The organism is Methanosarcina baltica (assembly GCF_055394095.1).
Genome location: NZ_AP042463.1, coordinates 1,787,812 through 1,845,192 on the forward strand (window position 1 = coordinate 1,787,812; position 57,381 = coordinate 1,845,192).

At 47.7% G+C, this 57,381-nt stretch carries 53 protein-coding genes (2 of these 53 cut by a window edge); 23 read left to right on the forward strand and 30 right to left on the reverse strand.

Annotation, left to right across the window (positions count from 1 at the left end; all coding sequences use genetic code 11):
• From pylC to ACZ5QV_RS07750, 4 genes are all read right to left on the reverse strand, one after another.
• Positions 1-1,068: the 5' portion of a 3-methylornithine--L-lysine ligase PylC gene (gene pylC / locus ACZ5QV_RS07735; protein ID WP_464601961.1), read on the reverse strand. 168 nt of this gene lie to the left of the window's left edge; the window shows 1,068 of its 1,236 coding nt (coding positions 1-1,068); it begins with the start codon at positions 1,066-1,068; its stop codon lies off the left edge, out of view.
• A 1-nt stretch (position 1,069) separates the two neighbouring features.
• Positions 1,070-2,122, reverse strand: a complete 1,053-nt coding sequence (gene pylB / locus ACZ5QV_RS07740) for a methylornithine synthase PylB (RefSeq protein WP_464601962.1) — start codon at positions 2,120-2,122, stop codon at positions 1,070-1,072.
• Between the two features lie 13 nt (positions 2,123-2,135).
• A complete protein-coding gene (gene pylS, locus ACZ5QV_RS07745) occupies positions 2,136-3,560 on the reverse strand; it encodes a pyrrolysine--tRNA(Pyl) ligase (protein ID WP_464601963.1) in 1,425 nt (474 codons plus the stop codon).
• Positions 3,561-4,003: 443 nt separating this feature from the next.
• Positions 4,004-4,873 carry a prenyltransferase/squalene oxidase repeat-containing protein gene (locus tag ACZ5QV_RS07750; protein WP_464601964.1) on the reverse strand — a complete coding sequence of 290 codons (870 nt, stop codon included), beginning with the start codon at positions 4,871-4,873 and terminating at the stop codon, positions 4,004-4,006.
• 162 nt (positions 4,874-5,035) lie between these two features.
• Between ACZ5QV_RS07750 and ACZ5QV_RS07755 the strand changes: the two genes are divergently transcribed.
• The 4 genes from ACZ5QV_RS07755 to ACZ5QV_RS07770 all read left to right on the forward strand — a co-directional run bounded on the left by ACZ5QV_RS07755 (position 5,036) and on the right by ACZ5QV_RS07770 (position 7,370).
• Positions 5,036-5,575 carry a DUF134 domain-containing protein gene (locus ACZ5QV_RS07755; protein WP_464601965.1) on the forward strand — a complete coding sequence of 180 codons (540 nt, stop codon included), beginning with the start codon at positions 5,036-5,038 and terminating at the stop codon, positions 5,573-5,575.
• Positions 5,576-5,666: 91 nt separating this feature from the next.
• Positions 5,667-5,864, forward strand: coding sequence for a DUF5320 domain-containing protein (locus ACZ5QV_RS07760; RefSeq protein WP_464601966.1), 198 nt, complete (start codon positions 5,667-5,669; stop codon positions 5,862-5,864).
• Between the two features lie 61 nt (positions 5,865-5,925).
• Positions 5,926-6,327 carry a DUF5320 domain-containing protein gene (locus ACZ5QV_RS07765; RefSeq protein WP_464601967.1) on the forward strand — a complete coding sequence of 134 codons (402 nt, stop codon included), beginning with the start codon at positions 5,926-5,928 and terminating at the stop codon, positions 6,325-6,327.
• 32 nt (positions 6,328-6,359) lie between these two features.
• A complete protein-coding gene (locus ACZ5QV_RS07770) occupies positions 6,360-7,370 on the forward strand; it encodes a radical SAM protein (protein ID WP_464601968.1) in 1,011 nt (336 codons plus the stop codon).
• A gap of 137 nt (positions 7,371-7,507) precedes the next feature.
• Here ACZ5QV_RS07770 and ACZ5QV_RS07775 read toward each other — a convergent pair whose 3' ends face one another.
• A complete protein-coding gene (locus ACZ5QV_RS07775; RefSeq protein ID WP_464601969.1) occupies positions 7,508-8,002 on the reverse strand; it encodes a ferritin in 495 nt (164 codons plus the stop codon).
• Positions 8,003-8,072: 70 nt separating this feature from the next.
• Entirely contained in the window at positions 8,073-8,516 is a 444-nt protein-coding gene (locus ACZ5QV_RS07780; protein WP_464602064.1) for a universal stress protein, read from the reverse strand.
• 181 nt (positions 8,517-8,697) lie between these two features.
• Here ACZ5QV_RS07780 and ACZ5QV_RS07785 point away from each other — a divergent pair, with 181 nt between their 5' ends.
• Together ACZ5QV_RS07785 and ACZ5QV_RS07790 are read left to right on the forward strand one after the other, a co-directional pair.
• The gene (locus tag ACZ5QV_RS07785; protein WP_464601970.1) at positions 8,698-9,723 is read left to right on the forward strand and encodes a DUF7490 domain-containing protein; all 1,026 of its coding nucleotides are present in this window, start codon (positions 8,698-8,700) and stop codon (positions 9,721-9,723) included.
• Complete coding sequence (locus ACZ5QV_RS07790) at positions 9,716-9,982, forward strand: hypothetical protein (RefSeq protein ID WP_464601971.1); 267 nt, start codon at positions 9,716-9,718, stop codon at positions 9,980-9,982. Before ACZ5QV_RS07785 ends, ACZ5QV_RS07790 begins: the two co-directional genes overlap by 8 nt.
• Before the next feature lie 83 nt (positions 9,983-10,065).
• Here ACZ5QV_RS07790 and ACZ5QV_RS07795 read toward each other — a convergent pair whose 3' ends face one another.
• Together ACZ5QV_RS07795 and ACZ5QV_RS07800 are read right to left on the reverse strand one after the other, a co-directional pair.
• A complete protein-coding gene (locus ACZ5QV_RS07795; protein WP_464601972.1) occupies positions 10,066-10,725 on the reverse strand; it encodes a TfuA-related McrA-glycine thioamidation protein in 660 nt (219 codons plus the stop codon).
• Positions 10,722-12,014: a YcaO-related McrA-glycine thioamidation protein gene (locus tag ACZ5QV_RS07800; protein ID WP_464601973.1), complete on the reverse strand. Its 1,293-nt coding sequence runs from the start codon at positions 12,012-12,014 to the stop codon at positions 10,722-10,724. Before ACZ5QV_RS07800 ends, ACZ5QV_RS07795 begins: the two co-directional genes overlap by 4 nt.
• Positions 12,015-12,236: 222 nt before the next feature.
• Here ACZ5QV_RS07800 and ACZ5QV_RS07805 point away from each other — a divergent pair, with 222 nt between their 5' ends.
• The gene (locus ACZ5QV_RS07805) at positions 12,237-12,443 is read left to right on the forward strand and encodes a YgaP family membrane protein (RefSeq protein WP_464601974.1); all 207 of its coding nucleotides are present in this window, start codon (positions 12,237-12,239) and stop codon (positions 12,441-12,443) included.
• A 273-nt stretch (positions 12,444-12,716) separates the two neighbouring features.
• On the opposite strand, the gene ACZ5QV_RS07810 is transcribed toward ACZ5QV_RS07805, so the two are convergent.
• Positions 12,717-12,935, reverse strand: coding sequence for a PLD nuclease N-terminal domain-containing protein (locus tag ACZ5QV_RS07810; RefSeq protein WP_464601975.1), 219 nt, complete (start codon positions 12,933-12,935; stop codon positions 12,717-12,719).
• Positions 12,936-13,392: 457 nt separating this feature from the next.
• Between ACZ5QV_RS07810 and ACZ5QV_RS07815 the strand changes: the two genes are divergently transcribed.
• The gene (locus ACZ5QV_RS07815; RefSeq protein WP_464601976.1) at positions 13,393-14,151 is read left to right on the forward strand and encodes a carbonic anhydrase; all 759 of its coding nucleotides are present in this window, start codon (positions 13,393-13,395) and stop codon (positions 14,149-14,151) included.
• Positions 14,152-14,322: 171 nt separating this feature from the next.
• Here ACZ5QV_RS07815 and ACZ5QV_RS07820 read toward each other — a convergent pair whose 3' ends face one another.
• The 8 genes from ACZ5QV_RS07820 to ACZ5QV_RS07855 all read right to left on the reverse strand — a co-directional run bounded on the left by ACZ5QV_RS07820 (position 14,323) and on the right by ACZ5QV_RS07855 (position 25,162).
• Positions 14,323-15,783, reverse strand: coding sequence for an MFS transporter (locus ACZ5QV_RS07820; RefSeq protein ID WP_464601977.1), 1,461 nt, complete (start codon positions 15,781-15,783; stop codon positions 14,323-14,325).
• A gap of 97 nt (positions 15,784-15,880) precedes the next feature.
• Positions 15,881-16,153 (reverse strand): hypothetical protein, encoded by a 273-nt coding sequence (locus tag ACZ5QV_RS07825; protein ID WP_464601978.1) that lies wholly within the window; start codon positions 16,151-16,153, stop codon positions 15,881-15,883.
• Positions 16,154-16,556: 403 nt separating this feature from the next.
• Positions 16,557-18,044 (reverse strand): phenylalanine--tRNA ligase subunit alpha, encoded by a 1,488-nt coding sequence (pheS, locus tag ACZ5QV_RS07830; protein ID WP_464601979.1) that lies wholly within the window; start codon positions 18,042-18,044, stop codon positions 16,557-16,559.
• Between the two features lie 390 nt (positions 18,045-18,434).
• Entirely contained in the window at positions 18,435-19,772 is a 1,338-nt protein-coding gene (locus ACZ5QV_RS07835) for a tryptophan--tRNA ligase (protein WP_464601980.1), read from the reverse strand.
• 984 nt (positions 19,773-20,756) lie between these two features.
• Positions 20,757-21,965, reverse strand: a complete 1,209-nt coding sequence (locus tag ACZ5QV_RS07840; RefSeq protein WP_464601981.1) for a radical SAM/SPASM domain-containing protein — start codon at positions 21,963-21,965, stop codon at positions 20,757-20,759.
• Positions 21,966-22,284: 319 nt separating this feature from the next.
• On the reverse strand, positions 22,285-22,896 hold the full coding sequence (locus tag ACZ5QV_RS07845; protein WP_464601982.1) for a translation initiation factor IF-2 subunit beta: 612 nt from the start codon (positions 22,894-22,896) through the stop codon (positions 22,285-22,287).
• Between the two features lie 94 nt (positions 22,897-22,990).
• Entirely contained in the window at positions 22,991-23,512 is a 522-nt protein-coding gene (locus ACZ5QV_RS07850) for a 50S ribosomal protein L16 (protein ID WP_464601983.1), read from the reverse strand.
• 450 nt (positions 23,513-23,962) lie between these two features.
• Positions 23,963-25,162, reverse strand: a complete 1,200-nt coding sequence (locus tag ACZ5QV_RS07855; protein WP_464601985.1) for a DUF1786 domain-containing protein — start codon at positions 25,160-25,162, stop codon at positions 23,963-23,965.
• Between the two features lie 95 nt (positions 25,163-25,257).
• Here ACZ5QV_RS07855 and ACZ5QV_RS07860 point away from each other — a divergent pair, with 95 nt between their 5' ends.
• Positions 25,258-25,797 carry a MogA/MoaB family molybdenum cofactor biosynthesis protein gene (locus tag ACZ5QV_RS07860; protein WP_464601986.1) on the forward strand — a complete coding sequence of 180 codons (540 nt, stop codon included), beginning with the start codon at positions 25,258-25,260 and terminating at the stop codon, positions 25,795-25,797.
• A gap of 343 nt (positions 25,798-26,140) precedes the next feature.
• Here ACZ5QV_RS07860 and ACZ5QV_RS07865 read toward each other — a convergent pair whose 3' ends face one another.
• Positions 26,141-26,947 carry a helix-turn-helix transcriptional regulator gene (locus ACZ5QV_RS07865; RefSeq protein WP_464601987.1) on the reverse strand — a complete coding sequence of 269 codons (807 nt, stop codon included), beginning with the start codon at positions 26,945-26,947 and terminating at the stop codon, positions 26,141-26,143.
• 475 nt (positions 26,948-27,422) lie between these two features.
• Here ACZ5QV_RS07865 and ACZ5QV_RS07870 point away from each other — a divergent pair, with 475 nt between their 5' ends.
• Together ACZ5QV_RS07870 and alaS are read left to right on the forward strand one after the other, a co-directional pair.
• Entirely contained in the window at positions 27,423-27,683 is a 261-nt protein-coding gene (locus ACZ5QV_RS07870) for a YhbY family RNA-binding protein (RefSeq protein ID WP_464601988.1), read from the forward strand.
• Positions 27,684-28,685: 1,002 nt separating this feature from the next.
• Positions 28,686-31,460, forward strand: coding sequence for an alanine--tRNA ligase (gene alaS / locus ACZ5QV_RS07875; RefSeq protein ID WP_464601989.1), 2,775 nt, complete (start codon positions 28,686-28,688; stop codon positions 31,458-31,460).
• Positions 31,461-31,622: 162 nt separating this feature from the next.
• On the opposite strand, the gene ACZ5QV_RS07880 is transcribed toward alaS, so the two are convergent.
• Positions 31,623-32,663, reverse strand: a complete 1,041-nt coding sequence (locus ACZ5QV_RS07880; protein WP_464601990.1) for a methyltransferase domain-containing protein — start codon at positions 32,661-32,663, stop codon at positions 31,623-31,625.
• 159 nt (positions 32,664-32,822) lie between these two features.
• Here ACZ5QV_RS07880 and ACZ5QV_RS07885 point away from each other — a divergent pair, with 159 nt between their 5' ends.
• Positions 32,823-34,232: a C45 family autoproteolytic acyltransferase/hydolase gene (locus ACZ5QV_RS07885; RefSeq protein ID WP_464601991.1), complete on the forward strand. Its 1,410-nt coding sequence runs from the start codon at positions 32,823-32,825 to the stop codon at positions 34,230-34,232.
• A 95-nt stretch (positions 34,233-34,327) separates the two neighbouring features.
• Positions 34,328-35,443, forward strand: a complete 1,116-nt coding sequence (locus ACZ5QV_RS07890) for an amidohydrolase family protein (RefSeq protein WP_464601992.1) — start codon at positions 34,328-34,330, stop codon at positions 35,441-35,443.
• 17 nt (positions 35,444-35,460) lie between these two features.
• Here ACZ5QV_RS07890 and ACZ5QV_RS07895 read toward each other — a convergent pair whose 3' ends face one another.
• From ACZ5QV_RS07895 to ACZ5QV_RS07905, 3 genes are all read right to left on the reverse strand, one after another.
• On the reverse strand, positions 35,461-36,588 hold the full coding sequence (locus tag ACZ5QV_RS07895) for an isocitrate/isopropylmalate dehydrogenase family protein (RefSeq protein WP_464601993.1): 1,128 nt from the start codon (positions 36,586-36,588) through the stop codon (positions 35,461-35,463).
• A gap of 106 nt (positions 36,589-36,694) precedes the next feature.
• Entirely contained in the window at positions 36,695-37,186 is a 492-nt protein-coding gene (locus ACZ5QV_RS07900; RefSeq protein ID WP_464601994.1) for a 3-isopropylmalate dehydratase small subunit, read from the reverse strand.
• A gap of 205 nt (positions 37,187-37,391) precedes the next feature.
• On the reverse strand, positions 37,392-38,828 hold the full coding sequence (locus tag ACZ5QV_RS07905; RefSeq protein ID WP_464601995.1) for an ATP-binding protein: 1,437 nt from the start codon (positions 38,826-38,828) through the stop codon (positions 37,392-37,394).
• Between the two features lie 280 nt (positions 38,829-39,108).
• Between ACZ5QV_RS07905 and ACZ5QV_RS07910 the strand changes: the two genes are divergently transcribed.
• Entirely contained in the window at positions 39,109-39,954 is an 846-nt protein-coding gene (locus ACZ5QV_RS07910) for a helix-turn-helix transcriptional regulator (protein WP_464601996.1), read from the forward strand.
• A gap of 770 nt (positions 39,955-40,724) precedes the next feature.
• Here ACZ5QV_RS07910 and ACZ5QV_RS07915 read toward each other — a convergent pair.
• The gene (locus ACZ5QV_RS07915; RefSeq protein ID WP_464601997.1) at positions 40,725-41,429 is read right to left on the reverse strand and encodes a HisA/HisF-related TIM barrel protein; all 705 of its coding nucleotides are present in this window, start codon (positions 41,427-41,429) and stop codon (positions 40,725-40,727) included.
• Positions 41,430-41,609: 180 nt separating this feature from the next.
• Between ACZ5QV_RS07915 and ACZ5QV_RS07920 the strand changes: the two genes are divergently transcribed.
• From ACZ5QV_RS07920 to ACZ5QV_RS07930, 3 genes are all read left to right on the forward strand, one after another.
• Complete coding sequence (locus ACZ5QV_RS07920) at positions 41,610-42,314, forward strand: (5-formylfuran-3-yl)methyl phosphate synthase (protein ID WP_464601998.1); 705 nt, start codon at positions 41,610-41,612, stop codon at positions 42,312-42,314.
• A gap of 105 nt (positions 42,315-42,419) precedes the next feature.
• Positions 42,420-42,968, forward strand: coding sequence for a metal-dependent hydrolase (locus ACZ5QV_RS07925; RefSeq protein ID WP_464601999.1), 549 nt, complete (start codon positions 42,420-42,422; stop codon positions 42,966-42,968).
• A 38-nt stretch (positions 42,969-43,006) separates the two neighbouring features.
• Positions 43,007-43,519, forward strand: coding sequence for a metal-dependent hydrolase (locus tag ACZ5QV_RS07930; protein WP_464602000.1), 513 nt, complete (start codon positions 43,007-43,009; stop codon positions 43,517-43,519).
• Positions 43,520-43,601: 82 nt separating this feature from the next.
• On the opposite strand, the gene ACZ5QV_RS07935 is transcribed toward ACZ5QV_RS07930, so the two are convergent.
• Positions 43,602-45,179 carry a glycosyltransferase family 2 protein gene (locus ACZ5QV_RS07935; RefSeq protein ID WP_464602001.1) on the reverse strand — a complete coding sequence of 526 codons (1,578 nt, stop codon included), beginning with the start codon at positions 45,177-45,179 and terminating at the stop codon, positions 43,602-43,604.
• Between the two features lie 224 nt (positions 45,180-45,403).
• Complete coding sequence (gene acnA / locus ACZ5QV_RS07940; RefSeq protein ID WP_464602002.1) at positions 45,404-48,208, reverse strand: aconitate hydratase AcnA; 2,805 nt, start codon at positions 48,206-48,208, stop codon at positions 45,404-45,406.
• 584 nt (positions 48,209-48,792) lie between these two features.
• On the opposite strand from acnA, the gene ACZ5QV_RS07945 reads away from it, so the two are divergent.
• From ACZ5QV_RS07945 to ACZ5QV_RS07960, 4 genes are all read left to right on the forward strand, one after another.
• Positions 48,793-49,533: a hypothetical protein gene (locus ACZ5QV_RS07945; RefSeq protein ID WP_464599316.1), complete on the forward strand. Its 741-nt coding sequence runs from the start codon at positions 48,793-48,795 to the stop codon at positions 49,531-49,533.
• 489 nt (positions 49,534-50,022) lie between these two features.
• Positions 50,023-50,487, forward strand: a complete 465-nt coding sequence (locus tag ACZ5QV_RS07950; RefSeq protein ID WP_464599317.1) for a type IV pilin N-terminal domain-containing protein — start codon at positions 50,023-50,025, stop codon at positions 50,485-50,487.
• A gap of 113 nt (positions 50,488-50,600) precedes the next feature.
• Positions 50,601-51,071: a type IV pilin N-terminal domain-containing protein gene (locus ACZ5QV_RS07955; protein WP_464602065.1), complete on the forward strand. Its 471-nt coding sequence runs from the start codon at positions 50,601-50,603 to the stop codon at positions 51,069-51,071.
• Positions 51,072-51,314: 243 nt separating this feature from the next.
• Complete coding sequence (locus ACZ5QV_RS07960) at positions 51,315-52,217, forward strand: DUF7289 family protein (RefSeq protein ID WP_464599318.1); 903 nt, start codon at positions 51,315-51,317, stop codon at positions 52,215-52,217.
• A 120-nt stretch (positions 52,218-52,337) separates the two neighbouring features.
• Here the strand turns inward: ACZ5QV_RS07960 and ACZ5QV_RS07965 are convergent, their stop codons facing one another.
• The 4 genes from ACZ5QV_RS07965 to ACZ5QV_RS07980 all read right to left on the reverse strand — a co-directional run bounded on the left by ACZ5QV_RS07965 (position 52,338) and on the right by ACZ5QV_RS07980 (position 56,130).
• Positions 52,338-52,844: a type IV pilin domain-containing protein gene (locus ACZ5QV_RS07965; RefSeq protein ID WP_464599319.1), complete on the reverse strand. Its 507-nt coding sequence runs from the start codon at positions 52,842-52,844 to the stop codon at positions 52,338-52,340.
• Positions 52,845-53,299: 455 nt separating this feature from the next.
• On the reverse strand, positions 53,300-53,731 hold the full coding sequence (locus ACZ5QV_RS07970; RefSeq protein WP_464599320.1) for a type IV pilin domain-containing protein: 432 nt from the start codon (positions 53,729-53,731) through the stop codon (positions 53,300-53,302).
• 1,186 nt (positions 53,732-54,917) lie between these two features.
• Positions 54,918-55,364, reverse strand: a complete 447-nt coding sequence (locus ACZ5QV_RS07975) for a type IV pilin domain-containing protein (RefSeq protein ID WP_464599321.1) — start codon at positions 55,362-55,364, stop codon at positions 54,918-54,920.
• 229 nt (positions 55,365-55,593) lie between these two features.
• Positions 55,594-56,130, reverse strand: a complete 537-nt coding sequence (locus ACZ5QV_RS07980) for a type IV pilin domain-containing protein (RefSeq protein WP_464599322.1) — start codon at positions 56,128-56,130, stop codon at positions 55,594-55,596.
• A gap of 447 nt (positions 56,131-56,577) precedes the next feature.
• On the opposite strand from ACZ5QV_RS07980, the gene ACZ5QV_RS07985 reads away from it, so the two are divergent.
• Together ACZ5QV_RS07985 and ACZ5QV_RS07990 are read left to right on the forward strand one after the other, a co-directional pair.
• A complete protein-coding gene (locus ACZ5QV_RS07985; RefSeq protein ID WP_464599323.1) occupies positions 56,578-57,036 on the forward strand; it encodes a type IV pilin N-terminal domain-containing protein in 459 nt (152 codons plus the stop codon).
• A 15-nt stretch (positions 57,037-57,051) separates the two neighbouring features.
• On the forward strand, positions 57,052-57,249 hold the full coding sequence (locus ACZ5QV_RS07990) for a formate dehydrogenase accessory sulfurtransferase FdhD (RefSeq protein ID WP_464602066.1): 198 nt from the start codon (positions 57,052-57,054) through the stop codon (positions 57,247-57,249).
• A gap of 40 nt (positions 57,250-57,289) precedes the next feature.
• On the opposite strand, the gene hisB is transcribed toward ACZ5QV_RS07990, so the two are convergent.
• On the reverse strand, positions 57,290-57,381 hold the final stretch of the coding sequence (gene hisB / locus ACZ5QV_RS07995; RefSeq protein WP_464599324.1) for an imidazoleglycerol-phosphate dehydratase HisB. The gene runs 484 nt beyond the window's last position; the window shows 92 of its 576 coding nt (coding positions 485-576); the start codon falls outside the window, past its right edge; the stop codon is at positions 57,290-57,292.

Sequence of the window (57,381 nt, forward strand, 5' to 3'; positions counted from 1 at the left end):
AAAAACCGCCTGCTTCCCCCTACCCAGGAAAATCTCAAGCCCCTCCTCTGAATAATATTCTCCGTATTCCGAGTTTTCGGAAAGCATGTGTTCGCCCACGGGGACGAGGGTCAGGCTTTCCTTCTCAAGCATGAGGTGTTCAAAAATACAGAAAGCATCTTTCGGAAGGGCCTCGATTTCCCGGATTCCTCCGTTTTCTATTTCTGCCACTCTTTTCTCCTTTCTTTCCCTCTTTCCTTCCTTTTCTCTTTTTTCCCTTCCCTCAAAGGCTTTGAAGAGGAGTTCCACAAGGTTAATCCCTGAAGAGTGGTAGACGACCGTTGGGGTCTGGCTCGGGAAACGGGCATCGATTTCGATTACCTTCAGGCCTTTTTTGCCCTGAATGGCCTCGACGTCCATGATCCCTTTAAGGGAAAGCCCTTCTGCAAGGATCCGGGCAATTTCCCGGAAGGTCGGGTCGTAAGGAAGAGAAGTCACCTTATGGCAGTCATAGGTCCCGTCGATATGGACCAATGTCTCCTTCACAACGGCAAACCGGACTCCGTCTCCAACGATTTCCAGGGAGACCACGTCCCCTTCCACATACTCTTCAATGAGCATGGAAGGGTCCAGAGCCTGTAGTTCTTCCTTGTCGAAAATAATCGAGGTTCCCACACTCCCGCTCTCGCAGGCCGGTTTTACAAAATAAGGAGGTTCATCGGGCCGGTCTAGGGGGGTTGGGACCCCGACGGACGCAAAATATTCCTTAGACTTCTTCTTATCCCGGCTCACGCGGTAAGCGTCAAAATCAAAAAAGATAGGGCAGAACAGCTTTTCTTTGACCGACTCAAGAAATGCGATACATTCCGAATTTTCATTCAGGGGGATCAGAGCGTCCACCTTTCCCGAAAGCTCAATCAGCCGGTCGGCATCCTCGATGATATCAAAACAGTGAAACTCATCCGTGTAGTTCCGGATAAGGGCCTCCGGGTTTCGGTCTACAAGGACGGTTCTCATTTCAGCTTTTTTCGCAAGGTACGCAAGCTCAAAGCCCTGGAGTTTGCCTCCCACAAGACAGACCGTTTTCATCCTAGTGCCCCAGGACCTTTTCGAAATCGGCCTGTGAAGCAGGAACCATTCCCATACTTTCAAGCCTTAATATAACGCTTTTTATGTCCCGGTCCCGCTCTTCGAGGCCACGGTCGTAGTTGGCGACCCCATCGAGTTCGGAGTTCGGGGGAAGAATCGAGGTCACTATGTTGGCCCCTGCGTTTAAGCGGTAGACCATGCCGTCTATGCCTTCGAGGTCAAGGGAGGCCGGGATCAGGCGGTCCGGGAAAAGAAGCCTCAAAACCGCTATGATCTTGAGTTCCGAAAGGTTCGAGTTCTGCGGGGTTTCCTCAAGAGGGGTTCCTTCCTGAGGGATAAAGGTCATGACCCTAACCATGTCCGGATTGTTCGCTTCCATTCCCCTGAGGGATAGAACGGTTGACTCAATATCGTTTCCTATCCCGGTCAGGAGCCCGTCTTCCACGCAGTAGCCATTTTCCTTCGCAAAGCGGCGGGCGTTGACCCTGCCCTCGAAAGACTGTCCGACCCTGAGTTTTGCGTAGTGCTCCCGGTCATAGGTCTCCTGGTAAAGAGCAAAGTAATTCGCCCCATTTTCTCGGGCCTTTAAAAGGGTCTCGTTGCTCATTACCCCCGGGGAAATCATGATGGGCAGGTCCAGTTCTTCCTTTACGGTCCGGACAAGTTCCACGAATCGGTCCGGTTTATCATAGTAATAAGGGTCTTCTCCCATGGTCAGGTCGATCATGTGAAAGCCTGCGCCTTTGAGGACTTTACAGGTCTCTTTAATATCCTCACGGGTCAGGCGATACCTTTTGATATCGTTTTTGCAGTTATAGTAACAGAAGGCGCACTGGTTTTTGCAGTAAGTGGAAAAGTAAATAAAGCAGTTGAGAAACACCCTGTTCCCGAAGAAATGGTCCCTGACCTTTCGGGCCGTACAGTACAGCTTTTCAAGCTCTTCCTCTGACTCGATTGCCAGGAGCTTCTCCAGGTCCCCATCTGAGAGGCGAGCCCCGTTTATTATGTCTTCCGTGAATTTATCTATCTCATCTTTTGCCATTTTTTGAAACAAAACATTCACTCCTTCATATTTTAGTGGGAATCCCGTTATAATATGATTCGGCCCTGCTCCCTCTCCTTATGTTCTTGAAGCCGTGTTTGACTTTCAGCAGGCGTTCAAGCCCGAAGCCAGCTCCTATCCAGGGCTTGTCAATCCCCCAGTCCCGGTCCATGGGTACAGGCCCCACGACCGCTGAGGAAAGTTCCATGTCTCCGTGCATAATGTCAATGGTGTCCCCGTAGACCATGCAGGAATCCCCGACTATCTCAAAATCGATTTCCAGGAAGTCCAGGAACTCTTTAATTAAAGCTACCAGGTTCTCCCGGGTACAACCCGAGCCCATCTGGCAGAAATTGAGCATGGTAAACTCTTCCAGGTGCTCCTTTCCATCGGACTCTTTCCTGTAACAGGGCCCGATTTCAAAGATCTTTACCGGGTCAGGCAGGACATTATCAAATTTATGGAGGCAGTTGTAAAGGGTCGGGGCAAGCATGGGCCTCAGGCAGAGGTTTTTGTCTATCCTGAAGACCTGTTTTGAAAGTTCGACATCGTTATTAATCCCCATTCTCTCCACATACTCCGCAGGAATGAGGATAGGTGTCTTGATTTCCAGAAAACCCCTGTCCACGAAAAATTTCGTGATCGTCCTCTCAAGTTTTCCGAGGTAGTCTTCCCGGTCCTCAGCGTACATCTGCCGCAGGTCCTCTTTCCTCCGGGAAACCAGCATGGATTCAAGTTCTTTGAATGGTAATGCGGGGTCTTCCAGGGAAATTTCGTCTTTCGGGCTCAGGAGCGCCTCAAGCCGTTTTTTCTGGCTCTTTGTAAACGAGCTTTCCGGAGCTTCAGAAGCTACAGGTTTCGAGGCTGCCGAAACTGTAGGAGCTACAGGTTTTGAAGCGGGAGGAGTGGCAGAAGCGGAAGGAGCGGCAGATACGGCCTTAACTGACGGAGCTGCGGATTTCGGGCCGGTGGGTATGGCTGATGCTGCCTTAGCTACCGAAACTGCGGGTTTTTTCGCTACCGAAACTGCGGGTTTTGGAGTAGCGGGAACCCTGGCAGTTGTGGCAGTTGCAGCCACCTGAACTTTTTTAGTCTCAAGCGCTTTTACAGGCCTTGCTATGGATTTTGGCATTGCTTTCCTGGGCTTCGAGCTGGTAATTAACTTTATCTTCGTGCTGCTTTTGTTGTCGTGTGGTTTTGTAACGAAACGGTTGATATCTTCATCCGATACTTTGCAGTATTTGCAGGTTTTCCTGTATTTGTTTCTTCTGAGCGAGCGGGCCGCACGGCTGGAGCGAGAATTGTTCACCACAATGCTTTCCCCGCAGGCCATTTCAATGAGGATCTTTTTTCTGGATACCTCATAATTATTGATTTTGTGAAGCAGCCCTTTTCTGGACAGCCACACGCCATTAGAGGCTATTAAAATATCCAGCGGTTTTCTTTCCATAGTTTTACCCCATATAACAGGTTTTCTGGATAAAAGATTCTCTGGAATAGTAGGTTTCCAAAAATAGTAAAATCCCGGTTTACGTAAACATAAACAGAGTAGATATGCGACAAACGAAATCCGGCAAAGAAAACGTATTATAAGAATATAGAAGTCGCAATCCGGAATTCAATAAAGAGCGGAAACCCCGGGAATCTAACCCGGCTAAACGGATTTAGAGTCCATTCGATCTACATGATCAGGTTTCCTCCTTGTATATTTTATTTAAAAAAAATATTCTTTTGGGGATAAAATATCATTCATTTATATATATATCTATCGGTATAATTCTAATATATAATTACTATTTAATATAATATTTCCTCTGCTTCTTCAGTTTTTTATCGGGGGCCTCTGGAAACTTTCAAAAGACCCCGGTCTTCAAAATTAAATTACAATATCTATTATTCAGGGATGAATTCCTTAGCTGTTTTGGAGCGAGGTCTGCCTATCCCGAGGGTTATGAGACTCAGGGCCGTTGCATTAACGTCGTCTCCTCTGTTCCCCCAGGCCCCGCTTTCCCGGACTTCGTCCAGAAGCCAGCGGGTGGAGGCTTTTACTTCCTCCTCAAAACCTGTCAGGAGCAGGGCCTGAATAACCAGGTTGCTTGTGGAAATATGAGTCCAACCGCCTTCTGGCCCTCTCTTTGAAAGGAGCCAGTTTGCTCTCTCTTTTATAAAAGCCCTGAGTTCCTTTTTCTCTTTTTCTCTGTTTAAACTCCCGGTTTCCTCTACATCCCCATTTTTGCGTTCATCCTCTATTTTTGCCCCATCCCCACTTTTTCCATCATTTTTCCCTTTATTTCCCCCTGCTCCTTCCTCTTCTTTCAGTTCTACCTGTCTCTGAAGAGCCGTGATAATCAGGGCCGTGGTCCCCACCTGCTCCCAGGCAGGTCCGTAATTCTCATACAGCCATCCACAGGCCGCCCTGTCCGGGATTTCCATCTCCCCAAGGGCCCTGAGCGCATAGGCAGTGTCATAGACGTCTTCATTCCAGGAATTTCCGGTTTTTTTGCCCAGTAGCCATTTTTCCGATTTCCTCAATATAATTCCTGCATCCGCAAGGGCAGAGCAGGCTCTTGCAGTGTCCCGGACCGAGGCATTCCAGGCCCCGTCTTTTTTTTGCAGGATCAGCCTGGTTGTATAGGGGTTCGAAAGGCCCCAGAGTGCATGGGCCGAAACAGTCCTGGAAAGTTCCTTTATTGTATCAATATTCTGTGCCGAGAGCCATTTAAAGCTTTTTTCTACGGTCTCGTTTTTACTGCTGCCTGACATCCAGTTCTGCTTTTTGATTTACCTGTATTAAAACCTGACTGAGCAGATCTACTTAATTTTATTTTTAATATGTTCTGCGGCTGAATGGCCTGTTCGGACAAAGCTATATATTGGAGTTATGCATTATTATGCATAATGCCGCGCCCAAGGAAAAGAAGGTTTGTGGACTTTGATCATGGAGGAGGGGGCCGCCACTTCAAGCATGTGTGTGAAATGGGAACGTTTTCGCCCTCCCCTCCGGAACCGGTTGAAGATGTCCAGCTGACCATTGATGAGCTGGAGGCCATGCGGCTCAGATATCTGGAAAAATTAAACCAGATAGAGGGAGCTGCCAGGATGGAGATTCATCAGTCCACTTTTCAGAGGACGCTTAAAAAAGCACTTGAAAAGATTACCGATGCACTTGTGCATGGAAAAACTATCAGAATAGAAGGAGGAGATTACAGGATGCCAGGCGGAGACGGAAAAGGCCCATATGGAGAAGGACCTATCGGAGGTCAGGGAAGAGGTCAGGGTGGAAGAGGCCAGGGAAGAGGTCAGGGTGGAAGAGGCCAGGGAAGAGGTCAGGGTTTTGGATTTGGAGGCCCGGAAGGAATGTGCGTATGTCCCGGTTGCGGCCACGAAGCTCCACACCAGGCAGGAGTTCCCTGCGCTCAGATGAAATGTGAAAAATGCGGAACCTTGATGGTCAGGAAAACTTGAGGGAATAATATTTAAAAAACATTTAATAATTATTTTAATAGTACTTGAAAACTGATATTTGAAATTTGAACAACAAAAATGAGTGATAAACATGCCAGGTGGAAACAGAACAGGTCCCAACGGAGAGGGACCAAAGACAGGAAAAGGTCTGGGCTACTGCTCGGGCAGCGAGACTCCAGGATATACGAATGAGGCCGATGGAGCTGGAATAGGGGCTGGACGAGGAGCCGGACGTGGAGCCGGACGTGGAGCCGGACGTGGCAGAGGAGCCGGACGCGGCAGAGCTTGATGAATAACATTCTGGAAGTATTTGAAAATTAAAATTAGAACAAAAATAATGAGTGATTAACATGCCAGGTGGAAACAGAACAGGTCCCAACGGAGAGGGGCCAAAGACAGGAAGAGGTCTGGGCTACTGCTCGGGCAGCGAGACTCCAGGATATACGAATGAGGCCGGAGGAGCCAGAATGGGGGCCGGAAGAGGCTTAAGATCCGGACAGGTTCAGGGATTCGGAAACGATTTCAGAGCAGGTGGATGTTTCAGGACAGGTAGAGGTTTTGGACGTGGCAGAGGCCGTGGGTTCCGTTCCGCTGTGGATCTTGGCTTTGAAAGGGCCGGGTATTCCCCGGAAGCTGAGGTCGGTTATCTGGAAAACAGGCTCAACTCTTTAAAACAGGAAATTGTGGACCTCACAAAACAACTCAGTGAGCTCGGGCGACCCGGGCCAGAGCAGCCTTCTAAAAAAGAATAACTGTTATTTTTTTATAAAGTGCAGGAAAAAACATGAAATCAAAAATAGTGTATGGCCCCATCCTTTCCAGAAGGCTTGGAAGGTCTCTCGGGATCGATGTCATAAAAACCAGTGCTTCGAAAAAGAACTGCAATTACGATTGTGTCTACTGTCAACTCGGGCATGTGGACCGGAAAATTTCCGGGCCGGAAGCAATCGAAGGAGCTGTAAGCCCTGAAGAGCTGGTAGAAGCCCTCAAAAATTTCCATAAAGACATCGAGGACCTGGACTACATAACTTTTTCCGGGACCTGTGAACCCACCCTTAACCTTTCCCTGGGGGAAATGAGCAGACAGCTCAGGACAGTCAGCAAACTTCCGATCTGTGTGATCAGCAATTCCTCCCTTACCGGCAGGCCCGAGGTCAGGGAAAACCTTGCCGAGGCCGACCTGGTTGTAGCAACCTTTGTTTCAGGTAATGAAAAGACCTTCCGAAAAATCCACAGGCCTGCGGCAGGAGTACGGCTTGCGGACGTTATCGAAGGCCTTCGGGAACTTGCTAGTCTGAAAAGGGAAAGTGGAAAAGGTCCAAAGCTGGCTCTGGAGATCATGCTGCTCGATTGCTCTGATGAAAAGAAAGGCCCCCTTAACAGTACGGATGAGGAAGTAGAAGCCCTCATCGAGGCGGTCAAAATTATCAACCCCGACGAAATTGAAATCCTCACGGTCAGCCGTCCTCCGGCCGAGACCTGGATTGTCCCTGTGCCCGAGGAAAGGCTCCGGGAGATTGCGGACCGTTTCGCTGCCAGGTTCGGGGAAGAAAAGGTCACGCTGGTCCTTAAAGGGCTCAGGAGAAACAGAGCCGGAGTCAAGCATAAAGACCCTGAGGCCGATGTCTACGCCCTTCTCCTGAGGAGGCCCTGCACCTCGGAACAGGTGGCAAGAGGTCTGGACCTTGACCCTGAGGCCCTGGAGCCGATTCTTGAGAAGCTTCTTCTGGATCGGAAAATAGTAGAAATTTCTCCAGACGGCAGGAATGATGAGAAATTTTTCAGGGCGAATTAAAAAAAAGCAAATCAGGCCCCTCCTCCCGGCTTGAATTCATTTTTCCAGGGGAGGGGAGTGATTTTTTGTTGAATTATTCTCTTAAGGCCTTTTTTATATTTATCTACTGGACCTGAGGCCTGCTGCTGTCCTTCCGATTAGTGGCCGCCCCGTTTTCCAAGTTCGCTGTCAACAACGAGCAGACCGGCCCCGTCTTCTCCGGCAAGTTTTAATTTGGCGATTATCTCGTTGTCGTTTGCCTCTTCCTCGACCTGCTCTTTAACAAACCACTGGAGGAAGATGCTGGTCGCGTAGTCCTTTTCCACAACCGCAAGTTCGAGCAGGTCTTTGATCGAACGGGTAATGAACTGCTCATGCCCGAGGGTCATTTCAAACATTTCAAGAGGAGGGCCGAACTTCGTGGGCGGTTTTTCTATCACTTCAAGCTCTATCCGGGCTCCCTGTTCAACCAGATAGTTGTAGAGTTTCTCCGCGTGTTCCATTTCTTCCCTATACTGTACCTTGAACCAGTTAGCAAAGCCTGTAAGGCCCTTATACGAACAGTGGGCCGACATTGCCATATAGAGATAAGCGGAATATATTTCCCTGTTCACCTGTGCATTCAGGGTCTTGATCATATTTTCTTTTAACATTTCTGTATTCCCCCAAACTCTTATCAAACTCTTCTCAAATTTTTATCCTGATCAAAATGATTTTCAAAATTCAAGCATCTTCTTTTTCTTCATCTCTTCCCCTGACCAGCAGCACCGACACCTTTGAATTCCGGACCATTTTTTCAGAGATGCTCCCGAGCAGGAAACGCTCAATTCCGCTTTTCCCGTGTGAACCCAGGACTATCAGGTCGATCCCTTCTTTTTTCGCAAAATCGGTGAGCTCTTCCACGGGGTTCCCTTTCAGGATTATGGTTTCCACCTCCAGCCCCGCAGCCTTTACGGCTTTCTCCACAGAGGCAGTCGCTTCCTTCCCAAATTTTTCAAACTGCTCGTACATCGTTTCTTCCCAGTTCATATCCTTCGGAATCGAAAGATATGCCCCCGTATCGATGGCGTATACCGCATAGACCTTTGCTCCGCTCAGGCGGGCGATTTCTATCCCCGCCCCGGTTGCGTCCCCGGCCCCTTTCGAGCCGTCGGTAGCAATCAGGATTTTCCTGTAAAAACTGTTTTCCGTTTCATAACCCCCCGTTTCGGTCTTTCAGCCCCATATTGAATATCTATTTATTCATATTAATAATTCTGCATTTCTAAAAATCGAAGTGCTGCGGCATATTAATGCCTTCAAAAACAGCAAATACATCCTCTTTCAATAGAAAAGAGAGGGATTATTTTTGGAAAGCCAGAGAATACACCCTATCAGGGTTTTTATATTACTGGCCGTGGTCCTCGCCTGCACCATAAGCAGCGGATGTATCCGAAGTTTTGAGGAAGAAAGCGACTACGGCATCACGGACATGGACATCTCGGCAGAGAGGACGGGGGCCGCTTTTGTGGACCTGAACGTCACGACCTATATTGAAAAATACAGGGGCCTATCTGCCGGGAAAAACACTTCCCTGCTCCTGAAAGCCTACAGCCGGGAAAGCGGCCTGCTTGTTGAGCAGAAGGAACTGGAGCTCGGAGCCCTTGAAAAAAGTGAAACAAGGGCCGTAAGCCAGGTCCTGAGCCTTCCGAAATCCGGAAGCTACGAACTCCAGGCTGTTCTTTTTGAAGAAAAAACCCGGAAAAGCAACGGGGAAATCAAAGTCTATTCCCTTGATGCCCTCCCGGCCGATGTCCAGGAAATAGGAATCGGGATTCCTGAAATGGACTTTATCGTGCGGGAAGTTAAGGACGGGAAAGTCCTCATTGAAAGCGACATCTACCTGACAAATGAGGGTAGGGCCACAAGTTCAGACTACCGTATGCTTGTCAAAGCCCGGGAACTCGACGCCGGGCTCCTGGCCGACAAGGTCTGGGCAAAGACCGGGAAAATCGAGCCCCAGACAACCGTTATACGAAGTGTAAACCTGACCATTCCCGACCAGTACAACTACCTTGTCGAAGTCCTGGTCTGGAACAACAACACCATTGTCAAACGTGGAGAAGGCCACATCCGGCTGAGCCCCGAGATCGAACTTAAGGACGAAAAGCCAACTGCGGTCCGGGAGATCGAAACCGGTGAGTTCGAGAGAGATGATGATGATTTTGCAATGCCCGAGGAAGGAGTGTTTGAGGAAGAAGCCACGCCGGGATTCGGAATTTTCAGTACCGGGGTTTTCCTGCTCCTTGCGCTAATCTACGGGAGGCGAAGCGGTGTGGGTAAAGAAGGAGGTAGAGAAGATAGAGCAGGAAGAGGAGGCGGTCAGAATGAGTGATATTGAAAGTGTCAGTCAGGAAAAAAGGCAGGGGAATAAAGAAAAGAATCCGGGGCTTGAAGATAACTTCAAAAAAGGGGCTTTACTGATCGCCATGCTGTTTTTGCTGACAGCGACCTTCCAGCTCTATTTTTCAATTGAGGAAATAATCCAGGACTGGTTCGAGTACCAGTACGTCCCCATCTTCAAGGCCTTCTATAACTTTTTTGTCCTGATTGTGGCCCTCTACGTCATCAGGCTCTACATTGTCAATAAATGAAGGCCTTATGAATGGAATGAAAATGTTAAATGGTCTTCCAATTTCAAAAAATTTATGGGGGCCATTTATCCGGAAGGGCCTTTTCAGGCCCCTTCCAGTAATTTTTTAACAGTCTCAAGCACCAGGACCGCATCTTTCCTTTTGATATCGACTTCTTGCCCGACACAGAAATCAAGCAGAGCCTTTTCTTTATTTTTGGGGACCAGCCCTTTTTTTACCCCGGTCTTTACGAGCCCCAGATAACTCCGGTCCGGGTAATAGGTCTCGATTGCGAGGGCCAGGAGGGCGGCGTGTTCCTCTGTAATGAGAAGTTCTGAGGCAAGGGCGGCTTTGAGGGTTTCTCTCATATTGACCAGGGGTATGGAAATAGGTTCAAAAGTGTCGGGGTTCGTGCTGACGGCGACCTCATCATCGGACTCGATTACTCCGTCCCGGTACCACTCATAGACTTTGCCTATTCCTATCATGCCGTGGGAATCGAGTTCTGAGGCCCGGAGGGCGCCCATGCTGCCGCCTCCCACCACTTTTATCCCGGCATTGAGTGCGGCAAGGATTTCCCTATGCCCGACGGCCGCTCTGTCAAAAAAAAAGCCGTCGATGATGCCTATGACCTTATACCCTTTACGGATAATTTCATCGAGCTGGAACCTCTTAATAGGGGGCCGATAGTCCGCATCCAGGATTTCCCGGGCGGTCTCGTGACTGATGCTCGTCCCGGTAAAGACCACTGCCTTTTTCTTCATCTTCTCTTCCAAGACCTTTCTTCTCTGTTCTCATTTCTGTTTTTGTTCCGGAAAGGAACCCGCTTTTTCCCGGCGCTTATCCTTTTTCCTGTTCGCTCCTGGTCGATTGTGAAAAGCTCGAAGCCAGGGACGATTACCCGCACAACAGGCACCTTGATTTCTTCTCTTGACATGTCAACGACGAGAGCTCTTTCGGCCACATTCCCTAGTTTTTCAAGCACAACATCGATGTTCTCGGCCGGGGTTTTTCGGGACAGGTCCGGGATTTCGGATATCGATACCGTTTCTCCGTCTTCGAACCAGAATTTGTTGAGGCGTTTCATGCGATCGTAGCCTATGTCCCGGATAAAACTTTCCCGGGCCGTATCCTCCCTTGCACCCTGGATCTGGACGACTCTGGATTGGGCAGCTTCCGTGATGGCCCTGGAGATTGCGATTTCGGGTTTGAGGTGGGAGCCTGCCCCCATGACCAGCAGAGCCGGGTCTTTTAGCCTCACGTCGTCCGTGACCGCAATCACGGTCGGGATTCCCATATCGTTTTCAACCATCCAGATCTTCAGTGCGACTCCGGCGGTTTCGAACTTTTGGGCAAGCTCGTAAAGGTAGCCGTCCTTTTCCGTGAGTATGAGCTCTTTTCCAAGGTTCCGGTTAAACTGGGCCGTGCTTATGACGTCTCTTTCAATGACTTCCAGAAAGCCGTGCAGAACCGCTTCTTCAAGTACGTTTCCCGAAGCAAGCCCGTTTGTGTTGCTCCGGAAGGGGCTGAGGAACTGGCCGGGAGCGTTGTAGGGGTGAAAGACCGCGCTTGCGCTTACGAAGACATCTTCACCTTTCAGAAGGTCATAGGCCTCGACCCATTCCTGGGGGGCGTCCGGCTGGCATCCTTCGGGTAAAAGCAGGTCTCTCGGGTCAACTGCACTGCAATTTTCCCGGAGGGTTGGGTAGGAGTCTGCCAGGACATTTGCGGAAATTTCACTTTTGACATTCGCATTCGTGCCCGCCCTTTCCGCAAGGCAGCGTTCGAAACTTTCCATGATTGCTGATATGCGGGCCCTTTCGGGGGTGCTCCCTTTTCCCGAATAGATGGAAATCGCACCCTCGGCCGCGCTCGGCCGGATCGAGGAAAAGACCGGAATCCCGAGCCGGTCCAGGTTCGTGATGTCGGCAATCCGGGTGACGCCTATGTTCTTTAACTGGGCTTTCGTATTTTCCAGGGTTGTGGCTTCGTCATACACGCGCTGGCTGCCTTCGATGTATGAGAGAGACCTGTCAATTTTTATCTCGGACATGTTGGATACCTTTTTACCGCGGCCGGGTTTTTTGTACTTTTCATGAGCTGGCCGATATTCGGTTTTTTTTGAAATTAAGAGTGGAATGGGTTCTGATAAATTTGAAGATATGATCTAATGGTTTCTGGTAGTTTTGAAAGTACCGATTAATAATGAAGAGCCCTATTAGTATATTATAGGGTTTTATAAGGGGTTTTATCTGTGGATATAAAGAAGCTGTTTATGGAAAAAAATGTAGGGGGCTATGACCTGACTCTGCGGGCTCTTCTGGGTTCGCTTGCAATAACGGTCCTTGCAATGGATCTCGTGGAAAGCTGGCCCTGGAACTGGGTTGTCGCTCTGGTCGCGTTTGTAGGCCTTTTCACTTCAATTACACGGCACTGTTCTCCGTATGCCCTGCTGGGGATAAATACGGCTGACAGGGAGTAATCAAAAAATCGGATAAGGGGTTTGCGGCAGGCCGGGTTTTTATCTGAGAGGCGGTGGCATGATGCGGCCCGGAGGCTTTCTCTCCGAACCTCTGAAAATGGATTTTGATTCCGAAAGACCTTTTTGTTAAATCACTTTTTGATCCCGGATATTTCAAAAAGCTTCCAATGATTTTGATTTCAAATTTTTTCAGTTTCAGTCACGAAAAGGCCGGCCTGTGGCCGGTGAGTACATCGGAATTTTTGAGAACCCGAAATCAAACTCCATTCAGACTCATTTTCCAAGCTCTTTAACCCTTTTCGGCCGCCGGATCAAGTAGTAGAGGAAGGCCCCCAGGATATAGGTAAAAACGATTACAATGATCCATATAAGGCGGATGTTTCCCTCGTCGGTTTCTTTTTTCAAACAGTCGGCCAGGGTCCAGACCCAGAGGATGAGGGAGACGAGGTAGAACCCCCCGAGTATCAAGAGTATTATGGAATTTCCGAACATAGTGCTGCTTCCTGAAGTCGGGCTCTGGCCCGAAGTTCCGGGCTTGAAACTGCCCTTTCTGAAGATATGGGGCTGGCAGGTCTTAAACTGTTTGCTTTTATAGTTTCAGTGTAAATGATACCTACTCTTTCTATTTTCCCACAGAACTTCTAAAAAAACAGAGTCAATTCGAAAAATTTTTAAACTTGTTTCCTGTAATCAAGGTTATCTTTAGCAACATTATTATACTGAAATTTATATTAATGTGGCCATGAAATTCTGTAACCTGATGTTCTGAAAATTCATTTTTTCATACTGGTGCTGATTAAAAACGTGCTTCAACTGGCCCTCTTTAATTTGAATTTCGTGAAAAATGTTGCGTTTTTATTGTTGTATTCTGGACGGGCCTGTAAGAGCATGTTCTGAGAGTCCTGTTCCGTATATTTTGCAAACTTCACAGTCTGAAAGAGGAGATATCATGAGAACAGCCAAATTATACACATTGCTGGTCCTGCTTATGCTTCTGGGGGTTGCCGGAAGCGGTTGCACCTCCAGTGAAGGTCAGGAAGAAATTGAAGAAGGTGTCTCTATGGAGGCTGTGGCCCCCGAGGATACTGGGCTTTCAAATATCGTTACGAATCCTATAACTCCCTGGAACCCTGCAAGCACATCCCCTGAAATTGCCGAAACTGCCTTTATCCACCCACAGTCCGTGGTCATAGGGGCCGCAACAATTGGAGAAAGGGTGCTTGTCTCACCCCACGCCTCCGTTCGAGGGGACGAGGGGATGCCGATTTTTGTCGGGGACGAAAGTAATATTCAGGAAGGAGTCGTGCTCCACGGGCTTGAGACAATTGACGAAGAAGGCGAACCTTTTGAGGCTCATCTTGTGGAGGTCAATGGAGAGAAATATGCGGTTTATGTGGGAGAAAGGGTTTCCCTTGCCCACCAGTCCCAGGTCCATGGCCCGGCCTTTGTAGGCAATGACACCTTCATAGGCATGCAGGCAATGGTCTTCAATGCCTGGGTCGGAAACAACTGCGTGCTCGAACCCACCTCCGGGGCCATTGGCGTGACTGTCCCTGACGGCAGGTATATCCCGGCAGGAGTTGTTGTCACCTCCCAGGCAGAAGCCGATAAGCTGCCCGTGATCACGGACGATTACGGCTACAAGCACACCAACGAAGCCGTGGTCTATGTAAACACCAATCTGGCCGACGGCTACAACGAAATGTGATCCCATCGTATCTGCGTTTTATTTTCGAGGGGCTGTCCGGGGACTTTCCGGACGGTTTCTCCCTTCTTTCTCCTTACTTTATTTTTTCCTGTTTTTCAGTGTATTTACCTGAAACCCCGGCCACTACAGCCTATTTTGAACGTGATACCGGTTTAAAGCTGTTTTCCGGATTCAGGTCCTGAGGCTTTTTTCAAAACCCGGAAGCCTGAAAGAAAGTAAAAACACAAAATAAATAATAAGGCCCGCAATCAAAAAGGTGCTACCCCCCAGAATCCCGTAGAAAAAACCTCCCAGGATCAGGCCGCTTATGCTTGCCAGGCTCCCGAAACTGCTCGCAAAACCCTGAACGGTCCCCTGGTACTCTTTTCCCGCAAGCCTGGAGATTAGGGAGAGAAAAGACGGCCACATAAGCCCGTCTCCGGCCGCAAAAAAGCATGCTGCAAGGTAAGTCAGGAAAAGGTCTCCCGGAATCAAAAGCAGAAAGTTCGTGCCCAGCAGCAGGCAGCCGAAAATCGCAAGGGTGGAGTCGGAATAGCGTTTCGAGGCCCGGGAAAGCACGGGGCCCTGAACGAAGACCAGCAGGGAACTCAAAACCGTAAAATAAATCCCCATCTCCGCAATGCTCCAGTCAAGCCGCATTATCGCGTGCAGGGGAAAAGCGGTATAAAATAGGTTGAAGCCGAAAAAAATCAGGAAATAGAGCCCGAACATGTAGGAGATGTGGGGCATTTTCAAAACCTCCTTAAAGCCCGGATTTCCTGTCCCCCTCCCGGTCCCACACTCCCTCAACTGGTAACCGAAGATTTTTCTCACACTTTTTCCTTCCAGGGCCCCCCCTCCAATCTGTTCGAGGGCGCATTCCCTTGATTCCGGGACGTGGGCCGCTATCAGGTAGGTCCCGACAAGGGAGATTATAACCGCCCCCAGCACAGGGAGGGCTTCCCCATATTCGGTTACGCTCAAAAGCCCGGCCAGGGCGGGCCCCACGATGAAACCCAGGTTTGTGGAAATCGACATCCTGCCAAAGTTCCGGTTCCTGTCCTTTTCTTCCGTGATGTCGGCCAGGTAGGCGTTAGCGACCGAAACGTTGCCTCCGGTAAGTCCGTCAAGGGCCCGGGCAAAAAAGAGGACGGCCAGGGGGAGAGTGAACAGGAAATTTCCCATAATCCCTGATTTAACGTTCATGAGGACGGAAACCGGTAGAAAAAGGGCTGTCAGGAAAATGATCCAGGAGAGGAAAGTCCCGAGCTGGCTTAAAAACAGAATCTTCTTTCGTCCGTAAATATCGGACCAGCGGCCCAGAATCGGGCCCCCGATAAGCTGGAAGGCCGGGTACATGGAACTTATCAGCCCGTAGACAAAAGCGTTTCCTCCCAGCCTTTCTACGAGGAATACGAGGAAGGGGAGCACGATACTGAAACCCAGGGTTCCTATGAAGTTGACTGCCAGGAGAGGGAGGAGGGAGATTTTTTCCCTGGTGTAGGTTTCCGGGGTTTCCTGTGTGTTTTCAGGAATACTTTCAGGAATGTTCTCTGAAATGTTTTTCGGATCTTGCCCCGGTTTTCCTTTCGGGTTGTTTTCCCGGGCCTCTTCCGGCGTATTTTCAGGAATGTCCCCCTTTCCCCTGCTCATCAGTTAATATTAATCCATCTCTCCAGATAACAGTTTACTCCTCGATCTTCAAAACCTCAGCCCAGGTCCGTTTACCGCATTTCGAGCATTTGAGGTACTACTTTTTATTGATACCTTTCGGGCTGAGAGCATTGACCGCAGGTGAGATTTCGAAGACTTCTCCGCATTCGGAACAGCGGTAGGCAAAGTTTTTCGTGTGCCAGACCACCAGGAGGATGACGCTCCCGGCGACGGTCAGGAGCCAGAGCTGCCTGTATTCAGGGAGCAGGAGGATTGAAAAGATGGTTATCACTGCGATAAATGAAAGGAGAATTAAACCAACCCTGAGCCAGTCTTTATTCGTGATTTCCCGGTATCTGTTTGTGTTCATGGATAATCTCCATCCCTTTTCATGCATCTTCGGTTAAGTGAGGAATCATGATAAATTACATCTATTTCCACAACAGCTATCCAGGATTTTAACCGAATATGGGCTGGAGAAAGGTATCGATTTTAGGTAATAAGGGCAACATTTGAGGTAGACTTCCGGTACAAAATCGATTGACTTCAGGCAAGAAAATTCTTAACCGATGACCAATGAAATGCCTTTTGTGAGATCCGGCTCAAGGCATGGAGAAAAATAGCGAGAAAACAGAGATTTACAGAAAAAACAGAGATTTACAGAAAAAACAGAAAAAACAGAAAAAAAAGTAGTGAAAAAATAGCGAAAAAATAACTAAAGAATAGAGAAAAAGTCGCGGAAAAATTGAAAAAAGTAAAAAAAGGATCTGGTTTCAGACCCTTCTAACTTCGCTTTTCCTGAGCCAGTCGATGTCGGACTGGTAGAGGAGCCTGAGGTCTTTGAGCCCCAGTTTCAGCATGGCCACCCTGCTAACCCCGAGTCCCCAGGCCAGGACGGGTTCCTTGATTCCCAGGGGTCCGGTGACTTCCTTTCTGAAGATGCCGGCTCCTCCTAATTCCACCCAGCCAAGGCCGTCCACGTAGACTTCGGGCTCAACGCTCGGTTCGGTGTAGGGGAAATAGCCGGGCCTGAAACGGACTTCATCAAAGCCCATCTTGTTGTAGAACTCAGAAAGCAAGCCGAGCAGGTCCGCAAAAGACATATTTTTGTCCATGACCACGCCTTCGAGCTGTTCGAACTCGGGGGTGTGGGTAGGGTCAATGGTTTCTCTCCGGTAAGCCCTGTCGATGCAGAAAGCTTTTACCGGGGGTTCCGGGTTGTCGGCCAGGTACTTGATGGTAACAGCCGTTGTGTGGGTCCGAAGAACGTTCTTTTCCCCGAGTTTCGGGTCCCATTCCCCACCCCATCCGCGGGAATCAAGGTCTCCGCCGCATTCGTGCATTGCTTTTACGACGTCTATGTATTTTCCGGGGAGGGAAGAGCGGCTTCCCAGGTGGAAGGTGTCCTGCATGTCCCTTGCGGGGTGGTCCTGGGGCTGGAAGAGGGCGTCGAAATTCCAGAAGGAACTCTGGACGATGTCTCCCTTGATCTCGGTAAAGCCCATCTCCAGGAAGATCTGGCGCATCTGGTCGATCAATCGGTGATAGGCATGGATCTTGGAGCCGTAGACAGGTTTCGGTCTTATGTTGATGTTGTAGGGCCTGTAATTTTTGTCCTTCCAGGCCCCGCTCTTCAGAAGTTCGGTTGTTATCTGGGTGATCTCTTCTTCGATTACCAGGTCTTCGGCGGCAAAGGAGCGGCCTTCGGGTGTGGTCGAAATGGTCCTGAACTTTTTTTCGTGTTTTGCTACGATTTTTCTTTTGAGCAGGTCTTTTAAGGTCTTTTCAGCCTTGGGGTCTTCGGAAAATTCGGCAGGAGTCTTTGCCTTTCCCTCAAACGCAGCAAGGAGTTCCTCGTCCTTTCCGGCCCCGGAACTTCCGGAGGGGACCATTAACCCGTCCTCTATTTTCGCCCAACCTTTCCTGACCAGCCAGCCGGTTGCTATTCCAACCATCTTCGGGGAAAAGCGGGCCTTGAGCTCATCGAGAGGGACAGGGCCTTCGAGCGCATCAAGGATCTGGCGTTCGGGAAGGCCTTCTTTAACGTAGGTTTCGCCTTCTCCGGTCAGGGAATAGCTTTCTACGACCTTTTCGGAAATGGCTGTAAGTCCCTTTTCCTCAAGCAGGAAAGCCGCCTGCATTGCCGCATCTACCTGCACCCCTGAACCGCTTTCGAGTTCGGCGGGGGTTGCGGTTTCCATTTCCTGCAGGGCAAGCAGGACCTTTTTTTCGTTAGTTGTGAGATTTTCCTGGGCACTCATGGCAAGATCAAACCCTGATTTTTTTTCCTGATTTTTTATGGATTAAATGAAATTTGATTAAATTTTTGTGAAATTCGATTACAGTTATGTATAATTTTTTTAACCAGTGATGAACAAAGATTTAAACCACGGAAGACACGGAAGACACGGAAGACACGGAAGAAAGAACGCCCGACATACGCCATTTTCGGCTTCTCTGGTGTTTTTTAGTCCGCTTGAGCGTAGCGAAACGGACCTCGTGCTGCCGAAGCGAAACTCGGCTGATACGCCATTTCCGGTTGTTCTGGCGTTTTTTTCCGTTTTTTTTTCCGTGGTTATGAGACCTGAGATAAGTTAGTTAAGAACACTGTGTTCTTGACTATAATCCTGATCGGCTCTGATTGGAACCTATCATTTCTTATAACTGACCCCGTACTCATCAAGCTTTTCGCGAGCAAGTTCCCGCTTTTCCTGGTGGTCTTTGAGGAAATCATGCATGAGTTCGGAGGCCAGGTTCTTGCAGGAGCCGCACATCCTTTCTCCGGAGAGGCATTCTTCTCTGATCTCCAGAAGTTCCTTATCATCCTCAACCAGGTGGAAGAGCATGAGTTCAAAGACCGAGCACTCGTCGGGTTTACCGCCTTCTTTTTTCTGCTCTTCGAGGGTCACGCAGCCACCGGTCTTCGCCCGCTTGACTTTTTTGGCTCCGTCTTTAGGGTCGTCCGTGAGCGCTATGTGGCTATCCGGGACGCTGCTCGACATCTTTCCTCCCTGAAGCCCGCTCATGAAGCGATGGTAGGTGGAAGCCGGGGGTAAAAAGGCGTAGCCTCCGAAGTCCCGGGCCACTCCCCGGATGATTTCTTCAAGCTTTTCGAATCCTGCAGGGTTTTTAAGGCCTGCAGGGTCGCTAAATTCCAGGACGTCCAGGTGTTCTTCGTAGAGCTTGACCTTTCCAGGGATGCGATTTTTAAGTTCCTTGAGGGCTTCTTTCGGGGCGGCCTTTCCCCTGACGCTCATGAATTTCCTGCCGGTTTTGTCTTCCCTCTCCTCAAGCCTGAACATATTCATCTTACCGGCCAGGCCCCGAGTGAGCCTGAGGTGGGGATCCTGGTCAGGCCCCACGGGGACAACCACGGGTTTCGGGCCTCCGTATTCTTCGAGTTCGGGCTGGAGGATGTCCGCGGCCTGGGTCGCCGTACTGAGCATATGGGCGAGGCTGGTCTCCCCGGAAAACCCGTAGATGGCGCTCAGTTCCGAGAAATTGACTTTGGCCCCGAGCTCAAATGCCAGATCCTTTACACTCTCGCATTCGGACTGGAAATAGATCAGACCGTCGGGCTTGAAGCCAAGCGCGATCAGGCTAAGGATGTACTCCTCAATCCCAATTTCCCTGCACTTCTCCCAGGTAAACCCGCGCACGGCAAAAGCTTCCCGGTCCGCAATTCCGAAAAAGGCGTCGCCCCCCTGTTCCTGGTGCCAGATTAGCTGATCCATGACCATCTTGTGTCCCAGATGGACCTTTCCGGAGGGCATAAAGCCGTCTATTGCTGAAAAAGGGGCCCCTGTACTCATGGCCTTTGCTACCTGTCCGTAATCCCGGTGCCCGAAGATGACCTTTCTCCGCATGTATTTATGGGGGTTCGGGACCCCGGCCAGCACGTCTTCAAAAGGAGAAATCCCAAATTCGTCGAATAACTTGGAATAATCACTGATCTCGCTTGAACTCCACGGGTCAAGTTTCGTGTTCATAAATTCCCTCAATGGCTGCCGTTTTTCCGTATTCCACATGGGTTTAAGGGCGGCAGTAGTTTTTTGCTGAATTATTTAGTTATGAATTTTAATTCGGATGAACCGGATGTATTAAAGAATGGTTAAAATATAACTCCAGATTTTATTTCAGGAATTGCTCTATACTCATACAGGTTGCGTTTTTGTTGGTAGAGACGTTTGGTGTGTACACTCAAACCACGGAACACACGGAACACACGGAATAAGGATGCAGGGAGACGATATTTAAGGTTGCTCTGGTGTTTTTTCGTCCTCTTGAGGGAGCGTAGCTCCCGAAAAGGACACCGTGCTCCCGAAGCGGAACTCGGGGAAGACGATATTTAAGGTTGCTCTGGTGTTTTTTTCGTCCTCTTGAGGGAGCGTAGCTCCCGAAAAGGACACCGTGCTCCCGAAGCGGAACTCGGGGAAGACGACAATTAAGGTTGCTCTGGCGTTTTTTCGTCCTCTTGAGGGAGCGTAGCTCCCGAAAAGGACACCGTGCTCCCGAAGCGGAACTCGGGGAAGGCGATATTTAAGGTTGCTCTGGTGTTTTTTTGTCCTCTTTTAAGAATCCAAGAGTGTTTTTGAATCCGATTATATAAAGATCCAACTTACTCACCGGCCATCAGGCCGGTTTCCGTGTCCTTCCGTGTCTTCCGTGGTTAAGAAATGGTAAACAAAAATACTTGATATTATATTTGACTCATTCCTAAGCATTGGATTATTAATTCCTGTTCCGGGTAAACTGTCCTTTAAAAATACTTATTCTTATGTATATGTTTATCTCCCGAGTTTCGCTTCGGGATCACAGGTAATCAAAGATTTTATGGGAGTTGCACTGCAAGCGCAACAGCACGGAGGGTGAGTCCCCGTTTCGCTCGCTACGCTCACTCAAGCGAAATAATAATCCAAACACGGACTAAAAACCCAAAACCGGACTAAAAATATACAGATTTTCTCTAAAATTCATCCCCGGTTCACTTTTTGAAAGTCATACGGAAGCTTTGCTCCTTCCGGGATTCTGTCCACGAGTTCCAGAAAAACCGGGTCCTGCATGGGACAGGTAAAGTTCTGCCGTTGGAAGTAGGGGTAAGTCCTGATTTTCCGCCAGCCCTCTTTGAGGGATTCTTCCCTGATGTTTCCGAAACTGAAAGGTGGGTAAGGGCCCGGTTTTACAAAACCTTCTACCGTGACATGGAGCCAGCGCCGGCCTTCCATGGCCCCGAGCATCTGGCCTTCGAAGTAGCTGTTTGCAAACATTCTGGGGCCTTTGGGGCTGGAATTGACTTCCCGGTAAAGTTCGAGGATGGCTTTTCGGTCTTCGTCGGAAATCCGGGGTTCTTTTCCATTTTTAGGCATGGCTTCCCAGACCGAGAACTCATGCACCCCGAGTTTTTCGGCCAGGGTGTAAAGTTCCCGGAGTTCGTGTATGTTTGCGGGAGAGACATGTGTGCTCATGGCAACCGTCAGGCCTGTATTGAGGGCTGTTTTTATGGCTGATTCCGCTCTTTCGTAGGCTCCTTCCGAGTTTCGGGCCGCGTCGTGTTTTTTGGGATCGGTTGAGTAGATTCCCACCGTCAGGGCATGGAGCCCGGCCTCTTTCAGGCGCACTGCAGTCGTTTCCGTAAAGTCCGTTCCCCAGGTGGAGCTGTTTACTATGGCCCGGTTCTTGTCCACGTATTCAATAAGCTCGAAAACCTCTTCCCTGAGGAGGGGGTCGTTTTCCGTGAAGGTGATGATGAGGGCTCCGAGGTCCAGGGCTTCGTCGATGACTCTTTTTATGCTTTCAGTGTCAAGTTCGCCTATTCTTTCCTCTGCGGAAAGCCTTGCCCGATTCTGGCGGGTGAGTTCGATTGAGACGGTTTCGGGGATGTATTTTCCGACCGCAATCTGCATTTCCGCAAAAAGTAGCCTTTTGAAAGCCGGGCCAGGGATGGGAGGCAGCCAGGCGGAAGGGATGATTCTGTCCTGTTCTACCAGAGCTGGTTTTTCCTCCCGAAGGCGTTCGTTGATCTTTTTCATGATGGGGCCAAAAGCCCCTTTCAGGATTCCGCCGGCTTCGAGTTGCAGCAGGTCTCCACTATGCCGCAGATTGACGGAAAGGCCCGGGACCGAGAGCAGTTCTACAGGCCCTGTCCGGGAAAGGTCGGATGCTGTGTTTTTCTCAGAGCTCATTTCAAAATAACTCCTGAATATTCCGGAAGTTTTTTCGGTCCGGTTGATTATTTTATTCCGGAATTTTCTGATTATCCGGTTTTTTTTTCTGGTCGGACATCTACTTAAAACAACTTTTGCTTAAAAAAGCCGGGCTTATTAATTATGTTTATCTGGCTACGAAAAAAAAGCAAGTGAAAAAAGATCTGTGCTACGGGAGAAAAATAGAAAAGTGACGATTGGAACCCTGAGCTAGAGCTCTGGGAAACAGAATGGGGTGGGGCAGAATATCGCCCCTCTCCCTGCTGTATTTTTTCGGAATTTTCCTGAATTTTTGGTTTCAGACAGCCAGTTCCGCAAAGGCCAGATTTCCACTGATTCTCTTTATCTTTATCTTGACGACATCGCCTTTCTTGGTTCTGGGCACGAAAATAGTGTACCTGTCCACCTTTGCGATTCCGTCGCCTTTTGACCCGACTGCGTCGATGCGCACTTCGTAGGTCCCGCCTTCTTCAATGGCGTCCCTTGCTTCGACCTGGCTAACCTTTCTCTTCTTGACAGGCCTGTGGGCTCCACAGGCAGAGCATTGCAGAATAAGTACTCTGTCAACTCTGACAAGCTGGGTATCCGGCCGTCTGCACTCCGAGCACATGACGTACTCGTCCACATAAGCCTGGATGTTATTCGTAATCTGGCTCCTCATGAACCTGCCCTGGAAAACGGCCCTGGAACCTTCGAGTTTTCCTGCGGTCCCCAGTTCTCTGGTCAGGTACTTCATAAGGTGATCAGGGTCCCGGTTCAGGACATCGGCAATGTTTCCGAAATTGTCCAGAATCGTGGTCTTTCCTTCGGCAAAGACTTTGGGATCGGGGATTACGAATCGAACATCCGTGGTCTCAATATCTGGCAGCTTGGCAATGGCACGGTCCAAAAGCTCTTCGTAATCGTACATTCCAATACATCCTTTGGTTATTATATATTTGTATGTTAGTATGTTGGCGATCCGGTCGCATTCGGGCGGGCAATTTTTGCCTTATTCTACCCGATTAGTTGACCAGTTCCGCTCCTTTTTCGATAATGATCCTGCATGGGGTAGGCAGTTTCTGCCCGGCGTGCCAGAGGGCCTTCTTTGCGGCCTCGAAGTTCTCCTTCTCAACGAAGACGGTGAAGATCTTCTGCATGGAGCTTACTCTGGCTGCGGTTCCCACATTCTTTCCGTAAGCGCCTCGCATCCCACTGGACACACGGTCAGCTCCGGCCCCGGTTGCCTGCTTGTTTTCTCTCAGGACTTCGTGGGGATAAACTCTGAGCTTCAGGTAGTAGTCCTCTCTGCCGGCGGAGTTGGTCAGGTGCCTGTTTGCCGTAATACGGGCAGCTTCCAGAGATACGTGCCTTATCTGGCATTTCTCTTCCGCGAGGAGGGATATCTTGACCGGGAAATTGGGGTTTGACTTATTTCCCATATCGTAGTGAATGACCTGGCTTCCGGGGACACCGCCCATGTACTTTTTCCTGGTGAAGGAGCGCTGGCCCACGTTTCTATACATACTTCCTGGTTTTCGTACCATTATTTGATTCTCCTGAAATAGATGATTGGAATAATTAATAGGATTTGATCAGCAGGATTTAGTTAATAGGATTTCAATAGAATGTGTTAATCCATTGGGGTTATTCGCACAGAAATATGTGCATATAGAGTACCTGCCTATATTTACATTTATCTGTGAACAGCTGCCGCAATGTCTTAGAAGGCATCCTGCCCGCTCTTCTTTTTCCTGCACTCGAGTTCCGCGTCGGGATCGCAGTAAATGAAGATTTACCGGGAGTCGCACCGCAAGTGCAACAGCGCGGTGTCCGTTTCGCTCGCTGCGCTCCTTAACGGACTTAATTGGTTTAATGTATGATTTTGAGCATAGTTTTAAAATTTTTATTTCATACAGCAGAATATTTTAGGGGGGGTTATTGACACACTTGCCCCTCTGGAGATTTACCCCCTAATACTTAGGACTTTATAATTGTTATTGGTGTCTTGCAAGTTTAACAGAAGGTTCCGGGTATTTTTCAAGGAAACCTTTTAAAAGCCCGAAACTGCCTGAGAGCATCATATTCCCGAAGGGGGCCGCAAAGTGCAGTTTTGGCGCAAGTTCCGCGTTGATTTCCCCTGCCGGCAGTTTTTCGAGCAGTTCCCGTTTCGGGCCCGTTACCATGACTGAGCGAATGTTTGCAAACCCCGGAGCCTCCTTTATATACGCACCGTGTCCCATGTCCTCAAAAATTTCTTTAAACCCGAGCTTCCCGTCGGCAAGCCTGACTATATAGTCCTGAAGCTTTTTTGCGTCCAGGCGGGAGGTGTGGTGCTCAAAAAGGGCTGTTACCCTGTTTTCAAGCACAATAGCTCCCAGGGTATGCCCGTTTCCGATGTTTACCACAAGGGCCGGCTGAGCCGCGGCCGGGTCCAGAAGTCCCCCGAAAATGGCGGCCGGGCCCGTATCCATGAAAACCGCCCTCAGATCGGGAATATTCTCCTCCGGAAGGGCCTTTGCCTGGGCCTTTATACGGGTGAAAGCAGGCGGGATTTCCTCCGGAGTGTACACAAAGTGTCCGAGTTCTCCTCCCTTATCAATAAACTCCTTCATAAGCTCGAAGCGGTAGATCCTGTTGCTCTTCTCCGGGGCCTCCCCGTGGTCCTGCAGGGCCAGCGCCAGGTTTGAGGGCATCTCCACTCCGAAGAGGGCAAGAGCCGCTGAAACTGCTTCAGGGTCAAAGTCCCGCATGACGATTTCAAGTGCAGCTTCTTTCTTTTCCTTTTTTCCGGTTTCTTTCTCGGTTTTTTTCCTGGCCTCTTTCCCGGCTTCTTTCCCGGTTTCTTCTCCCCCGGTCAGGATTTGTAGGGCCTCTTCCTCTGAAACAAGCTGTACTCCGAAGGCCTGCACCTTTTCGAGAGAATCGTGAAAGGTCAAAGCGGCCCTTTTTGTGGCATAGACCGCCAGGCCTTCCCGAAGGTGGGCTTTGACCGCCTTTGTGCAGGGCCCGCCTCCCATCAGGTTTCCCGTGAGGACGATGGTTTTTCCGGCTTCCGTAGCCTTTTTTATTTTCTCCGCGATTATCTGTGTGGGAGAGGGCATGATCATGACCAGGCTGTTTTCGGCTTCCTTTTCCGAGTCAAAAAGCAGGATGTCCTGTGTCCCGGTTCCGATATCTGCTGCAAGTACGCGCATATTCCGAGCAATTGAAGCTTAATCTATTAAAGCATCACTTTCATTGACAGAGAAAAGGTTTCCTTAACAGATACTGCATATAAGAGCTGATACCCATGAGTGAATCCGTACCCGAACTTCACAAAAAATATTCTACCGGTTCCCGGAAATTTGCGATAATCACAATTTCAAGCTCAAGATACGAAAAATACGGAAACGTCCCTGCTCCCGAAGCTGCAGAAGACCTTTCAGGCCAGCTTATGAGGGACGAGCTGGAAGTCTCCGGGCATGAGGTCCTGGCCTACAGGCTTGTGCCGGACAGGGAGGCAGAAATTGTTTCTGCCTTACTTTCCTCCCTTGAAAGCGGGGCTTCCATTATAATCACCAGTGGAGGAACAGGCCTGACCTCAGGAGACATTACCATAGAGTCCCTGGAGCCTCTATTTGAAAAGGACATTCCCGGCTTCGGGGAACTTTTCAGGTACAAGAGTCTCGAAGAAATCGGGACCTCGGTCATATTGACCCGGGCGACTGCGGGAGTCGTGAAAGGAAAAGCCGTATTCTGTCTTCCCGGCTCTCCCAATGCCGTAAGGCTGGCCCTGAGAGAAATCATAATCCCTGAGGCCGGGCACATTGTCAGGCATGTTGGGGAATGAGTCAACTACCCCACGTTAAACAGGCTGTCCGACAATTATTGTCAGTAATAATCGAATTCCTTCGTTTTCTATTTAAAGGCTTTATATTCCTTTTTTTACCTGTTTTTGCCTTGAAATTGAATTGTCGGACAGCTTCTTTAGGGTTGCCTTATCTTTTTCTATGCTGTGGTTTAGGGTAACCTAATATTTAATGCTAACGCCGTTAACTCCTCAACTCCCTCTAAAAAAAATTCGGATTTTCCGCAGGTTTTGCTGTGTAAAAATAGAAGGCAGGTAGATAAGAGGGGGATCAGGTTTAACGATCATGGAAAAGGTGAGTAGTTGACCTGGAAATACAGCTTATTCAGGAATCATTTTCCGGAAATGACTCAACCTGATCTGCAAACTCCATGTAATGCCAGAAAAGTTCTTTTCCCCACTTCCTGGCAACAGGTTTGTAATTTGCCAGAAAATGCCTGTCAAACCTTCCTTTACTGTCGAAAAGCCCGATAAACATTATTTTATCGGAAGCTGCGATTACTGCAGGGACTTCAATTTCATTTTTGCTGAGGACAAAGAGTTTTGTATTGTCATGTTCCAGGAATTCCTCTACTTCCTTTCGAAAATCCATCGCCATCCTTTCAAATACCGAAGCCGTCAGGGCAAAGTTGATTTCAATTCCTTTTTTTGCAAGTTCAAGAAAAAAAGACGGGATTCGAGGATGAAAATAGGACTGAAATATGTTAATGCAGTTTGAATTTGAGAGTTGTTCTATAAATTCCGGGTTAAGTTCAAAGGAATGGCTCATGTCGGATTCCAGTAATTCATAGTCTTCCAGCTCGGAAATCCTTGTCAAAAATTCCCGGGGAATCGGGCTGAGCTTCCGGTCGTTCCAGAAGCCTTCGTTTTGCTCGAAAATCTCCAGAATATCCACCAGGGGTTTCATCTTTTCGACGATGATTTCTCCTATGGGGGTGAGCCGGTATGTCCCCTCCTCCTGGATAACCAGGTTCTGATCTTTCAGTTTTTTGATCTGGGGGAGGAGTGAGGTTCGGAGGGTTTTGATTTTCTCAAAAGTTTCCTCGCTTTTTATGGGGCCGGCTTGCAGCAGCAAAAGGAAGGCTTTTCTCTTTTCAGAAAACATAATAAGATCGAGCAGGCCCTGGTTCATTGGTATCCCCTTGTAATATTTCAGTGTACATATTTTTGGTGCTTACATGTTAATCTTATTCATATTCATTTAAATGTTTCTAAACTCGAGTTGTGCTACCCGAGTTGCGCTACCCGAGTTGCGCTACCCGAGTTCCGCTTCGGGATCACAGGAAATCAAAGATTTCCTGGGAGTTGCACTGCAAGTGCAACAGCACGGGGTCCGTTTCGCTCGCTTTGCTCGTTCAAGCAGACTAAAACCCGAGTTCTGCTTTGGGATTACGGCAATTTTAATATTTGCATGAAGTTGTGATGAAATTGCAACAGAATAGGGGTCCCCGTTTCGCTTGCTCTGCTCGCTCACGCAGAATAAAAGGTTCAAACATTACTTCAATATTTGTTACAGAATTTTGCTACCTGACTATGTTCTTCATAGTTTGGAAAATTATGCTTTTTGAACGGAAAACTTAATTATACGATTGACTGTGAGGATGCTTATGGAAAAGGATAAAATCTATAGTTTAAAGTCAGAGGCAAACAAACTCAGCCCGATCATAAATATAGGAAAGAATGGAGTTACCGACGCTGCAATTGAGGAACTGAAAAAGCAGATAAAGGCCAATAGGCTTGTGAAGGTAAAGGTACTAAAGAGCGCGGAAGAGGAGAAGGACCTGAAAGGCATAGCAGAAGAACTTGTAGAGAAAACAAAGACTACCCTTATTGAGACCAGGGGCAGGACTGTGGTTCTTTATAGATAATTTCTTCGGGACTCGCTCTCAGCATGTTTTTCATGGCTTTTTCGGGATGTTTTCTCATGTGTCTCTCCTGAATGAGGGAGGCACGGCACTATAACAGTGAAAACAGGGGTATGATGGGTCCCTTTTCCTTCTTTTGTACCCTTTTTTGGGAGTTTTCTTCTATCTTGAAGGAATTAATTTTTTTAATTTGTAATTTTTACAATATATTTATAATGTATGATTTTTATAACCACTGCAAAAATAGCCTCTTAAAATTGAATAAGGTTTTTCCATAGAATAATCTTTATCTCAGACAGCAGAAGACTCCTTCCTCGATGTTTCTAATTGAAAATTAGAAACTCCTGTTAAACCCATGGTTTAACACGACAGTTCCGACTTTGGAGGAACTGGCAGGTGGGAGATGAATGCGTCGAGACTAAGGCCCCCATTTTTTGTTTAACAGGGGACCTTAATGTTGTTTGACAGTGACCTTATGTTCTGTCCTCCTTTGCAGGAGTGGGTCCACATCGCCACTGTTATACTGGCTTGTTAATGACCTGAACACTTCCCCTACCTCTCAGGGATGTTTAATCCAAATCGAAATCTCCGAGAACGTGTGGAGTATCCTCGAATATCATGACCAGCATAACGAAAGGCTATTCAAATAGGGCTTACCGAAGCAAGCCCCTTACTCTAAAATTTTAGCCTGAGGGCTAAGATTTTAGGGAGGGGTAGTTGACACCTCAAAATCCGCTTTAATTTGTTATTGCTGCAAAATCTTGTTTTGCCAGCACTTTCCCAATGCAACACCTTATATAATTCATTTTATGATTATAGCGTTAAGACTGCGAACTGTATTAAAAAAGGTTTAATGACTGGATTTAATGGTTACACTTGATTAATTTGTATATACTTATTATACGTGAAATCCCCAGATAACGGTTGAGCGAGGGTTTTCTGCTTTCCTTTTCTTTTCGCTGAAAATCAGGCAGATTTTGCCCCCTCGCATCCGGAGAGATAATTATGCTTCAAGACGAGTATCAAATTGACTTTTTCAAAGATAACGGGTTTGTCCGGAAGCAATGCACCAAGTGTGGCGCATTCTTCTGGACGCGGGACCTTGACCGGGAGACCTGTGGAGACGCTCCATGCGATCCATATTCCTTTATCGGGAACCCGGTTTTTTCCAGGGAATTCAATATTGCGGAAATGCGTGAGTATTACCTCTCGTTTTTCGAGGCCCAGGACCATACCAGAATCGACCGCTACCCGGTGATTGCCCGCTGGAGAGACGACATTTACCTTACAATTGCCTCCATTGCGGACTTCCAGCCTTTTGTAACCTCAGGAGAGGTCCCCCCCCCAGCCAACCCTCTTACAATCTCCCAGCCCTGCATCCGCTTAAACGACCTCGACTCGGTAGGAAGGAGCGGCAGGCACCTGACAACCTTCGAGATGATGGCGCACCACGCCTTCAACAACAAGGAAAAAGAGATCTACTGGAAGGACAGGACCCTCGAACTCTGTGACAACCTCCTCAATTCCCTCAAAATCGACCCATTGGCCGTGACCTATAAGGAAGAACCCTGGGCAGGCGGAGGAAACGCAGGTGCCTGCGTCGAGGTCATAGTAAACGGGCTTGAACTCGCGACCCTTGTTTTCATGAACCTGAAACTGGACAAAAACGGCCCCATCCAGATCAAGGGTGAAAACTACTCCAAAATGGACAACTACATCGTGGACACAGGCTACGGGCTTGAACGCTTCGTCTGGGCTTCCAAGGGCTCGCCCACGATTTACGATGCAGTCTTCCCCGAGATCGTAAACGAACTCATGGGGCTTGCGGGAATCGAGCACAAACTCGATGACCCCGAATACGCAAACATCCTGGCCCAGAACGCAAGGCTTGCGGGCCTTATGGACGTTAGCGAAAAGGCCAACCTCTTTGACCTCAGAAAACAGGTGGCTTCAACCATCGGCATGACCGTGGACAAATTAGCCTCCATCATGGAACCCGTGGAAAAGGTTTACTCTATCACGGACCACACCCGCTGCCTGACCTTCATGCTGGCCGACGGGGTCATCCCCTCAAACGTCAAGGGAGGATATCTTGCTCGCCTCGTCCTCAGAAGGACGCTTCGCATGATGAAGGACCTGGACATCAGGACTCCGCTTTCGGAAATTGTGGACATGCACATCAAAAACATGCCCGAGTACCCGGAGTTCAGGGAAAACTTCCCGGTCATCAAGGACATCCTGGAATCCGAAGAAGAGAAGTTCAACATCACTCTTCAGCGGGGTCGGAGGATCATACAGAAATCCGCAAAGCACTTCAAGGAAATCGGCGGAAAGATCCCCCTCTCCCAGTTAACCGAACTCTACGACAGCCACGGAATCCCGCCCGAGACCGCAAAGGACGTCGCGGCCGAGCTCGGGGTAGAAGTCGAGTTCCCGGACAATTTCTATTCCATTATTGGAGAAAAACAGAACAAGGCTGAGAAAAAGGAAGTTGTGGAGTTCCCCTACGCAAAACAGCTCATCCACCTCCCCAAGACCAAACGCCTCTTCTACGACGAACCCACCCGCATGGAGTTCGAGGCCGTCGTCCTTGACGTTTTCGACAATAACATCGTGCTTGACAGCACCTTTTTCTATGCGGAAGGTGGAGGCCAGCCCGCAGATATCGGGACTATCAGCGCCGGAGACTCTGTTTACAGGGTAAATGACGTCCAGGTCCATGCCGGGGTAATCATGCATCATGTGGACCTGCCCGAAGGCGAGCTGGAGATCAGCAAAGGCGACATGATCGTGGGCAAGGTAAATGAGGAGCGCAGGATGGCTCTTGCGCGGCACCATACCGCAACCCACATCGTAAACGACGCCGCCAGGAAAGTCCTCGGGAACCATATCTGGCAGGCCGGAGCCCAGAAGTTCGAGGACCACTCAAGGCTGGACCTTTCCCACTACAAACACATTTCCCCTGAAGAACTCAGGCAGATCGAGCTCCTGGCCAACCGGACGGTCATGGAGAACAAACGGGTTCTGACCGAGTGGATGCCAAGGACCGAGGCCGAGCAGGAATACGGTTTCGGACTCTACCAGGGCGGAGTTCCCCCAGGAAACCTCATCAGGGTCGTCAAGGTGGGCGACGATGTGGAAGCCTGTGCCGGGACACACTGCACGAGCACGGGTATTGTCGGCCCCATCAAGATCCTGAGGACCGAGAGGATTCAGGACGGAGTGGAAAGACTTGAGTTTGCGGCCGGAGACGCGGCTGTCTATGCCATGCAGAAGACGGAATCCCTTCTGGTTGAGTCCGCAAAGATCCTCAGCATTCCCAAGGCCCAGCTCCCCGTAAGTGTGGAGCGTTTCTTCGGGGAATGGAAGGACCTCAAGAAGGAAAACGACCGCCTCAAGGAAGAACTGGCCCGCGCGAGGGTCTTCCAGCTTTTGGGCAATGCCGAAGTGATCGGCGGCCTGAAAGTGGTCTCGGAACTGGTTTCGGGGGCAGATTCCCAGGAACTCCAGAAGATCGCAACCGAACTCGTAAAGTCCGACGACGTGGTAACCCTTCTCGCAAGCGAGGTCGGGGGAGTCAAACTCGTGGCAGCCGCAGGCAAAGTGGCCGTGAAACGCGGAGTCAAAGCCGGGGACCTTGTCAGAGAAATGTCAAAAATCGTCGGTGGCGGCGGCGGCGGAAAGCCGGGCCTTGCCATGGGTGGCGGAACTGATCCCTCAAAGATCGAAGAAGCCCTGGCCCTCGGGCTTGAGCTCGTGAAGAATGTCTGTGCTGAATAAGCCGGGTAAGTTGTAAAATAAGCTAATTCGCAAACATTTAGCTGGTCAGCCAGTTTGTTTAGCTACTTGGCTGGCCATCAGTTAATAATGTAAAAAACAGTAAGCTGCCCGGCAAAACCGGGCAGTATTTCTTTTTTTTTCCCGAAATTTAGTTTCGGAACTTCAATCTTTAAACAGTACTTCACAGAGGATTGCGGTATCCCCTTTCACAAAGAGGTGGATGGTCTTTTTTCCTTCCAGGCCTTCTTCGATTTCGTTCCGGACGGCCCAGTAGTCTTCGGGTTTTACCCCGGCTCTCAGGACGACGCTTCCGACGTTTCTATCCTTCAAATATTTGTTTATTTCCTGCGGCTCAAAGGGCCTGGTCCCGAGTACAAGGTAGTTGTTCTTGACCATGGACTGTTTTGCAAGGGCATCCGTTGTAAGCAATATCCTTTTTTTGTCCACACGGAAGAGCTCAAACCCTCCTACGAGGGGGCCTACGATGTCGATCATGGAGTCTATGAGTTCGGGTAAAAGCTCAGCTGCCACGACCGAGGGCTCGGGTTCGTAGGCGTAGAGTTTCATTGTTTCGGTTTCCCGGATTTGAGAAATCGGATTGGCCTTTGCAACAAGTCCCTCTCCCGCAGGGAGGGCAACTGCCATCCTTTCAAACTGCCTGAGGGCTCCGAAGTAGAGGGTCAGGCGGTTGAGCTGTCCCTCGAGGGATATGTATTCCTTTTCACAGTCAAAGGGAATCCTCCCGGGTGGCATCTGGGGCGGGGCCTCAAAGGCGAAGTTCCGGGTCTTTTCCGCATAGGCCTCAAGCACTTTCGGGATTCCGGGCTCGATACTTGATACCTGCCTCTCATCCTCCTCGGCCGGCCTGGCGGGGTCTGAAAACACTATCTCAACTTTCGGGATCTGGGCAATGACTTCCGGGTCGAGGGCATCTCCGCAGATGAAGGTCACGTTGTCGAGCCCGTACATCTCACAGTTTTGTTTTGCATACTCGATTTTATGAGGGTCGATTTCAACAGCGTATACAGACTCGCACTGCTGGGCAAAAAAGATGGTCTGGCCCCCGATTCCGCAGCTTATGTCGGCCAGAGTCCGGCATTTCAGACGCTGGGCCCTGTAGCGGGCAATCGGTTCAGGCGTTGCGAATCTAAGGGTTTCCTTGTCCCCATGCAGGGGTTTTTCAAACTGCTTTTTACGTGGCATGTCGATCAGGGGATAGTAGGATGGTTCTTTGATTTTTATCTTTTGATCCCTTTCTATCCGTATAAATTTAAAATTATATATTTAAATACATAACTTCTGAAAACAATTATGTAATATTGCATATGTATATTCCTTGTTACATATCTATATTTTGAATAATTGGGAGGGCTTACAATTTGTCCTATCACAGCCTATAAAGAAGGTTTCAGGGATGAAATAAACGGTTGGGTCTGCCTTCATATTGAAGGAGACCCTTATGAGAGAGGTTTTCAGCACGGCTACCTTATGGCCCCGGAAATCAATGAAATTATGAGGAGTCTTGAGTATCTCACCTACTGGGACACCGGGAAAAAATGGGAATTTTTTGTTGAGGCCGCTAGAAAGTTATGGCTTTCTCCTTCGGGTTCTGGAATCGACGAGGAATTTCTTGCCGAAATGCAGGGGATTGCAGTCGGGGCAAGGGAAGCAGGAGTGGATATTACCTGGGAAGAAGTGCTGGCCTGGAACGGATACGAAGAGCTTACAGGTTACTGGTGGCCACTCCAGAAAGAGGGGAAATTTTCGGAGTCCATACGGAACAGAAAAGATCACTGTAGTGCTTTTATCGCCACGGCTCCTTATACGGGCGGGTCGATGGCTGGAGAATGGGCTGAAGAAAAGGACGAGCCCGGAATCGTCATGGCCCACAACACTTGGAGCAATTTTGAAATGGGACAATTTGGCAACCTGGTCCTGGACATCAAGCCTGCCCGAGGACAGCACATTTTCATGCAATCCTATCCCGGCTATATCCATAGCATGACCGACTTTTTTGTGACCGGGGCAGGGTTGATGGGCACCGAAACGACCATTGGAGGATTTAACTGTTATGACCCTGACCAAGTTCCGGAGTTTTTACGGGTAAGGAAGGCAATTCAGTACTCGGAGAGCCCTGACAGGTTTGTGGAATTTATGAAGAGTGGGAATAATGGAGGGTATGCGAATACCTGGTACCTGGGCGATACCAATTCCGGGGAAATCCTGCGCTTCGAACTCGGACTCGAATACAACAATGTTACCAGGAAAAAGGAGGGGTATTTCATAGGATTTAATGCTCCTCTGGACCCTCGCATCCGGAACCTGGAATGTTCAAACACGGGATATGCTGATATAAGGAGGCACCAGGGAGCCAGGCAGGTCCGACTGGAGGAGTTGATGGAAGAGTATCAGGGCAGAATAAACGTGGAAAACGCTAAGGAAATTATTGCGGATCACTACGATGTCTACCTGAAAAAGCTCAATCCCTGTTCCCGCACTGTTGACGGGCATTATGAGCTGGATGCCAGGGAATCTATGAGCCAGCCGGGAAGGCCTCTTCCTTTCCAGCCCAGGGGAGCCGTAGATGGCAAAGTGATGGACAGCAGTCTTGCAAAGGAGTTTGCTTTTTGGGGGCGCTGGGGCAATTCTTCCGGAATGCCTTTTGATGCCTCAAAATTCCTGAAAGAGCATATCCAGTGGAAGCACCTTGAAGGGTACCTGAAAGACAGGCCGTCCCAGCCCTGGACCCTCTTCAAGGCAAAGGAGCTGTAAAAAAAGCATTTGAAGGCCTTATTCGAATGGGTAAAACGGACTGATATTTTAGGACAGGAATGAGATCATTTCAGAACAGGGATGGGATAATAAATATGAGTTTCATTCAAGCTTTTGAACAGAGAATTCTGGATGAATCCGAAACGCAGGTTAAGCTCCCTGAAGGACTGTTTAAGAAAGGCCCTTCTAATATTTTAAAAGCAGGTATGGATGCAGGTGCTCCTGAAGAGAAGGTTTTGTTTCCCGAAGGCGCCATTGATATGCACCTTCATTATGTGGATTTCTTTCAGCAAACGGACGGCATGGATAAACTGCTCCGCGAAATGGACACAGGAAATATTGCAAAAACCGTTCTGTTCGGCCTGCCGGTAAAGAAAAAATGGGAGTATTTCGAACCTAATAAACCGCAGTACTACCTGGATGACAATTCAAAATGTTACTACTACTCCATGACTGACCATATAGTGGCCATGGATTACAAGGCACTTGATCCTGCCGAAAAAAAGAGAATCGCCCCAACACTCTGCGGTTTTAACCCGACGGACAAATTCGCGATTGATTACATCAAGTACATGTTCAACAAATATCCCGATACATGGAAAGGAATCGGTGAACTGCTCCTGCGCCACGACGACCTGACAAACCTAACTCTTGAAGAAACCGCAAGGGTCAACCACCCGGGCCTTGAAGAGGTTTTTGGATACTGTGCTAAAAAGGATCTGCCTGTGAACATCCACCAGAACAGCACATCAGTCGGGAACCATGACGATTTTGAGTATTTGCATGAAATGAAAGCTGTGCTAAACCAGCACGAGAATCTCAAAATTGTTTGGGCCCATTGTGGAGCTTCCCGGCGGGTAATCCACAAAAAATACTGGAAAATGGTCGATGGGATGCTGGAGAATTACCGAAACCTGCAAGTGGACCTGTCCTGGATCGTCTATGATGATATTGTTTGCAAAGAAAATTCAAAAATTCCTAAAGAGGTCTGGGTGGAGCTGATCACAAAATATCCTGACCGGTTTATGATAGGAAGTGACCTCTGCGGACATTTCAACTATCTTAACAAAGACAGGGGTCGTATCACTCTCGGCAAGACAATGGCCCGATATAATAAACTCATCTCAATACTACCGGAAGATGTGGCAAGAAAGCTTGTATGGAAAAATGCGAATGATTTATGGTTCTCTGAACAAAAAAAAGAAAAGTGAAAAACCGGAGGGAGGAATTACCCTTCCAGTACGAGCCTTGCGATCTCGTCTCCGACATCGGAGGTGCCGTTGCTTCCGCCCATGTCGTAGGTCCTGATTTTGGCATCCAGGATGTTTTGCTGGATTGCGGCCACGATTGAATCGGCGGCCTCTTTTTCTCCGAGTTGTTCGATCAAAAGCGCCCCGGCCCAGATGGTGGCAATCGGGTTGACCTTGTTCAGGCCCTTGTATTTAGGGGCCGAACCGTGGATGGGCTCGAACATGCTTGTGCCGTTCGGGTTGATATTTCCGCCGGGGGCAAGGCCGAGTCCTCCCTGGATCATGGCTCCAAGGTCGGTAATTATATCTCCGAACATGTTCGGGGTAACGACAATATCGAACCATTCGGGGTTCTTCACAAACCACATGGTTATGGCGTCTACGAAGTTGAAGTCCGTTTTAACGTCCGGGTGCTTTGCGGCAACGTCTACGAACTCTTCTCTCCAGAAACCGTAGATGTCGGAAAGGACGTTGGCCTTGTCCACGGATGAGACGTGTTTCCTGCTCTTCTCGGCCAGGTCAAAGGCGTATTCCATGACCCTTTTTGTGCCTTCCTTGGAGATCAGGCCGATTTGGTAGGCGATTTCCTCGCTGTCGGTCTCGATGTCCAGATTGAATTTGGCGGAGTAGAGGGTCCGCTTGACTTCAAGGAGGTCTTTGCTTATGCCTGTCTTTGCCCGGCCTCCGATTCCTATGTAGAAGTCCTCGGTGTTTTCCCGGACAACGGTGAAGTCGATGTCTTTTGAGGTCTTGTTCTTAAGAGGGGTCCAGACGCCTTCCAGGAGCTTCACGGGACGCAGGTTAATGTACTGGTCGAAGTAGAAGCGTGCAGTTAATAGGATCCCTTTTTCAAGAATGCCCGGGGCAATCCTCGGGTCTCCGATGGAGCCCAGGTAAATTACCGGGTATGCGGATAGCTCCTTCAAACTGTCCTCGGAAATCAGTTCTCCCGTTTCAATGTAGTGGTCTGCCCCATGGGGGTACTCGATCCATTCCACGTCAAATCCGAATTTCTCGCCTGCGGCATCTACGACTTTCCGGCCTTCAGCGAGGATTTCTGGTCCGATCCCATCTCCGGGAAGGACTGGCACCTTATACTGCGTCATATTGAATACTCCTTATTTTTAATTTTTCTGTTTTTTCAGCCGTTTTCCGGCGGCCATTTCCTGACCGCCATCATCTGACCGGCTTCTTAGATTAATGGAATTTTCCTTAATCCGTTTTGGAGACCAGGTCCCTGGCGTACTCGATAAGCCCGCCCCTGTCCACGAGTTCGCGGACAAAATCCGGGAGGGGGGTCGCCTGGTAGGTCTCAGCTTTCGTCTTGTTTTCGATGACTCCGGTGGCGAAGTCAACCTCGAGCTCGTCTCCGTCTTCAATCCTGTCCGTGTCCGGGCATTCCAGAACCGGTATCCCGATGTTGATGGAGTTTCTGAAAAAGATCCGGGCAAAGGACTTTGCGATAACACAGCTCACCTTTGACCCTCGAAGGGCCAGAGGCGCGTGTTCCCTCGAGGACCCGCAACCGAAGTTGTTGCCTCCCACCACGATATCGTTTTCCCGGACGTTTTTCGCAAAATCAGGGCGGACGCCCTCAAAGGTGTACTTTGCGAGTTCCTCCGGGGTGTTAAAGATAAGGTACCGACCCGGAATGATTGCATCCGTGTCCACGTCGTCTCCGAATTTCCAGGCTCTTCCTTTCATATGATCACCAATGTGGTCTAATTCAATTGAAAATGTGAATATGGACTGTTTTTTTATTGCGGCTTGAAGCCACAGCTCTCAGGCTCTTAATTACAGCTTGGATTGATGGTAGTTGTAAGTAATACTTATATTATTTTCTGGCGGCTTATAAAATAGGTTTACAATACTCTGCCCTTTTTCCCGAAATCTGCTTGAAAATAGGGGTTCAGGCTCTCTTCGAGCCCCCTTCCGGTCTACCTTTTTCTTCTATTTCTGGAGGCAGGGCACTCGGCTCCCCTCCCCCATGCCAGCTCCGACGGGGGTGCACACGGACCAGATGGACCGATTCGGAATGGTCGTCCACGATAAGGGCGACTCCTTTTTCGCTCCCCATCTTTTTTATGTAGGTCCGGATACTCTCCTGCATGTAGAGGGGCCTTGCTGCCTCAAGGGCCTGGATATCCTCTCCCGAGGTCAGGCGATGGCAGATTATGAGGTCACTCTGGGAGATTACCTCCCCGTGCAGGCTGGAAGGGCGCTGGGTGGCAAAGACAAGGGACAGGCCCGGCTGGCGGCCCTGCCTTAGACAGTTGTTAAGCAAAACATCGGAGGCCAGGGTCTTTCCTTCTCCGGGCAGGAAAAGGTGGGCCTCGTCTATACAGATCCAGGTCATCGGGAATTCTTCTTGCTTCACCTCCTGCTTCTCTTCCTGTTTCTCTTCCTGTTTCTCTTCCTTTTTCTCCTCTTCTTTTTTTTCTTCCGGGGGCCGGATTTCAGAATAAGGAGAAGCTTCCATCATTCTTTTCTCATAAGCCCTCCTGGCCCCGAGCCGCTTTTCATAGATTTTTCCAGCAAGGATCGAGACCACGGCCGCGCAGACATTTTCCCCGGCAAAGCTGCTTACATCAAGCACCGTGACCCTGCCCCCCTTGACCAGTTCCTCCAGGGCCACCCCTTCTTTTGCAAATATACCCCAGGAGTCCACGGCTCTGAAATAATTTTCAGCAGCTCCCTTTGCCGAACTTCCAGAGCGCTTGTCTTTGAGGATTGCGGCGATGATGTCTTCAAAAGAGTAAGAGGCAGGCCCCTCCTCACTTTCTCTTAAAATACCAATTGTCCTTACCACCAGGACCCCGACAGGGGAGACTTCCTCTATATTGAAGAGCCCGCACCACTGGCTCCCGCTTATTTCCGATATGGATATCGAAAAGGGCAGAACTTTTATGTCCCGTTTTTCGTACTCTTCCGCTTTTCCGGCTGGGACGAAGACCTCAAGCTCGAAACCTTCAGGAGAGAGGCCCCATTCCTCCAGTTTTTGCTTTTCCGCCTGGCCTGGCTGGCGCATCGTCCAGAAGATCCCCATGGTGTCAATGACAAGGGCAGCCAGGTTTTTCCCGATATGCGGGGGCAGGAGGGCCAGTTCTTCCAGGATGCAGCCCATGGTATAGGATTTTCCGTATCCCCGCTTCCCGCAGATCAGGAGGGCGTGGGGTTTGAGGGCGTCCAGAAAAACCGCGGCCCCCCTTGACCGGTCAAGGGCCAGGTAGTTTCCTAGAAACAGCCGGCCTTCTCCGGGGTTCTCATCGTTTCCAAGTACACGCTCTTTTGCGGCAACAGAAGCCCGAAATGAGTTTTCAGGATTTTTTTTCCTTTCTCCTATCATCGTTTAATAATCGGGACAGTCAACTATATAATATATTTTTTTATGCAGGGTTCCAATAAAAATCGTATGTATTTTTTATGTTTTCGTATTATTTTGTATTTGATTGTGTACAAAGTTTTATGTAGCAATCTGTCAAATATACTTACAATGTAAACTCAGGTCACATACACCTGTAACAGAGCCAGTACTGATATGATTATATGTGGCTCGATGTGATGGAAAAATACGAAAAATACAATCTCTTCTACAATTCTCTAACATTATCTATGGAGTTGGTATCGTGGATCTTACTCAGGAACATTTTTTAGAAGACCTGCTCCTTCGCTCTGATAAAAGAAAGAAAGTTATTTTTCTTCTCAGGGAAGGGCCTAAAAATATAGGAGAAATTGCGGATATCTTAGCTGCGCCTTCGACTTCAATCCTCCCTCAGATTAAAAAATTAAAAGATAAGCACCTTGTTATTCAGAAAGGGAAATGCTACAGCCTTTCCTGTATAGGACAGATTATGGCTGAAAAGATGGTTCCTCTTCTGGATACTCTGCAGGTGTTTGAAAAAAACTACGATTACTGGATAGACCGGGACCTGGGAGGTATTCCTGCTTTTCTCCTCCGGCGGCTTGGGGAACTTGGGGCCTGTCGGGTGATTGAACCCGATTTGAGCCGTATGTTCGAACCTCCTGCAGAGTTTACGGAAAACATGCTCAATTCCAGGGAGATTATGCGTTTCACTTCTTATTTCCAGCTCCCTCTGGTTCCAATTCATGCCGAGTCTATGAAAAAGAAGCGTAAGGCAGTTTTTGTAGTCTCGAAAACTTTTTTTGAAAGGATGATGGTTGATTATCCGGAAGTGTATGAAACCTTTTTGCCTGAAAATTCAAGTCTTTTTGTTTGCTCTCAGCTTCCTAAAATCATTTCTTTTACCGTAACCGAACGTTTCATGTCCCTGATGCTCTTTGACAAAAAAGGAAAATTCGATCAGAGCCTCTTAATCAGTTTTGAAAAAAGTGCGATTGAATGGGGAAAGGAACTTTTTGCATATTACTTGAAGCTCTCAGAAGAAGTCCCTCTGGATGGGATACAAACTGAAACCAAAATATCCAACCATCTCGTACAATACTTAACATAATGTATATAATTGATGATTAAAAGGACATTCAATATAAAAGAAGCAGCCGAATATTTAGGCGTTAACCCCGAAACACTAAGATTTTTAAAGTTAAACTGGAAATTTTCTAAAACCTGAGTAGTTGGCCTATTTTCATACGTTTTTTGTATTAATTGCGGGTCACGGCAATGACGGAAAAAAGAATCGGCTTTTAAATCAAAGTCCTAATTGAGGCCTCTAGAAAATAAAGGAATCTATTAAGGGAGACATTCCATCTTTCCATCCGAATTTAGGAATGAGTCAAATATAATATCATGGACATTTCGAACCCCTGCCAATATAGGTAAATAATGCACGATTTCAGGTCGTTTTATTGATTCCATGTCAGCAAAATGACCGTTTTGTGCAATATGTTGGTACAAGAGTGTTAGGGTTCAAAATGTGTGATATCAAGTCTTTTTGTTTACCATTCCTTAACCACGGAAAAGCATGGAAGGACACGGAAACCCGCCTGATGGCCGGTGAGTAATTTGAATCTTTATGCAATAAGATTCAAAAAATACCCTGGATTCTTTAAAGAGGACTAAAAAATGCTAGAAAAACCTTAAATATCATCTTCCAGCCGTCTTTTTCCGTGTATTCCGTGTGTTCCGTGGTTTGAATGCACACACACCAAACGCCCCCTCACACAAAAACACAACATGTATGAGTATGAAGCAACTCCCAAAATAAAACTTGAAGTTATATTTTCACCATTCCTTAAGTATTTTTCAGGCCTTCCCCGGGCCTTTTCAGAGCATGGTCAGGGGAATTGCTCCAGAATGGACGGCGGTTGCGACCAGGGCCCCTTTCAGGCCAAGTTTTTCAAGCGTGGAAAGGTCTTCCGGACTCCGGACCCCACCCCCAAGGAGCAGGCTGTGTTTTGAGGCTTTAGCAAGTTTTTCGAGAAACTCCGGGTCAAACCCTGTGGAGGTTCCGACCCGGTCCAGGTCCAGGAAAATCAGGTCCTTCAGGGGCAGTTCATTCAGGAGGGCAACAACTTCGAAGGGATCCGCCGGTATTTCAGGGTCCATTTTAAGGAGCTTTCCGTGCTTCAGGTCCAGGCTGACACAGAGCCTGCCGGGATGCTCAAAAGCCGCCTCCCGGATCCCTGCAAGGGTCCCGGTCTCCGTGCCTATTACCACGGTGTCCGCAAGGGAAAGGGGCCTTTCAACATCTTTAGCGGCCGAGACTCCAAAGTCCAGGAGGATGGAGGTATTTTCCGAGACCTTTCGTATAAGATCAACGTTCATATCTTCAGAACCTGAGCCCTGCAGGACGTTCAGGTCTGCGATATAGACTTCCCCGGGCTTCAGGGCTTTGACGATTTCCACGGGGTCCGAACTGCTGCATACCGTGCTTGATTCCGAAACAGGTCGGTATTCTTTCCTGTTTCCCCCTTTTGCATGTACCACACAGTGGTCGAAGAGATCCATCACAAAAATTACTCGAAACATATTTATGTAATAGTCATATCATCCTATAAAAAGCGTGAAAAATAAAGTAGATTGTATAATATTGTCAGTATTCATTGTTAAAAATATTGTTCATTGACAGGAATATTGTTCATTGACAGGAATATTGCTCATTGACAGGAATACTGTTTATCCAAAAAAATAAATTAGAAGGTTTTTTTCATGAAACTACTTGTAAGTCCAATTAACAGGGAAGAAGCAATCATAGTTTCCAATGGAGGCGCTGACATCGTGGATGTTAAGAACCCTAAGGAAGGCTCCCTTGGTGCCAACTTCCCATGGGTAATCCAGGATGTAAAGGAAGCTGTGAACGGAAAGCATCCAATTAGTGTAGCCATCGGAGACTTTGATTACAAACCCGGTACAGCATCCTTTGCCGCTCTGGGAGCTGCAGTCTCGGGTGCAGATTACATTAAGATAGGCCTTTTCAATATCCAGACCGAAGAACAGGCCCTTGAACTGCTTACCGCAGTTACCAAAGCCGTAAAAGACTTTGATCCAGAGAAAAAGGTTGTTGCTGCCGGATATTCGGACTATGAGCGCATCAACTCGATTTCCCCCATGCTCCTTCCCCCCATTGCCGCAAAAGCCGGCCTGGATGTTGTTATGGTTGACACCGGTGTAAAGGACGGAAAGTCCACCTTCGAGTTCATGAGCGAAGAAGAGCTAAAAAAGTTCATTGAACTCACCCACGAAAACGGCCTTGAAAACGCCATTGCCGGATCTCTGAAGTTCGAAGACCTGCCCTTGCTCAAAAAAATCGGGCCCGATATCATCGGAGTCAGAGGTATGGTTTGCGGGGGAGACCGGAGCACCACTATCCGACAGGAACTCGTTGAGAAACTGGTTAGAGAATGCCAGGCCTGAAAAGACTGTCCCACAGGTAACGCCCTCAAAAGTTTTCCTGAGGGAATATTTTCTACTTTTTTTTAATTGAAAAACTTTTTAAGAGGAGCTTCCTTCATAATCCCCATGTTCATTTTCGGACACATTGGGATTACCCTGGGGATTTTTTACCTGCTCAGTCGCCTGTTTCCTAAAAACGGCCGCACTTTTGATTACCGCTACATTGCTTTTGGAGCCCTGCTTCCGGACCTGATTGACAAACCTCTGGGCAGGATTATCCTCGCAGAAACAATTGGAGGCGGGCGAATCTTTGCTCACACTCTTTTATTCGGAAGCCTGCTCTTCCTTGCAGGGTACTGGCTGTACAGGAAAAAAAGGAGTTCCACACCCCTGCTTATCTCTGGAGCGGCTTGTTGCCACCTGCTTGAAGACCAAATGTGGAAGAGCCCCGGCGTTTTTCTCTGGCCCCTTTTAGGCTGGGAATTTCCGAAAGACCAGATAGGAGGAAACTTTTTTGAGTATTTTATGCTTATTTTTGACCGGGCTTATGACCCTGCATTTACCACCGTTTTCGTGTCCGAGATAATTGGATTTGTCATTACACTGGCGTTTTCCATTAATTATTTCAGAATACGGGGAAAAACATTAACTCCACTACAACATAAAAATATATGAGAGAATGTACAAATAATTTTAAAAGCATATAGCTTTTCATGCTCATCTTCGGCCATCTGGGGATCACACTGGGAGTTTTTTTCATACTCCGCCGTCTCCTGCCCTCCGTTGCTTCCGGAACGGAGATGCGATACCTCGCCCTTGGGTCCCTGCTTCCTGACCTCATCGACAAACCAATAGGAAAACTGATTTTTGCCTCCACCCTTGCAAACGGACGCATCATAGGGCACACCCTCATATTCAGCCTCTTTCTTACCCTGCTGGGTCTTGCAAGGTATAAAAAACAGAAGGACCCCAGGATCATGTCCCTTGCAGCCGGGTCTTTTTGCCACCTCCTGGAAGACAGTATGTGGGCCAATCCCTACACATTTTTCTGGCCCGTTTTCGGCCTGGAATTTCCCAGAGGGTCTCCGGACTATACAGGCCTGGAATACTTTCTGGCGATGTTCAAAAAATCCTTCAAATTCGAACTTTACGATTCCCTGCTCTTTGAAACCATCGGGGCAGGCGTCGTTATTCTACTTATAGTAAACTCGCTCCGGAAAAGTTAAAAGAAGAGAGGAAAAGAAGGACTGAAAAGAAGAGCGAGAAAGAAAAACTCCTTTCCATAAAAATCTCTTCAAATATTCAGGTTCACCTTTTTTTACTCCTGCTCCGGTCGGCCTGCATATCAAAGAACATGCCAAAAAGTAACATCTGGACCCCGGCAAACATGGCAAAGAAGTCAAGCAGCGTATAATATGCCGGAAAGGTGTTGCTAAAAACCGCGCCCAGGAGGAGAAAAACCCCAAAAAGTAAGGATGCCGGGAGCAAAACCATACCCGCAATGTAGAAAAGTACCAGAGGATGGAAATCAAGGACCATGTACTTGACCCTGAGCCTCCAGAGAAAACCCCTGAAAAGCATGGGAGACACTTTCAGGATATACCTGCCGTAGCTAATTGAGGACTTCTCATTCCCATACCTGGCCGGAATCATCACGTCCTTTGCCCTCATTCCGAAAGCATTCAGTTTGATAAGCAAATCATTGCAGTAGCCATAATAGGGATAAACGGAATCCAGGTCCATGGCTTCGAGAGCCCGCCTGGAGATTACCGTGTACCCGTTCTGGGGATCCAAAAGTTGCCAGTACCCGCTTCCGATCTTCGTGAGCATGGAAAGCAGGAAATTTCCAAAAGACCGCCACCGGCTCATCCCTGTCATAAACTTTGCAGTAAGAAGCCTGTTCCCTTTGCTATAGTCAGCCCTACCTTCAATAACAGGGATTAGCAACCTTGGGAGCTGCTCAGGGTCCATCTGGTTATCCCCTGCCATTACGGCAACGACATCCATTTCATCCTTCAGCGCCAGCTTATACCCGTCAATAATGCTGCACCCAACCCCTTTATTCACCTCATGACGGATATGAATGATTCTCGGGTCAGAGACACCATCAATGAGTTCGGCCGTGTGGTCCGAACTTCCATCATCAACCACATAGATCCTGTCCACATAGGCAGGGATTCCACGGAGGGTGTCCTCGATCAGGGCTTCCTCATTATATGCCGGGACCACGACCCCTATGCGGCAAGAATCAAATTTATTAAAAAACGGATCGGAATCACAGCTCGTCTTTTTTATCCTCAGCCCCTGAGCCTCTGCGCAGGAGAGAAACTCCCTGACAGATAGGTGCTGTGGCGCGGGACTAAATTGTCTCAGACTTTCTGAGAAAAAGGCCAAAAAGCCGATATTCTCATTTGCAGGCACCTTCCCATTGAACAGGATAATATTTTCCAGATCACCCGGAAGCCTTTGAGGCCAGGAACCCACTGAAATATCACATTCCCCTCTTTTTAAAGAGTGCAACTCCTGAGACAGCATATCGAAATCCCGAAGGCATTCCGGATGGACGAGCACAACAATTTCTGAATCATTCGAGGCTCTGAACAGGGCCTTTAACCAGGCTTCCTGCCCGCCTCCCGCAGGAAGTACCCTGGCACCTGCCATAGAGGCCAGCTCAACGGTCCTGTCAGTGGACCCCCCATCAAGCACCAGCACACGGTCAGCATACCCGGAAGCCAGAAGCACCTTGCTTGCGATTGATAATTCCTCGTTTCTTACCGGAATTATCACCGTAATTTCATGTCGGAGAAAACCCTCGGAAAAAGAAGCTGAAGGATTAAGGATTACCGGTTCAGAAATCAATGAATATAAACCAAGAGTCAGTGCCACAGACAAGCTCTATACCCTCCCCAGTACCAGTGCATGTAAACATACCCCTATTATAAATATAAATTAGAAATATTAAAACATATCATTATAAAAAAGTATTATATAAAATATAATAGAATAAAATAGTAAAAATGAAGTCTTAGAAATCCGGTTATTAAAACTAACCGGGAAGTTTCAAAAATATATTAAAGCAGTTCTGAGGCATTGTGCCCCCCTCAGAAATTTTACTTTGCTTTCAACACATCCCGCAGGAAGCTGTGCAAAATCCCTCCGTTCCTGTAATACTCCAGCTCTACAGCGGAGTCCAGCCGGACCCTGACCCTGAAATCGGTTTCTCCTCCCTTTTCGTCTCTTGCCCGCACGAGCAATTCCCCTCCGGGCTCAAGTTTTTTGATTCCCAGAATGTCGTATTCTTCTCTTCCTGTCAGGCCCAGGGTATCGATGTTCTCATCTTCCAGGAACTGCAGGGGCAAAACCCCCATCCCTATCAGGTTGCTCCTGTGAATCCGCTCGAAGGATTCAGCTATAACCGCTTTTACCCCCAGAAGAAAAGTCCCCTTGGCGGCCCAGTCCCGGGAACTGCCGGTGCCGTATTCGCGGCCTGCAAGCACAATTAGAGGGACGCTATTTTCCGCATAGAGCATTGCGGCATCATAGATTGCCATCTCCTCCGGAGGTTCGGGCGGGACTGACCCCTCGTGGAGATGGTATACGGTCCGGTTCCCTTCCTTTTCCACCAGCCTGTTCCGGAGCCTTATGTTTCCGAAAGTTCCCCGCATCATCACCTCATGGTTGCCCCTGCGGGACCCGAAGGAATTGAAGTCTGATGGGTCAACCCCCCAGGAAATCAGGTACTTTCCGGCAGGGCTGTCTTTGGGAATCGCCCCGGCCGGGGAAATGTGGTCCGTTGTGATGCTATCCCCAAAGAGCCCCAGGACGCGAGCCCCTCTGAGATCTTCAGGCTCCGGGGCTTCCGGGGGAAAGTCAATAAAGAACGGGGGTTCCTGGACATAGGTGGATTTTGAGTCCCAGGCGTAGAGAAGTCCTGCCGGGACAGGGAGGGCCTGCCAGAGCTCCGTGCCTACCAGAGCTTCTGCGTACTGCCGCTCGAAAAGTTCGGGGCTGAGAGTGTTTTTTATGAGTTCTTGCACTTCCTCTTCCGTGGGCCAGAGGTCTTTGATGTAGACGGGCATCCCGTTTGGGTCATAACCCAGGGCCTCAGTCTCCAGGTCAATTGCCACCGTGCCCGCAAGAGCATAGGCCAGCACAAGGGGTGGGGACGCCAGATAGTTGGCCCGGACCAGAGGGTTTATACGGCCCTCGAAATTCCGGTTTCCGCTGAGTACGGCCGCAACTATCAGGTCTCTGTCTTCAACTTCCCGCGCCACATGTGCGGGCAGAGGACCGCTGTTTCCTATACAGGTGGTGCAGCCGTAGCCAACAAGGTGAAAGCCCAGGGCTTCGAGGTAGGGCAAAAGGCCTGCTGCGCGCAGGTAGTCCGTGACCACCCTGGAGCCGGGAGAGAGGCTGGTCTTGACGTAGGGCTTCACCCTTAGCCCTCTATCCACGGCTTTTTTTGCAAGCAGCCCGGCCGCAAAGAGGAGGGCTGGGTTTGAGGTGTTGGTGCAGGAGGTAATGGAGGCAATCACCACCGAGCCATGAGTGATCCTAAAAGCGTTTTCCATGTAGCGCCTGGTGTCCTCCTCTTTTTCAACAGGCCTGACCCCTCCTTCCTGCGGGCCGCCACCTTCTGCCAGCCAGCGCTGATAAGCGGGGTTCGTGGAAAGCTCCACCCCGGCGGCCTTCAGGGTAAAGGCCTGCCGCATGGTCTCATGGAAACTCTCCTTAAGTTCTCCGAGGAAAAGGTGGTCTTGGGGGCGTTTAGGGCCGGCAAGGCAGGGCCTGACCGTGCTCATGTCAAGTTCGAGGGTGCTGCTGAAGACGGGATCGGGTTTGTGGATGGAGTACAGAAAGTCCTGGGCTTCCAGATATTTCTGCACAAGGTCCACCTGCTCCTTGCTCCGGCCGGTCCTTCGCAGGTAGTCCAGAGTCTCGGCATCCGGTGGAAAGATCCCGAGGGTTGCCCCATATTCGGGGGCCATGTTGGAAATCATCGCCCTGTCCGGAAGGGACAGGCTGGCAAGCCCGGGACCGTAAAACTCAACAAATTTGCCCACAACCCCGTATTTTCTCAGGATTTGCGTGATTGTTAGTACAAGGTCCGTGGCCGTGACCCCGGGCTCAAGTTTCCCGTAAAGTTTAAAACCCACAACCTCCGGGACCGGCAAATAGTAGGGCTGTCCGAGCATGACGGCTTCCGCCTCGATTCCCCCCACGCCCCAGCCAAGCACCCCGAGCCCGTTTATCATGGTAGTATGGGAGTCCGTCCCGACCAGGGTGTCCGGGTAGGCAAAAAGTTCCCCGTCCCTTTCTTTGAGCTGCACCAGAGGGGCCAGGTACTCCAGGTTGACCTGGTGGATGATGCCTTTTCCGGGGGGCACAACCCTGAAATTGTCAAAAGTCTCCTGAGCCCAGCGCAGGACGGAATAACGTTCCAGATTACGCTCAAACTCCTTTTCTTCGTTCTTTTCCTGAGCATAGGCCGTCCCGTAGTAGTCCACCTGGACCGAATGGTCGATTACCAGATCGACCGGAATGACCGGGTTTATCCGGGCAGGGTCTCCCCCGAGGCGCTGCATTGCCGAGCGGAGGGCCGCAAGGTCCACAACCGCGGGAACTCCTGTAAAGTCCTGCATCAGGACCCGGGACGGGATGAAGGGAATCTCCCGTGTCTCCGGGTTTTCAGGATTCCAGCGAGCAAGGGCTTCCACATCTTCTTCGTAAATAACGTGCCTTTCCGTGTCAGCGTGCCGAAGCAGGTTCTCAAGCAGGATTTTTATGGAATAGGGAAGCAGGGATATTTTTTCGTAACCCCGGTCTTCCAGCCTGCCCAGGCGATAGATCGTAAGTTCTCCGGCAGCGGTTTCAATTTTGTCTCTGGTCTCGAATGGATCCGGCCCGTTTCTCATTGTCTCATCCTCCTGGTAAAAAATAAATGTCCGGTCACCGGAGGGAAAGAGCTGCACCCCGTTTCAAGTGCAATAATATTTTCAAGCCCTGTCTGTACTTTTTCCAACTCATGCGACCCCCCGGAAACGCATTAAAGAAAAAGATGCTGAAAAAAATATCGTGATCGTATTGCAATAAATAGTGATATACAATTATATTGAGGAATATAATAATATTGGGGTTTTGGAGGGAACCGTAGCATTTGCCTCTCAATTTGGACAGGCAAAAAACCGGTTTGATGCGGGAGACAAAATATTATCCGTCAGGGAAAAAAGTGATGCCGGACAATGTAGAGCCCAACACATTATAGATGATGTATATTTTATTCATATGCTTTGGAATTGATGTACTAGTACATAGATTCCAAAATTTGACAATAAACCACGGATGAACACAGATTAACACGGATGGCCTAAATCCGTGTCCATCCGTGTTCATTTGTGGTTCTTTACGCTGACATGCAGATTGATTTCAAAGTCCAAATTTATGGTAATAATTTGAAATCGCAGTACTAGCACAATTTATGAGGCAAATATACAGGATCGTGGAATTTTTGTTAAACAAAAAAAGCATACTGAACAGAGTTTCCAGCAGAAAACGCAGAAAGAAAAACCTGGATTTTTTCACTGGCTCCAGCCCTGTTATTGAGGCCAATTTTGTGGAAGTTTCCGGGAATTATGAGGAAAGCTGTGACAGGAACCCGACAAGGACTTCGCGCTCTGTAACCGAAAACGGGGAAGAATCAATAGAGAAACTCCAGGAATATCTGAAAACAAGCTCCCCGGAGGAACTTGCCCGGATCTTTGAAGAGCTCAGGAAGCTGCTTGGAAACGAAAAATGCAGTTTTGGAAATGAGCGTGAGAAAAAGCAGGAGAATGGCAGAAAGAATCGGACAGACAGAACTGCTGGGAAAAAAGAGAGAATCCGGGAAATTTCAAGAGAAGCTTTCGAGACCCTTTCGGAAGCAGCCTGCAGGGAAGCAAAACGGGTAAAGGAAATCTCAAAAACCGCATCTGAAAAAGCTTCCAGGTTTGCGGCGGAAAACAAAGATTCAGCAAGGGAAGTTTCCGAAAAGATATTCCGGAGGTTGAAAAACTCCAGCCCCGAGGAACGTAAGCTCATTCTACTGCTCCTGCTACAGGCCGCGACACTCAAAAAACCTACTCTGAAAAAAAATCCTGCGTTCTCGGTTTTGCTTCAGGGCCTTAGTAACCCCTTCCTGAACAGAAAAGAAGCAGAGGAACTTATAGCCGGTTTTGCCAGACTATTCAAGCGCAGGGCCTGAGCCAGGGGTTTGAAAAGGCGAAAAAAAACCGGAACTGTTTTTGTGTTAGTTATCCGAAATGTGGCCGGATAGTGTAAAAAAGAAGATAGTTCAGCGATGGATAAGCCTATCGAGTAGTTTCACGATCCATCAGGCAGGATGCCTGCAACTTTACAGACTGTTTGACAATTACCTCCGATAATAACAAAATTCCTTCTTTTTTGATTTTAAGGTTTTTAAGAAACCGGTGGGCAGAAGGGGCTTAATGCACCTCATAATTCGTAAAAAAAGTTGGAGGTTTTGGGCTTTTTTAGCTTCTTCAAAAATACTTCTTATATATAATTAGTAATAAAAAATACATAGAGTATAAATACTAAGTTTACCAAAAATGTAAACAGTAATTTAAAAAAATTATTAATTGTAGTAAAACTGTAAGTTTATACTGTAACCGGGATATTATCCTCTGGGGAGAGGACACGATTTTACGGTTTGTGTGAGGGGTGTTTGTTTATGGGGAGTTCAGGGAAGCATAATAGTAATTCCGGGGCAGTTTCGGGAGTCGTGGCCCAGATGCTCATGACCTGTATTGTAGTGATTATGTGCAGCTTGATAGCTGCATTTGTGTTCGCAAATAGCAGCCCTTCCGAGACATTTCACATTAAACCCGAGGAATGGGTGAATCTGACCTCGGATATCATTTATATCAAACATACGGGAGGGGAGAAACTTGCCACAGAGGATATGGAAATTGCGGTTTACATCAACGGGACAAGGTATGAGTATTCCCCGACAAATATTTCCACAAATCTGGGAGAAAAAAAGGCCTGGGAACTTGCGGATGTTATAAAAATCAACACAAGTGAGGCGTGGAGTAGGAAACTTACAGAAAACGACAGTATTGAGGTCCTGCTAATAAACCACAGGACAAGAGAAGTACTCCAGGGAATAAGGGTCAATCCGACCCAGGAAAATTAAAATCATCCGCGTTCATCTGTGTTAATCCGGGGTTTATTCTCAAATTTTGGAATCGGTATACCAGAACTTAAATCGAATTATTTTCTGAAAAGGAATACAGAGGGGGCATCTTCCTGAATGCCTTATTTAAAAGAAACAGAGATTTAAATAGAAATTGTGATGCGGTTTCAGAAGTTATGGGTGAGGTACTTCTAACAGGCATCGTGGTTCTCATGCTGGGGGCGATGGGTCTTTTTATATTTTCGAATTCCGAAAGCCCACCCGAGTCTTCTAATTCCGACATAGACTGCTGGATAAACACTTCTTCCGATACCCTCTACATCCGCCACTGCGGGGGAGAAAACCTTGATGTGAGGGATATAGACATCGTAGTCAATATAAAGGGAGATAAGAGAACGTATACTTCAGAAAATATAAGCGATGTCCTGGGAGGGAACAGCTGGGAACTGGGAGACATTATCGAGATAAATACTACCGGGACATGGGAAAGCCAGGTCAGTGAAGGAGATAGTGTGGAAGTGTATATTGTGGATAAGCTTTCAAAGCATGTAATCCAGAAAATAAGCCTTTCTCCCGCACTCTAAGACCCTCTTTCCCACCCCTGGCCTTATGAGCGTAAAAATACCGGCAGCTTGAGACCGGATAAATCAAAAAAAGGGAAGTGGGTACCTGCATAAACAGGGTTGATTTATTTAGTTTAAACGAATATAATAATAGTAGTAATAATAATACTAATAATAAAATATAAAGATTCGAATTATAGTGTCTATATCCTGTTCCCAAACTAAAACCTCAGGAACCTGACGCCATAAAGAAAAGGATATATTATGAGCCTAAAGAGCCGAAAACCTGCAAACACATTTTACAGATCGGAAAACGCTATCGCCACAGCCGTTGCCGCAGCTCTGCTGCTTGGGATTATAATTGCATTTATTACAAATGTTCAGGTCAATTATGTCCCTGAGTGGAAAGAAGACGCTGAGTACGAGCACATGTCCGAGGTCTGGGAGGATATGGCCAGGCTCAAGTCCAATGCCGATTTCCTTTCGGCGGGCCTGATAATCAGTCCTGACTTCCGGATTTCCCTGAGTTCCCCTATCCGCATGGGAGGAGAAGAACTGCCCATTGTCGGGAGGATGAAGTCCGGAGGCACATTAACCATAAATACTCAGGGATGTAGGATGGAAGTAAACGTAACTGACGACATCTCATCAAATTCATCTATAGATCCATTTTACTGCGGGTCCATTACCTATCACTCCAGCAACACCGAGTATATAGACCAGACCTTCTGCTACGAAAACGGGGCCCTGATAGTTTCCCAGAACGACCGTTCCCTTATGAAACTTTCCCCCTCGATATCCCTGGAGCCTGGCCCCTCTTCCGTAAATTTCTCTGTTACTGCAATTTCCCTGGATGGTAGTTCAGGAGTCCTTTCAAGCAATGCTGTAGAAGAAATAAAGCTGACATCAAAAGAATTTGAAAGCCATAGATACATCACACAGCCTCTAATTAATGTAAGCTCGGTATCTATGACAATTACTACGGAAAACCCTGAAGCCTGGGCAACATACCTCAACAATTCAATCGAGAACGCAAATCTTCAACCCGGAGACTACAATCTGCCACCAAATAGTTCTCCTGTGATCTTTGAGCTCCACCCAATCGGAAAAACCCTGAACGTAAACATCTACAAAGCTGAACTAAAAGTAGAGACCGGAATACAGTGAGCTCCAAAAAATAATACTTTTTTCATTTTTCGGGTCAGGCTTCGGAAAAAATGAAAATGGGGCTGATTTCCGGCCCCCCGATAAATAAAAAGGGGGCCCAAAAAAGGGAGTATTTCTTAATTAGAACCTCACATTCTGGTCACAGATCAACTGGCTGGTAGCAACGTCGATGATCTTGACGTTCACGGTACTGCCTGTCGTAACGTCTTCAATCGCGGTAAGATTAGTATTATCCACAGTATAATTATACAACTTTAGTGTTTTCGTATCTCCTACAGACATTGTAGCGAGATTTGTATGCAGAATATCGGCGGAAGGCGCGGAGGCTGCCGCAACCTCATGGCTCTTTGAGTCAACGTGTATCATAATTTTTGTTGTTGCATTGCTGCTGAAATTAATCGGGTCTCCACCGAGGTGCTCGATAATTATTGTTGCAGCATTGGTACCATCATAAGCAGCATCTGCCCTCAACTGCAGATTTGCCTGAGGGGCGGGGGCGGATGTCCCCTGGCCGAAAACAGATGAACCGAGGGCGGCGGCAAGGATGAAGGTGATGGCGACCATAAGGACCACACCGATAACGGGGGAAACCGCCCTGTTATTTTCAAAAAAACTTTTGAAATTCATTTTTATAATCTCCGATTTTTGGGAAGTATACCATGTGCACCAAGATGAACACATGACCCTGATATTTTGACTGAAATTTTGTTGAGTTAACTAACAATAATAATGAATATATTGAATTACATATATATATAATTTATAGTGTCAATATATAATTAAAGAATTAATAACCATTTATAATTAAAAATATCCATTAAAAAAGATTTATTATTAAAAGATAATTAAAAGATATTAAGTGATAAAAAATGATAACAGTTATAGTAGAAGGCACAGTGTTTGAGTTAATCCGCTTATCAAACTAAAAAATCTGGCGTTTTCCGGAAAACCCGACCCCAAAAGGCAGCAGAGCTTTTCAACAAATATTTAAAAAAAGCTATGAACTGGGAGCGGCCAGAAAAATAGGGTTTCAGTCTGCATGAAAAAAAAAGAGAGCACCAAAGAAGGTGCTGAGAAACTGCTTAGAATCTTAAGTCCTTATCCACGATAAGCTGGTTGGTTGCAACGTCAATGATCTTGACATTAACAGAATCACCTGAACTGACACCAGCCACATTAAATGACTTGGTAGCTCCTACATCAAGAACTGTCAAATTGCCAGTGCCAGTAACATTACTAACTGTAACCACAGAACCGTCACTATAAGCCACCACTTTCGTGGTTGAATTACTTGTGAAATTAATCGGGTCTCCTCCGAGGTGCTCGATTACTACTGTATCATTTCCACTGGCTGTTAATTTAAGGTTTGCCTGGGGGGCGGGCTCGGAAGTCCCCTGCCCGAAAACGGATGAACCGATGGCGGCAGCGAGGATGACGGTGATGGCAACCATTAAGACCACGCCGATGACGGGGGAAACCGCTTTGTTATTTTCAAAGAAACGTCTGAGGTTCATTTTTTATCTCCTTTAGCAGAAGATCCCTTTATCGACATTCTGGCTTTTGCCGGAAATGATAGGGGGATGAATGCGTAAACTTTACTCCTGCTTTTTTTGAATTAGATTGAACGGAAGAAAGCCCCTAATTTAAGCTAATGAAAGCTTTCCACCTGCCGAAGCAGGGTAATGCGTATCCGAGATGAGGACTTTCACTTTTTGCAGTGAAAGTGTTGCTACGAAATCGCAACAGGTCAAAACCAGAATTCGGATTCCTCTCGCTCTGATATGCAAATATTCGTATGATGCAAACCTTCCTAACATTGCAGGACTGTTTTAACATACATTCTTAGAGCCTGAAACTGAGGCGGCATTCCAGGGTAACTATGTATTCTTTCCTTATCATGTACCGATTTTACAAAGCTCCTAAATAGACGGTCAACCAGGGGTCTTTTAGACATACCTATTTCTCAAAAAACTGAGCCATGAGCAAAGGTTTTGTGAATGGGTAGTTGACATATTTTGGGGTTGGGCAAATGACTAAACAATTAGCCGAGACTATGTAATGTACCGGGTAATTATATACAATAACCGTATAAAATTAATTATATATATACATTTGTTTGCAACTCCCGCACGTTAAAATAATAATAATAATAATAATAATAATAATAATAATAATAATAATAATAATAATAATAATAATAAGAAGGACACGGAAACCGGCCAGGTGGTCGGTGAGTACGCCGGTCTTTTAAATACCCGAGTTCCGCTTCGGGATCACAGGAAATTAAATATTTCGTGGGAGTTGCGATGCAATCGCAACAGCACGGGGACCCCCGTTTCACTCGCTACGCTCGCTCAAGCGGACTGAAAAACGCCAGAGCAACCTTAATTGCCGTCTTCCGACCTTTCTTTTTCCGTGTGTTCCGTGTGTTCCGTGGTTTTTGAATGCTCACACCAAACACATCCTAGCACAAAAATATAATATGTATAAGTTGAAGCAATTCCAAAACTGAAAATATGAAGTTATTTCTCAGCCATTCCTTAGGGATTAAGGAAATCCAGAACTGTGGGGAGAAACAAGAACAAAAACAAGGACAAATCAAACAATTTTAAAAAAAGTTAAGAAAGGAGCCCTGGGAGACTTCCGCATCCATATCACGGAAAAGCCCCCGGCTTAAAAATAAAACGGCTCTGGCTGTTTTTAGAACCTCACCTTTTTGTTGGCGATAAACGTACTGCTGTCAACATCAATAACCTTAAAGTCCACCGTGTCTCCTGCGGAAAAACTGATAGTTATTCCAGAATCAGAGGCTTTTTCAAGCTCCATGTATTTTATCTGGCCCACATCAAATAAACCCAGCTCGGTGAAATTAAGCTCAACACTTCCACTGATATTACCTGCAACAACCTTTGTTATAGAAAACTCTGCAAAGTTTACCGGATCCCCTCCAAGGTGCTCGACTTTCACATGAGTGCTATTAACAGCTTCTATATCGATGATCGCCTGTGGCGCGGGGCTGGAAGTCCCCTGCCCTAAAACGGATGAACCGATTGCGGCCGCAAGGATAACGGTAATTGCAATCATCAGGACCACCCCCATAACAGAAGAGATCGCCTTCTTATTTTCAAAAACACTTTCATATATCATATATACCCCCAAACCCCTCAAAAAAACTTATTCACCTAAAAACTTACCCCGTTTAACTTTAAAAACAATTTTAACCATATAACGGAGGACTATCCCCTTTCAGATCATTTAGGAAGTTTTAATTTCTAAAAAAAGAAAACATTGGAAAGCCGGGGTAAATTTTTCCCCCAAAAGAAAACGGCCCGGCTAAAAAGTAAAAGAACCCCGTAAAAGGGCTAAAAAATCTGTTTTAGAACGTGATATCCTTGTTTACGATAAGCTGGTTGGTAGCAACGTCGATTATCTTGAAGTTCGCAACCGTGCCGGCCTTGATATCAGTTAAATGCTCAACGTCAATTTTCTTATCACTACTAAGATCACCATATGTATACAGATTCAAAACTTTGCTATCTCCTACATACAATGTTCCAAGCTCGGTTGAATATTTTTCATCACTAGTACTATAATAAAGACCATCAGAAGCTGCAATCTCATACCTTGTCGAGTTTATTGTCATTATTATTTTTGTTGTTTCATTGCTTTTGAAACTGATCGGATCTCCACCCAGGTGTTCAAGTCTTAATGATGCGGGAACAAGTGTACTGCTAGAAGAATTCACAACCCCGATATTTAGGAACAGTTGCGGTGCGGGTTCGGTTGTTTTCTGGCCGAGAACGGATGAACCGACGGCTGCTGCGAGAATGACGGTGATTGACACCATTAGCACCACCCCTATTACCGGGGATACAGCTTCTTTGTCTTTAAAAAAACTTTTCAGATTTAACAATTAATAACCCTCCTACTCTTTTACCAGGGTATAAAACCCTGAACACTCCATACAGTATAAAATTCTAAAAGAATCCTTGGTATTTTTTTCAGAACTTTAAATGTTTTTACTCAATATTCCTATATATAGTTTGCTGCACACAGTAAAATATATTAATATGACTGGATATATAAAGTAACTAATATTAAACATGAGTAATATATAGTTCTCCAGATGCGATTTAGGACCCGCAACAAAATAAGCTATACAACTTATTACTCATTGTAACTTCGATTGATGAGCTTGAGCTTGAAAATCAATATGTTCAAGTGAAATATGCAGAGGTTGTTTTGTGATAAGTCCTTAGAAAAAAAGTTGATATTTCCCATAATGTTTCAAAAAAAAATCAAAAATAATAATGGTCTCCGGAAAAAAGTTGAAATATAACTCATCGGGAGAAAATTTGCTGTGAGAATTAAAAAACAAAACGAATTTTATAGAGATTGCGGGGCGGTTAGTGAAATTATCGGAGAGATGCTCCTGACCGCAATTGTAGTGATCCTCATGTCTTCAATAGCTGTCTTTGTGTATGCGAACCTGGAGGTAACAGACGTGCCCCACACCGAGATCCATGAACAGGTGAACCTCGCCTCCGATACCATAGAAATCCGGCACAGCGGGGGAGAAAACATAAATCTGGATTCCATCAAAATCACCCTTTACGTGAGTGGTGAAAAAAGGGAGTTTACATACCCTGATACGGAGGGTGTTACGGTGAGTTCTCAAAATGGAGTTTGGAAATTTGGAGATAGCTACACCATACATACAGCTATTGATGCTAACGACACCGTGGATCTCTATTTTGTGCATACTGACTCGAAACAGGTGATCCATAAAGTGAGGCTTTCCGACTCCTGGACAAGTTGATTTCAGGGAAAAAACCTGAAACCCCAAACGAGCCGACAACCCGAATACATGATCCTTAAAGCCGCAAGGGCAGGAATCACGCTTGTTGTTACAAAGGCCATGCCCCTGGATTCGGGAGTTGAGGCAACCAGAAAAGCGAATATAGGGTCTGTGGGGAAGCTCTCAAAAGAATCCATGCTCATTTTTGCAAACGAGTGGAGAATAAGGATTTGAAAGGGTTGAGATTCAAAAAAGAAAAGGAATTGAAAAAAAATTAGAGCACACCTTTCGTGCTCTTAATTTCCTTTCCTTCGACCTTCACAGCCCGTTTAAGGGCATAGGCAAAGCCTTTGAAAAGAGCCTCAA

Excerpts from the sequence above, each read along its gene's own strand:
- pylS (WP_464601963.1), bottom strand. The coding sequence starts at position 3,560 with ATGGAAAGAAAACCGCTGGATATTTTAATAGCCTCTAATGGCGTGTGG.
- ACZ5QV_RS07750 (WP_464601964.1), bottom strand. The coding sequence starts at position 4,873 with ATGTCAGGCAGCAGTAAAAACGAGACCGTAGAAAAAAGCTTTAAATGG.
- ACZ5QV_RS07760 (WP_464601966.1), top strand. The coding sequence starts at position 5,667 with ATGCCAGGTGGAAACAGAACAGGTCCCAACGGAGAGGGACCAAAGACA.
- ACZ5QV_RS07765 (WP_464601967.1), top strand. The coding sequence starts at position 5,926 with ATGCCAGGTGGAAACAGAACAGGTCCCAACGGAGAGGGGCCAAAGACA.
- ACZ5QV_RS07770 (WP_464601968.1), top strand. The coding sequence starts at position 6,360 with ATGAAATCAAAAATAGTGTATGGCCCCATCCTTTCCAGAAGGCTTGGA.
- ACZ5QV_RS07775 (WP_464601969.1), bottom strand. The coding sequence starts at position 8,002 with ATGTTAAAAGAAAATATGATCAAGACCCTGAATGCACAGGTGAACAGG.
- ACZ5QV_RS07790 (WP_464601971.1), top strand. The coding sequence starts at position 9,716 with ATGAGTGATATTGAAAGTGTCAGTCAGGAAAAAAGGCAGGGGAATAAA.
- ACZ5QV_RS07795 (WP_464601972.1), bottom strand. The coding sequence starts at position 10,725 with ATGAAGAAAAAGGCAGTGGTCTTTACCGGGACGAGCATCAGTCACGAG.
- ACZ5QV_RS07800 (WP_464601973.1), bottom strand. The coding sequence starts at position 12,014 with ATGTCCGAGATAAAAATTGACAGGTCTCTCTCATACATCGAAGGCAGC.
- ACZ5QV_RS07805 (WP_464601974.1), top strand. The coding sequence starts at position 12,237 with ATGGAAAAAAATGTAGGGGGCTATGACCTGACTCTGCGGGCTCTTCTG.
- ACZ5QV_RS07810 (WP_464601975.1), bottom strand. The coding sequence starts at position 12,935 with ATGTTCGGAAATTCCATAATACTCTTGATACTCGGGGGGTTCTACCTC.
- ACZ5QV_RS07815 (WP_464601976.1), top strand. The coding sequence starts at position 13,393 with ATGAGAACAGCCAAATTATACACATTGCTGGTCCTGCTTATGCTTCTG.
- ACZ5QV_RS07820 (WP_464601977.1), bottom strand. The coding sequence starts at position 15,783 with ATGAGCAGGGGAAAGGGGGACATTCCTGAAAATACGCCGGAAGAGGCC.
- ACZ5QV_RS07825 (WP_464601978.1), bottom strand. The coding sequence starts at position 16,153 with ATGAACACAAACAGATACCGGGAAATCACGAATAAAGACTGGCTCAGG.
- pheS (WP_464601979.1), bottom strand. The coding sequence starts at position 18,044 with ATGAGTGCCCAGGAAAATCTCACAACTAACGAAAAAAAGGTCCTGCTT.
- ACZ5QV_RS07835 (WP_464601980.1), bottom strand. The coding sequence starts at position 19,772 with ATGAACACGAAACTTGACCCGTGGAGTTCAAGCGAGATCAGTGATTAT.
- ACZ5QV_RS07840 (WP_464601981.1), bottom strand. The coding sequence starts at position 21,965 with ATGAGCTCTGAGAAAAACACAGCATCCGACCTTTCCCGGACAGGGCCT.
- ACZ5QV_RS07845 (WP_464601982.1), bottom strand. The coding sequence starts at position 22,896 with ATGTACGATTACGAAGAGCTTTTGGACCGTGCCATTGCCAAGCTGCCA.
- ACZ5QV_RS07850 (WP_464601983.1), bottom strand. The coding sequence starts at position 23,512 with ATGGTACGAAAACCAGGAAGTATGTATAGAAACGTGGGCCAGCGCTCC.
- ACZ5QV_RS07855 (WP_464601985.1), bottom strand. The coding sequence starts at position 25,162 with ATGCGCGTACTTGCAGCAGATATCGGAACCGGGACACAGGACATCCTG.
- ACZ5QV_RS07860 (WP_464601986.1), top strand. The coding sequence starts at position 25,258 with ATGAGTGAATCCGTACCCGAACTTCACAAAAAATATTCTACCGGTTCC.
- ACZ5QV_RS07865 (WP_464601987.1), bottom strand. The coding sequence starts at position 26,947 with ATGAACCAGGGCCTGCTCGATCTTATTATGTTTTCTGAAAAGAGAAAA.
- ACZ5QV_RS07870 (WP_464601988.1), top strand. The coding sequence starts at position 27,423 with ATGGAAAAGGATAAAATCTATAGTTTAAAGTCAGAGGCAAACAAACTC.
- alaS (WP_464601989.1), top strand. The coding sequence starts at position 28,686 with ATGCTTCAAGACGAGTATCAAATTGACTTTTTCAAAGATAACGGGTTT.
- ACZ5QV_RS07880 (WP_464601990.1), bottom strand. The coding sequence starts at position 32,663 with ATGCCACGTAAAAAGCAGTTTGAAAAACCCCTGCATGGGGACAAGGAA.
- ACZ5QV_RS07890 (WP_464601992.1), top strand. The coding sequence starts at position 34,328 with ATGAGTTTCATTCAAGCTTTTGAACAGAGAATTCTGGATGAATCCGAA.
- ACZ5QV_RS07895 (WP_464601993.1), bottom strand. The coding sequence starts at position 36,588 with ATGACGCAGTATAAGGTGCCAGTCCTTCCCGGAGATGGGATCGGACCA.
- ACZ5QV_RS07900 (WP_464601994.1), bottom strand. The coding sequence starts at position 37,186 with ATGAAAGGAAGAGCCTGGAAATTCGGAGACGACGTGGACACGGATGCA.
- ACZ5QV_RS07905 (WP_464601995.1), bottom strand. The coding sequence starts at position 38,828 with ATGATAGGAGAAAGGAAAAAAAATCCTGAAAACTCATTTCGGGCTTCT.
- ACZ5QV_RS07915 (WP_464601997.1), bottom strand. The coding sequence starts at position 41,429 with ATGTTTCGAGTAATTTTTGTGATGGATCTCTTCGACCACTGTGTGGTA.
- ACZ5QV_RS07920 (WP_464601998.1), top strand. The coding sequence starts at position 41,610 with ATGAAACTACTTGTAAGTCCAATTAACAGGGAAGAAGCAATCATAGTT.
- ACZ5QV_RS07925 (WP_464601999.1), top strand. The coding sequence starts at position 42,420 with ATGTTCATTTTCGGACACATTGGGATTACCCTGGGGATTTTTTACCTG.
- ACZ5QV_RS07930 (WP_464602000.1), top strand. The coding sequence starts at position 43,007 with ATGCTCATCTTCGGCCATCTGGGGATCACACTGGGAGTTTTTTTCATA.
- acnA (WP_464602002.1), bottom strand. The coding sequence starts at position 48,208 with ATGAGAAACGGGCCGGATCCATTCGAGACCAGAGACAAAATTGAAACC.
- ACZ5QV_RS07950 (WP_464599317.1), top strand. The coding sequence starts at position 50,023 with ATGGGGAGTTCAGGGAAGCATAATAGTAATTCCGGGGCAGTTTCGGGA.
- ACZ5QV_RS07960 (WP_464599318.1), top strand. The coding sequence starts at position 51,315 with ATGAGCCTAAAGAGCCGAAAACCTGCAAACACATTTTACAGATCGGAA.
- ACZ5QV_RS07965 (WP_464599319.1), bottom strand. The coding sequence starts at position 52,844 with ATGAATTTCAAAAGTTTTTTTGAAAATAACAGGGCGGTTTCCCCCGTT.
- ACZ5QV_RS07970 (WP_464599320.1), bottom strand. The coding sequence starts at position 53,731 with ATGAACCTCAGACGTTTCTTTGAAAATAACAAAGCGGTTTCCCCCGTC.
- ACZ5QV_RS07975 (WP_464599321.1), bottom strand. The coding sequence starts at position 55,364 with ATGATATATGAAAGTGTTTTTGAAAATAAGAAGGCGATCTCTTCTGTT.